This window comes from Mucilaginibacter sp. (assembly GCF_039925265.1).
Taxonomy (GTDB): Bacteria; Bacteroidota; Bacteroidia; order Sphingobacteriales; family Sphingobacteriaceae; genus Mucilaginibacter.
The window spans coordinates 1-57,671 of record NZ_JBDSZG010000057.1; the positions used below are offsets into that span (position 1 = coordinate 1).

Genomic DNA, 57,671 nt, shown 5'->3' on the forward strand with positions numbered 1-57,671 from the left:
GTATTAATTAGTCAGCCTGACCGATATCTTTTTTAGTGTCTGCCTGTCCGATGTCTTTTTTGGTATCAGCCTGGCCAATGTCTTTTTTAGTAGCTGGTTTGGTGGTAGTGGTATCGCGTTTTACCGGAGTTGTTATAGTGAATGCTGATACTACGCCTGTTGTTAATATTAATGCTGCTGCTACGATTACTTTTTTCATGATCTATTTTTTTGGGGTTGTTATCTGTTTGTGTGTTGATTAATTCGCTTTTGGGTATTGGTATTAATTAGTCAGCCTGGCCGATATCTTTTTTAGTATCTGCCTGTCCGATGTCTTTTTTGGTATCAGCCTGGCCAATGTCTTTTTTAGTAGCAGGTTTGGTAGTAGTGGTATCGCGTTTTACCGGAGTTGCCATAGTAAATGCCGATACGATGCCTGTTGTTAGTATTAATGCTGCTGCTACGATTACTTTTTTCATGATTATATTTTTTAGGGGTTTTGTTATCTGTTTGTGTTATTAATTCTTTGGGGTGTTTTCTGCTTAATCAGCGGTGCCGATATCTTTGATGAACGGCGCTGTATTGTGTTCTACGGTAGTTGTAGCAATTTGAGGGGTCATTTCTTTAGTGCATGATACAATGATGCCTGTTGCTAAAAATAATGCTGCGATAAATATTTTTTTCATGTTTGTGATGGTTTGGTTAATAAATAAATTAATCTGCTGTGCCAATATCCTTGCGTACCCCTACAGATGGTTTCAACATAACATCCATGGCCGTGACAGTACTGCTTTTTATGCACGATGTGATGATTCCGGATAACAGGATAAGCAATGCAAGACAGATCTTTCTCATTTTTATTAATGGTTAAATGGTATTTGAAATTAACTCTGCGGCAATTGTTAATTATTAGCGGGCCTACAGCGTGTTTTTGGCACTTGTAACCAGTGGTTTATAATTTAAATTGGCAGATATAGCAACTTTTTTCTCACAACAATCTTGTAACACTAAGTTTATAACTTATTGTAGTTCAATTAATTAAACAACACAAATATACTTATGTTTTTTAATTTTCAAGAAAGTATTTAAATTTTTTTTATCTCATTTTTTCCTAAATTTAACACATTCATCCATACTTACTATTTATTTTATAACTTTCACCACAATTCAACGTATAGAGCCATAAATGAATAAAATTTATACCCTTGTAACGGTATTGCTTATTAGTTGTTCAGTAAGCGTTAATACCGTACACGCGGCTATTAACGCCCGGGATACTACGGAGGTTATAAAATTAACTAAACAAGCGTTAGACAACCGCTACACCAGCCCCGAGCAAACTATAGAAGTTGCAGGTAAGGCCCTGGCACTTGCCCGGGAGCTAAATTACAACAGGGGCATAGGCGAGGCTTACAGGGTTATGGGTATTGGTAATTATTACCTTAACCAGGCCGGCAAGGCCATTGATAGTTACCTTAAGGCCCTTGATGTTTTCAAAAGCATCAACGACCTGCGCAGCCAGGCCAAGGTACTCAACAACATAGGCAACCTTTACCTGGATAATAATAAAGATAAAGCGCTGGAATACCTCAACTCCGCTTTAAGCATAGCGCAAAACCTAAACGACGAGGATCTAAAGGCCGCGCTTTATATGAACATTGGCAACGTGTACTATCGCAACAAAAGCTATAGCCAGGCGCTTACCTATTATGATAAAAGTAATGTGATGTTCTCTTCCCTTGGCGACTCCATCAACCTGGTGCAGGTGCTGCAAAACAGGGGGGTGATCTATTACAACCTGCATAATTTTGAGATGGCCGAAAAGCTGTTGCTTGCCGCCAACAAAGCCGGTAAAGAACGCGACCTGAACAAGCCCGTGGCCAGTACAAACCTTACACTTGCGGCGCTTTACATAGCGCAGGGCAAGTTTGATAATGCCAGCCGTGTTGTTACCGAAGGGCAGGCCTACGCCAAGGTATTAAAAGACGATAAGCTGACCAACGATTATAATTATATCATTTATCAGCTGGAATCTAAACGGAAGAATTATGAACAGGCGCTGTATTACCTGCAGCTCATCTTCCGCCAGGATAGCCTGATCCACAGTTCTAACGAGTCTACCCAGATAAACATGCTGCAGGAGCAGTATAAACAGGCTGCTACACAGCGCGAGAAAGATGCCATCATCCTACGCCAGCAAAACGACAGGATAAAGTTTTGGGCCGTAACCGTGGTTGCAGGCCTTTTGCTGGTAGTGATAGCGCTGCTGGTGGGGAATGTAAAACGCAAGGCAAAAACCAATGTGCAACTTACCGAACTGAACGGGGAGGTATCCAAACAAAAAGACAACCTCGACCGGGTGAATCACCACCTCGAAGAAATTATTGACGAACGCACCAAAGATCTCCAGATAAAAAACAGAAAACTTTCAGAATACTCTTCCTACCTATCGCACCAGATACGGGGGCCAATAGCTACCCTACGCGGCTTAATGAACCTGGAGAAAGAAGGCTTGGTTGATGAAAAGGAATGCATCAAAATGATGGATAAATGCGTATCAGATATCGATCAGAAGATCATCGAGATGAGCGAAATGCTTAACGATACCGGTAAAACCGTATTTTAAGCTAAGCGGGGAATTAGCTTAAAGCAGGCCATGAACTATGGATCTGCGCCTCTAAAAGGCCCAAATAAACACAGTATCTCGATATCATTTGTAAAATAAGCAGTTGCCTGTGCCTTTGATAACCCTCGGTTTCAAACGCAAGGGTTTGGTTACCGGCTGTTACAAAAAAACTCATTTCGCCTTTACGGGGTTTAAACTTCGAGCGCAGCATGTCAAACGCTTTCACTTTTAGTTTGCTGCGCGAATCGTGGATGGTGCCCGTTTTTAAAGCATCGGTGTTCGCTATAGATATCATGTAGTTAGACATACGCTTTCTTTTGGTTACGCTATGTCTATTACAATTATATGTCCAATTACCTAAGCGAGCGACCGGTTTACATAAGAGTTCCTAAATAAACGCAAAAATTTCACCTCGTTTAAATTCATTAAGTTCTGCTTAATTTATTTAAATAAAGTGAAATTAAAATACTGTCTATAAAAAAGTAACTGTTTTGTTTACCAAACAGTTATGTAAAGGCAAGGGCTTGGTTTTTTACGAAACGTGGTTCTTGCTTAGCAGTTCTTCATAAAGCAAAATTACCTTACGCTGCAGGTTGGTAATTTCGGTTTCTCTATCCAGTAGTTTTTTCTGGATAATGTTAAGGCTTACATCCTGGTTGCTTGGCTCCTCAACATATTCTAACGAAAGCAGGTTTACCACGCTTACTTCAAAAATGTTGGCTATCTGCTCCAGCCTGGATAAATTGATATCGGTAACACCGGTTTCAATTTTTGAAAAGGCAGGGATGGAAATCCCTAAACGGGTTGCAACATCTTCCTGGCTCCAGCTACGTTCGTGGCGTAAAGTGCGGATGTTTTTACCTGCCGATTTGTTTGTCTTCTTCTTTATAGTTTCGCTCATCATGTACATAAAAAATTAATTAAAGGGAAAAGGGTATTAACTACTAACCAAACCCAATGCCATTAATTAAAAAGTGCCCTCAACGCGTGGTGTTAACACAATGTTAAGCATGCATGAAAAAAGTTGTGGAATTACTTCTACAAACTATGGGAAAAAAGGTTACTCTATCCCGTTTATGATACTCAGTTTAGCGAATTTTAGCAACAATTGTTTCTGCCCGATTTCCTTAAAGAAAATTGTTGCTTTAACATCCGGCTTGTTTCCTTCCAGGTTAATTACCTTGCCAAAGCCAAAGCGTTCGTGCTCTACCTGCATCCCCACCTGTAGGTTGGAGGTATCGGATATTTTAAAATCGTTGGATACCACATGCGCCTTGGCCAGTATTGATGTTGTTTTTGCTGGCGGCGGGTTACTTGCCGGCTTCGGTTTATAAGCGTCGGTTTTAGTGTTGGTATCTTTGCGGCTCCAGGCGTTACGCTCATCATCAAAAAACGAGCTTGAGGCCGCCGGTTTCGCCGAGAAATCCAGCTCGAGGTATTTGGCATCAATCTCATCTAAAAAACGACTTGGCTCGCAATTGATGCGTGTGCCGAACTTGAAACGCGAGGTTGCATAGCTGATGTTCAATTTTCGTTCGGCGCGGGTAACCGCCACGTAAAACAGGCGGCGTTCTTCCTCCAGGTCGGCACGCGAGTTGAGCGACATTTGAGAGGGGAATAGGTTTTCCTCTAATCCAACCACAAACACCTGCGGAAACTCCAGCCCTTTGGAGGAGTGGATGGTCATGAGCGATACCGTATCGGCATCTTTGTTTTTATCGTTATCGTCGTTGGTTAAAAGGGCAATGTCTTGCATGAAGATATCGAGGCCTTTTTCTTCAATATCTTCTCTGTCGGAGAATTCTTTGATACCGTTCAATAGCTCCTGGATATTTTCGTACCGATTGACGCCCTCTACCGATTTATCGTTGTACAGGTCTTTTAATAAGCCCGAATGCTGAGCGATATATAGCGCGGCATCATAGGCGCTTTGGCTTTTAGCCAATACCTGAAAACTTTGTATCATAGACGCAAAGTTTTGCAGTGACGGAGAGAGTTTTCCGTCAATATATTTTGAGGGCTGAAGAATTATCTCGAACGGTGTGGTTTGATGCTGATCTGCAGCAACAATTATTTTATCCAGCGTTGTATCGCCAATACCACGTTTTGGGTAATTGATAACACGCTTGAGCGCTTCCTCGTCATTGGGATTAAAGGTGAGGCGGAAGTAGGCGATCAGATCTTTGATCTCTTTACGCTGATAAAAGGATAAGCCCCCGTATATTTTATACGGGATGTTGAGCTTACGCAGCGCTTCCTCCATGGAACGTGATTGCGCGTTGGTACGGTACAGGATGGCGAAATCATGCCATTTCATTCCGTTGGAGCTTCGATCTTGCATAATGGAATCGGCTACCATTTTACCTTCCTCATTATCGCTGAAAGCGCGCATGATTTTGATTTTATCACCCGTCTCTTTCTCCGAGAAAACGTTTTTCTTCAGCTGCTTTTTATTGTTTGAAATTATGCTGTTGGCAACATTTACAATATTTTGTGTAGAGCGGTAGTTTTGCTCCAGCTTAAATATATTCAGGTCCGGGTAATCCTTTTCAAAGTCAAGGATGTTTTGGATATTGGCGCCACGGAATGCATAAATACTTTGCGCGTCATCGCCCACCACGCAAATGTTCTCGTTTACCGCTGCAAGGCGCTTTACAATACTATATTGTGAAACGTTTGTATCCTGGTACTCATCAACCATGATATATTTAAACTTTTGCTGGTATTTATTTCGTGCATCAGCGTGGTCTCTTAATAATTCATTTGTTTTAAAAATCAAATCATCAAAATCCATTGCGCCTGCTCGAAAACAACGATTTACATAGTTTTCATAAATTTTACCGAGTAAAGGTCGGCCGGTACCAATATCATCAGCTTGAATTTGGTCGTTACCTTGATAGGCCTGCCAAGTTACTAAACTGCTTTTTGCAGCCGAAATTCTATTATAAACAATGTTTGCACTATATAATTTATCGTCCAGATTCATTTCCCTTACAATAGCTCTGATTACACTTTTTGTATCATCTGAATCGTAAATCGTGAAATTACTTGGATAGCCGAGTTTGTGCGCTTCAACACGTAAGATTTTAGCAAAAACCGAGTGAAAAGTACCCATCCAGATATTTTTGGCTTCGGGGCCGCAAATATGGTTGATCCGTTCGCGCATTTCGCGGGCGGCCTTGTTGGTAAAGGTAAGTACCAGTATGTTAAACGAATCTACCCCGCTGCGGATGAGGTGGGCAACCCGGTAAGTAATAACGCGTGTTTTGCCCGAGCCTGCGCCGGCGATGATCATCACCGGGCCTTTAATTTGCAGTACGGCGGCCTTTTGTTCGGGGTTAAGCCCAGCTAAATAATCCAAATCCTGTTCCTCTTTTCTTAAAAGGCGAAATTAACTAATTGAGGCGAAAGCTAAAAGGCGAAAGGTTAAAGGTTTTGCACAGTTTTCCATCAAGGGGAGTAAACCAGCAAGGTAGAGATGGCCGCTTCAACCTCCCAACGAGCAGTGGGGCGATGATCGGATTAGTCAAATGGCCACTATACTGAACAGGGGGCACCTACAAAGCCAAAAAGATCTTCTCATTAGTGCCATAAACAGGGTGCTCCTACAGGAGCGTAACAATTTTAGCACTTAGGCTCCAGCGGAGCCACCGGTTTATAGAAAATTAGAGAGTATTATCTGGGCTCCGTAGGCGCCTCCTAAAATTACAATCTCACCTTTATCCCTCCATTTACCACAAAGCCATCCAGCGGGGCGTATATATCCCTAAAAACCGGGTTGGTAACTGTGCCCGTATAAATAGTATCAAATTTGGTTTGCCGGGTATCCGTCAGGTTTTCAAAGTTGATAAAGAGCGAAAACCGTTCCCATATTTTCTCGGCCATCAGCCCGGTGGTCCAGTAACTTTTGCCCGTTTTGCCATCGTTTAGCAATTGCGGACTAAAATAATAAGCCTCCAAACCTATTTTCAATTTTTCGGGAATCTCAAACAGTAAGACGTTATTAAGCCGGTGTTTTGATACCAGCGGATAGGTGCTGATGTTGTTGCCTGTATGCTGCGTAACATGGGCAAAGGTATACCCCATAAATAGCTTAAAATTGTTATAAGTAAGCTTCACGTTGGTTTCGGTTCCCTTGGTGTTGAGGTCGCCGGGGGGCTGCTGGTATCGCAGGTTGCCGTTTGGCAACGCAGTAAGCAGGATGGGATGCTCAACACGTGTATAAAAAAATAACTGGTTGATGCTGAAGCTTACCTGATTATTGAACAAGCCGGTGCGGTAATTAATATCATAGTTGGCACCGTAGGAGCGCTCGGCCCGGGTGTTGGCTACGTCTATCGGCAACACATTGCGAAACTGGATGCGTTCGGCATCTTCGGTAAAAACGTTTGGTGCTTTGTAGCCCAGTCCGCCGCCGAGACGGGTAGAAACCTGCGGACTTATCTTCCACAAACCCGAGATCCTTGGCAGAAAAAAGAAGCCATATTGGTTGTGATGATCGCCCCGTAAACCCGATTCGAGGATGAATTTATCGCTGAGATCCCAGGTATTCTGCACAAAAGCGCCAATGGTTTTGTAGTTGTAACTGCGCAGGGCAAAGTTGCTGGTTTTATCCTCGCTGAAGTTATCGCTGAGGTAATTGATGCCGGCCACCCAGTCGGTTTTGGCGCTTTTATAGGTGTAGTTGGCTTCGCTGTAGGTGGAAAGCTGTACGCCGGCAAAAGTATAATCGGGCAGGTTGATGGTGCGGTTAAAATAGCTGACGCTGTTTTTAAACTGCAGCGTTTCCTTTCCGTTCAGCCGGGTATTCAGGGTTGCCTGGCTGCTGTGGCGGCTTGTTTTATTTTCCTCGAAATACGTATGCTGCGCGTCGCCATTGCCCTCAATGTAGTGCAGGTCGCCGCCTATGCGGTTCTCCATAGTGCTGTTGATGCCGATGTTAAGATCCGTTTTATCATTGAGGTAAAGGAACAATTTGGGGTTAAGGGTAAAGCGGTTGTACTTGGGGATGGCGGTGAGATCGATATCTGCCGGATCGTATGGCGCACCGTGGTTGTAAGCCGCGTAAACGGTAAGCCCTGTTTTTTTGAATTTTTCGGCATAAAACCCGCTTGCATCCAGTCCCCGGGCCGAGGTGCCGTTGAGTAAAAAGCTCAGCTGCCGTTCGTTTGTTGGTGCTTTTGATACCAGGTTAACCAGCCCGGCAATGGCACCGCCGCCGTACAGGGTAGAGGAGGAGCCTTTGATCACCTCCACCTGTTTCAGATCTAACGGGGCAATTTGCAGCAGCCCTAACCCGCCCGAAAAGCCGGAGTAAAGCGGGAAGCCATCGCGGATAATTTGCGTGTATTTGCCGTCGAGCCCCTGGATGCGGATGCTGGCATTACCGCTGGTAGCCGATGTTTGCTGTGTCTGGATGCCGGTACTTTCGGCCAGTATCATACGGATGTCGCCGGGTTTCATATTGCCTTTCTCGTCTATCTCTTCCCCGGCTATCACCTCTAAACGAGTGGGGATATTGGCGATAGTGCGGCTGCTGCGGGTAGCGCCTATCACTACTTCTTCCAGTTCCTCACCGTCGCCTTTACCCTGGGGAGTTAGCGAGATGATCAGCGGCTCTGTTTGTAAAAGCGGGAAATCTAAAGTATCGGTAAACGTTTGATAGCCGATGTAACGGAATACAAAAACCTGCTTCCCGTTCGGGATATTGGGTATCATAATCAGCCCTGATGTATCTGACGCCGCGCCTTTTCCGGCACCTTGCAGCAGGACGGTAGCACCAACCAGCGACTGCCCTGTTTTGGCATCTTTAATAGTAGCTTTAAAGGTATGTTGCGAATAAGCTGTAGCAGTATAAAGCAGTGCTGCGATGAGCACGATGAATTTTTTCATGGAAAATGTTGGTGTTAAATTAATACGATGATAGCCTTTATGGCTTTTTTGCTGTATTAACTTATCTGAGGCGGTTGCCAGATAGAAAGCATCACCGGCTTTAGCGCGGGCTGTTTATACGTGGAATTATGCTCGACGGTAATTTCGGTTGCGGTGCGCCCGACATTTACAACCGGTTTGGCAAGCGTGAAACCGACACAAGTACCGCAGGAAAAGAATGGAGAGCAACCCTGGCAGTCGTTACCGGGTTTTGAGTTTTGGCCCGCTATTTCTTTTTTGCTGATGGATTTTGCAATACAGTCGTCGGCACAGCAGGGCCTTACCGAAAGCAGTAGCACATATACCGAAAAAAGGATGCAAAGAAATTTCACGAGGCAAATATAGCTAATTGGGCAACCTTTTCTTTACCGCCATATAAATTATCCAGCCAAAGGGCAACAGCCAGATAATATCGTTCCACACATTTACCCAAAAAAAGGCGGGCGAAAGCTTGCCCAGCACAATGTAATAAACCGACCCGATAGGCCCCAGCAGTTTGCCTATCCAGCCTACCAATATCAGCGGCCAGTAGGCCACCGGATCGCGCGACGCGAAGTAATAGGCAATACCATAAACGCCAACCAGCATACCCACGCAACGTAGAATAATAAGCAGGAAATCGGTAGGCGGGTTGCCGAATAGCAATATTTGCGGGTACGCCGAGATCACCAATCCCCAAAAGATATTGTAGATGGCGGCCAGCAGCATAATCAGCCGGGCGTATTTGAGTTTGGTGAGGTTGGGCATGTGGATAACAAAATAATTAAATAGGAGGTTGCAAGTAACCCAATTATAGCTTCTTGCTTTTTTATGATTTCTTTAATGTATTAGTACCAACTTAAGGGAATTGCTATCATTGATATGATTAGTAATGATATGGGAATTATTGGAATTTGAAACAATAAAAAAAGACCCACCCCAAACGCAATACCAATTAGCCAGCTAAATATTTTATTCATTTCGCCTATCTGTGACGTTCCATAGTAGTTGGGTCAAATACCGTAATATGTTCGTTCCATAGGCAAGGGAAAGAGTTTGTCAAAATTGATTTTTCTATTAAAATTTATGTCTGCACTCTTTTTTAATAGAATAATTTTAAAAGGCGATTGATTTGTTATTAACCTGGTTGACTGGTGTAGACCTCTATCTGGGCCAAATTCATAGACAATTTGTTGAAAATAAACACGGTTTCGTAACTTATATTGCACTTCTATGCGATGTAAACCTTGGCTTCTGTCAAACGTTAAATTGTGGTCATAGTATCCGCCGTATGCAACAACTCGGGTACTACCATCTACTGTTGTATCTCCCTGAGTAGCATTCAAAAAGCATCTGGCATCTATCTTGACTCCTCCCGTTCTTAATTCATTTTTGCAATTCATTAATTCATCGTAATTAACTTTTATTAGAGAAGTCATAAAAACGGGTTCGCGAAAAGGATTGACAACTTGCCAAGCGTAATGATTATAGCCTATTGTGGTTAAGTAAAGAAAAGCATATCTTTTTTCGTCAGATAATTGATTTTTCACTTCGTCTGAAGATTTTTTAATATTTCGGACAAAATCATTTCCCGCATTTTTTAACTTGTCGGCGAGATCCTCGGTACGTCTATCCAATTGATCTCTTAGCTGGTCTGTTTTTAAAGTAAGTTCTTTATTCTTAGTTTCTAAACTATCTTGAATCCCTTTAAAGTTTTTTTGCAACTGCAACGAATCTTTCCGTGATTGCCTTTCAGCTTTTGCCAGTTTACCATTGTCTTGGTTTTTAGAATAAAAAGACCAACAAGTAGAGATTAATAAAAAAATTATCAATAGCCAGTTAAGCCAGCTTTCTGAAAATTTTGCTTTAATTTTATTTTGATATATGGCCGCCAAGCCCACACAAAAAGCACCAATTATCGGCAAATAATCACTCATGCTCTAAAGTTAGAAAATTCAATAGAACTTTATATTGTTAAAATTTACCACATACATATATAAAGTGCATTATTCAAATAGTAAATATTGCCGACCTCTATTGATTTGCATATTCTTGAGACAATTCCCCACCCAGCCTATTATCTTTGCACAAACATCTGCCACCTCATATGAATCGCCTCGCCAATTCCACCTCCCCGTATTTATTACAACACGCCAATAACCCCGTTAACTGGTACCCCTGGGGAGCGGAAGCATTACAGAAAGCCAAAGAGGAGAATAAACTGATCCTCGTTAGCATCGGTTACTCGGCGTGTCATTGGTGCCATGTGATGGAGCACGAAAGCTTTGAGGACGAGGCCGTGGCGGCCGTGATGAATGAGTATTTTGTGTGCATTAAGGTAGATAGGGAGGAACGCCCGGATGTTGACCAGATTTACATGAGCGCCGTGCAACTGATGAGCGGCAGGGGAGGCTGGCCGCTCAACTGCATCTGCCTGCCCGACCAAAGGCCCATTTACGGCGGCACCTACTTCCGCAAGAACGACTGGACGAGCCTGCTATTTAACCTCGCTGATTTTTACAAAACCAAGCCCGAAGAAGCCGAAGATTACGCCGTGCGCTTAACCGATGGTATTAAACAATACGAATCCGTAGCCTTTGTACAGGAGCAGCCCGAATACAGCAAGGCTGATTTTGAGCCGATCCTGAAAACCTGGAAACGCTATTTTGATGAGGAGGAAGGCGGCTTAGGCGGGGCACCCAAATTCCCGATGCCCAATAACTGGCTGTTTTTGATCCGCTATGCCCATTTAATGCAGGATGAAAATGTGGCCGAACTGGCCAAACTAACCTTAAACAAAATGGCCTTCGGTGGCATATACGACCATATTGGCGGAGGCTTTGCTCGCTACGCGGTGGATGGTGTGTGGCATGTGCCGCACTTCGAAAAAATGCTGTACGATAATGGCCAGCTGCTCAGCCTGTACGCTGAGGCCCATACCTGGCACCCGGATCCATTGTATAAAACCATCGCTGATGAAATTATCAGCTTTGTAAAGCGCGAACTTACCTCGCCCGAGTTTGGTTTTTATTCGGCACTGGATGCCGATAGCGAAGGCAAAGAGGGCAAGTTCTATATATTTACCAAAGCCGAAATTGAGGAGATGCTGGGCGATGAGGCGGACCTGTTTTGCATTTACTACCACGTTACCGATGCCGGTAACTGGGAAGAGGAACATTCCAACGTTTTCTTCCGCAGAGAAGGCGATGCGGAAATGGCCGCGATACTGGGTTTGCAGGTAGATGATATGCTGAGTCGCATCAACGCCTCGCGCAAAAGGGTTTTTGAAGCAAGGAGCAAACGTATCCGCCCGGGGCTGGATAACAAAATATTAGCCTCCTGGAACGGCCTGATGCTGAAAGGGCTTTGCGAAGCTTACCGCGCTTTTGATGAACCCGCCTATTTGGAATTGGCTTTGAAGAATGCCAATTTTCTGACCAATAAGATGCTCTCCGGCGATAAACTGCTGCGGGTATTTAAAGAACCGGTACTATTGCCCAATGGCGACCATGAACCGATAGCTACCTTTTTGGACGATTACGCCAACATTACAGATGCACTGATAGCCCTATACGAGGTGACCTTCGATGAGCACTGGCTCATTACTGCCAAAGGTATTGCCGATTACGCCATCCTGCATTATTACGATAAACACCTCGGCATGTTTTATTACACCGCGGATGACGATCAGCACCTCATCGCCCGTAAATCGGAAATTATGGATGGGGTAATACCCGCCTCAAACTCGGTAATGGCGCGTAACCTTAAAAAGCTGGGGCTGTTTTTCGATCAGGAGGACTACCACGAGATCTCGGCGCAAATGCTGCGCAACATTGTGCCGCATTTGGCCAAATACAGTACCGCCTACGGTAACTGGACCGCTCTCTTGCTGGATGAGATCTTTGGCACCTACGAAGTTGCCATCACCGGCGATAATTATGGAAGCCTGCGTAAAGAATTGGAACAAAACTACATCCCCAATAAAATAATATTGGGCGGTAAAAAAGGAACATTACCTTTGCTGACGGATAAGTTTGAAAGCAATACCCGCATCTACATCTGTAAGGATAAAACCTGCAGCCTGCCGGTGGATAATACGGCGGATGCGGTAAAACAAATAAATAACTGATTCCTTTATTAAGAGAAAGTTTAAAGTGGAAAGTAAAAAGTTTAAAGTCGAAGGTAAAATAAGAAGCTTTTAGCTTTCAACCTTAAACTTTATACTTTCAACTTAAGAATCGTTAACGAATAATCATCATAATGAAAATTGAACCACAACACGTAGTATCATTAACATACGATTTGTATGTTAAACAAGAAGATGGCAGCGAAGGGCTGGCAGAAAGCGCTACACAAGAGCAGCCATTAACTTTTTTGTTTGGCGCTGGCCAGATGATCCCAAAATTTGAAGAGAACTTAAGCACCTTATCAACCGGTGATACTTATGATTTCCGTATCGTGGCAGCAGAAGGCTACGGCGAATTTGACGAAGAAGCAGTAGCTAATTTGCCAAAAGAAATGTTCCAGGGTGCCGATGTGCCGCAAATTGGGGAAGTATTGCCTTTGCAGGATAATAACGGCAACCGTTTCCAGGGCCAGGTAGTATCGGTTACCGAAGATTCGGTAATTGTAGATCTCAACCACCCTATGGCCGGCCAGGAACTGCACTTTAAAGGTGAGATATTAAACGTTCGCCCTGCAACGCCCGAAGAGCTTTCTCACGGCCATGCACACGGCCCGGATGGCCATCACGCCCATTAACAAAGTTTAAAGTAAAAAGTTCAAAATCGAAAGTTTGAACCCGACAGTTTGAAAGTATAGTTCAGGCGCGCAGCATTTTGTTGCGCGCTTTTTTATTTCGCTAAAAAATCGAGGTTGCCATATTCGGTAATGCGGGCGCGGATGATGATGCGGCAGGCTACGGGCTCGCCGTTTTTGGTGGCGGGTTTGAAAATTTTATCATCTTCGTTGGGCAGGTTGAGGCTCATCTTTATGGTCCTGTCGTAATTATAGCCTGTAATATGCACCCAATAGTAGGCAAGCCTGCCCAGCGGACTTATCAGCAATTCTACCTGCGCTATGTACTTGTTGCGGTCTATATCCCATATATCCTTTGGTAACTTAAAAAGCTGCACATAGGGCAAGTAGCCAAAATACCTGCCGCCAATTTTGACAGGCTTGTTTACTACATCGGCAGAGTCTATTTCAATATCTGCGAAATAACGAAGGTTTGATACCTCGGTCTCCGGTGCTTCAAAGCCTAATTTGCCGTTGCTGTAATCGTAAGTTTCCATCAGCTTTCCTTTGGGGTCGAAAAAGCGCCATGTTCCAACTCTTTTGTCATTATCGTACATGCCCGTAGCCACCGGGATATTTTCCTGGTAAACGGCCTGGTACAAGCCCTGTTTAATATTTTTATTAACTTTTAAAACGTTGTACACCTCCGTTACCGAATCGGTAAGGCGGTTTGTTTTTTTGGAAGTTTCCTGTGCTGTGGCTGTATTGACGGCCAGCACACAAGCAAGTAGTATGATATAGTTTTTTAGCCTCATTGTAGTACTGTTAATAAAAATCGAGGTGCCCGTTTTCGGTTATATACGCGCGGATAATGATGCGGCAGGCTACTGGCTCGCCGTTTAGCGTTGCGGGCGTAAATACCCTGTCTTCCTCGTCGGGCAGATTAGTATTCATCTTTATTACGTTATCCTGTGCGCCGTTATTAATGTGTACCTTATAATCTGCCAGTCGCCCTCCCGGGCTAATTAATAGTTCCACGGTGGTTTTAACTTCGTTCAATTCCACTTCGGGGTGCCCTTGGTAGGCTTCGGGCAGGTTAAAAAGCCGCAGGTAGTTTAAATAGCCAAAATAGCGGCCGCCTGTTTTAATGGGTTTGGTAACCTTATCGCCCGGGCGAAGTTCCCTGTCGAGCAGGTAGCGCAGGTTGGATGTGGTATCTTCGGGCGCCTCGAAACTGGCAAGGCGGGTGCTGTAATCGTATGTTTGCATCAGTTTGCCTGTTGGGTCGTAAAAACGCCAGATACCTGCCTTTTTATCGTTCTCGTACATGCCGGTTGCTATCGGCTGGAAATGTTGAAACAGTGCCTGGTACAGCCCGTGTTTAACATATTTATTAGTCGTCAAAACGTGGTATACTTCACTTACCGAATCTGTAAGCCGGTTTGTTTTCTCGCGGAGGGGTTGCGCATGGCAAACCTGCAAGATCGCTAAAAAGGCAATAATCGCGATGCTCTTTTTTAGCAAAGTTGCTGCCTTATTCATAATAATATTCTTCCGCATAGGTGAATTTTACTGGTTCAGGTTAGCGTTGTTATTGATACCGGATACCCGGGTTTATCTTTTGTAATTCGGCCACAAACGCGGCTTTATCCTCCGGCGAAATGATCACCGAATCGAACTTATTATAAAATATTTCTATCCTGTCGGTAGATAGGGCAGGGGCGCTTAACACGGTCCGCGTGTTTTCTATCCTAATGATACTGCTAATGGCCAACTTAGTGTTAAAGAACATGCCGCATTTTACCCTCAAAGTGCTCTCAGCACTGATAGCATAATACGTATTAAAGAACACCGGAAAAAACATGGCCGACATCACCGCCAGCACCAACACAGCGCCAATATACATCCCACCGGCAATGTAGCCAGCCTCAACAATAGCCAAAATTATCAGGGGGATATAAATAACAAATCCTCTCTTCGACGGGAATTTTTGCTCATGGTTTAACATGGGCTAAAAATAGTAAAAAAACATATGTCGATTGTTGTTCGTGACAGAAGTCGTACGCAAGAGCGATGATGAATGAGCATCAGTATCCAGGAACGGCAGGTACATTTGCAGGCACCTACGGAGCCAGCCCATTGTTGTTTTGTGCTATAAACTGGATGCTCCTGACGGAGCGTTCTATAGATGCTGCGTAATTCGGCACCGACGGAACAAGCCTTTTTTGAACTGGCTATAAACAGTATGCTTCTAACGAAGCGTTCATAAATGCTACCTAATTCGGCTCCAGCGGAGCCCCCTGTTTATAGAAAAAAATCCGAGAGTTTTTGGCTCCGTAGGTGCCTCCTTAGCAAATTGTTTAATCCGGCCTGCCGCCGCCACCGCCGCCGCCTTCACCACTGGCCCGCCTGCCACCACCACCGCCCTGGCGGTTACGCCCGGCGCTTCCAGCAAACTTTTGCAGGCGCAAGGCAAACGTCAGCATAAAATAACGGCCCAAACGGTTGGTGCGGGTGTCTATGATCTGGTTGCCGCTTACGCTGCGGGTTACGCCGGTGTTTTGGTTAAACAGGTCATAGGCCTGGAAACGCAGCGCGCCGATATTGCCCTTTAAAAACTGGTATTCTACATAAGTGCTCAGGAGGGTAGGGTTGGCCTTAACGGTGCTGCTAAAGCCTTTGTTAAGGGTTTGGGTGAGGTTGTAACCCAGTATCCAGTTCTTAAAAAAGTAGTTGCGGCCGTCCAGTCCCAGCGTCCAGGTTTTGGCATCGGTGCTGATGAATGATGGCAGGCTGTAATTGGTGGTATTGATACTGTAATTACCGCTTACTTCAGTATCCATCAGGCTGTCTATATCTATGCGGATTCGGGCGCCCTGGTTAAATACCCAGTTTTTGCCAATGTTGCGCTCGTCATTAAGATAGCTGATATTGTTGTTGAAGTTGGCGCCTCCGTTTAGCGTAACGGTAAACTTACGGTTGGCAAAGGGTTTGGAATAAGCATAGTTACCGCTGGCCGAGTAAAAGCCATCTGTATTTATATAACGGGTTTCCTGCACGGTGTTATTGCGCGTTGTGCTGGTGGTAGTTGTTGTTACTGTGATTGGTTTGCTGTTGGTCACAATTTTATCCTGCGTAGAATTGAACGACAGGTTGGTGAACAGCGAATTACCGCTGGTGATATCAAACTGATTGTACCGCAGGCTGATGTTGTTGCTGAACTCGGGCTTCAGATCGGGGTTACCATAGATGCGGTTTTGCGGGTTGCTAAAATCGGGCTGTAACTGCAACTGTGTAAAGCTTGGCTGATTGTTGCTGCCCGTGTAGTTGATGGCCAGCGAATGGTTGCGTTTAAAATTGTAGATAAACCTTGCCGTTGGAATATAATTAAAGGTATGCGTAGTGGTGCTGAAATTATGCGATTCGCCGTTAAGGGAGGCCGGTTGTACCGCAAGCCCAACGGTGTAGTTATACTTTGTTTTTACGCCGCGCAGGTTCAGCCCGAAACGGTTGGTGATGAACTGATAGTTATATAAGGTGCTGAGCGAGTCTACATAGGTTTGTGCCAGTGTGGTCGGGTCTATATTATAATTAAGGCGGTTGTTATCGGTATTGCTGTAGTTGTGGTTGTAGTTGGCCTCCAAAAAATTGCCTTTGCCCAATGGCTCGGTGTAGGATAGAGCGATGTTGTAGCGATTTGAGCTATTGTTGGTGTTGATCTGCTGGAACAGCGGTGTAGTTACACCCGCCTGTTCTGTGATATATTGGTCATTAAGGTCCTGCGTATTCTTGCTGTAATTAAGGCTGGTATTGATGCTGAAGTTACGACCCTTTTTGGCAAACTTATGGTTATACAGTACACTAATGCCCCCGCTGGGTGCAGTAGAATTGGTTAAAGCGAGTTCGTTGCCGGTAACAGTGGTATCGTTACGGGTATTACTGAAAGCATCTGTACTGTTATTGTTCGATGAATTGTAGCTGAAGCTGGGGTTTATCTTCAGGTAGTTCAGCGTATCTATCCGGTATTCAATATTAAAATCGAACCGGTGGTTTATATTATGTGTTTTGTCGTTGCTGTTGTCGTTGCTTAATATAGCGCCCGACTGAAACTGACTCTGCGTTTGCGATGTGGTACTGCTCAGCTTGTCCCGATTGGCAAAACTGTAGCTACCGTAGGCACTTATTTTCTTGCCCCATTCGTTGCGGTAGTTAAAACCAAGCGAACGGTTGGTGGTGATACCGTTGGCCGTGCTAACGCCGCCGCCTGCTGCTACACCGCCTCCTCCGCTCCGGCCGGCACGGCCACCGCCGCCACCGCCTGCACCCAGGTTGAACGAGTTGGTGTTGGTATTATTTAGGGTGCCGATAAGCGCCAGTTGCTCATCCTCTTTAAAGGCATTGGCAGAGAACCGCGCCAGGTACCGGCCATCGTTACCGGCCCCTACGGTGCCTTGCCCAAATTTGCCCACGCGTTTGCCCTTTTGTATGGTGATGTTCAGGATCTTCTCCGGGTCGCCGGTTTTGATGCCGGTGAGGTTGGCCTGGTCGCCATAATCGTCAATAATTTGGATGTTCTCTACAATATCGGCAGGCAGGTTTTGGGTAGCGGTTTGCACATCGCCGCTAAAGTAGTTTTTGCCGTTTACGCGCACTTTAGTTATCTGCTTGCCCTGCGCAGTAACGTTACCATCCTTATCTACGGATACACCAGGGAGTTTTTTGATCACCTCATCTACCGTGGAGCCCGCCCGAACGGGATAAGCTGCGGCCTTATATTCTACGGTATCTTCTTTAATAACAATGGGGACTATAGCGGCTGTAATAGTCACCTGGCCCAATGCATTGGTTTGTACGGTAAGCTTAATAGGATCTAACCGGATAGCGGTTTTGCCATCGTCCATCATGTACTTGCGGCTAATGGGCTGGTAGCCTAAGCCGGTGATGGTAATTTTAAAATTCTTAGAAAACACCGCCCCGAAACTGAACGCGCCTTTGGCATCGCTGGCTACCAGCATACTGTCTTTATCCGAGGTTAACTTCACCGTCATCCCCGGTACCACGCCAAGGCTGTCTGTTAAAGTACCACTAACCGCGCGTGGCGGCTGCTGGGCAAAAGCTTTTGTGAAAAGCATAAAGGTGATGAGTAACAAAGGGGCGAATTTTCTCATAGCAGTGGGATAACTGCGCTAATGACGGTTAAAGTATCGAGAAGTTTAATTGTAATGCCAATGTCATACAAATGTTGCAATAGGGCAGCGATTTAATTATAAATTTAATTATTTCTTAATTTTTTTAACGGTTTATGAAACGTAATCCAAAACTTTTACGTATCTTTAGTCGTCCCCATGTTATATTTATAAACTAATTGATAAACTAACCTCCCGATCCTAATGGCATTCATCCATAATGTATTAGAACAACCTTCCTACGGCTGGAAGGACGAAAATGGCAACCTTTCTAAACCTACCCAGGGCCAAATACTAAGAGAATTTTTTTCGAGGCTTAACATCTTCAAAACCAAAAAGAACTGGCTTTCTTTCATGAGCTGGATGATGGTATTAACACTATCAGTATTCCTGATGTTGTTCATCTTTAAATACTTTTCTATCAAAGGCCTAATTATAGCCTTCCTATACAGCATGGTTGTAATGGGTACCCATGGCACCATTTGGTACCATAGGTATTGCACCCACGGCGCATATAAGTTCAAAAATAACTTTTGGCGCTTCTTTACCCAAAACCTTACCCTTAAAATTATTCCGGAAGAGATCTACGCGATATCGCACCACGTGCACCACGCTTTATCTGATCAGCCCGGCGATCCATATAACGCGCAGGGTGGTTTCCTTTACTGTTTTTTGGCCGATGCAAACCATCAGCCTATCAACCGTAACATGAACGAGAAAGAATACCAGCGCTGTGTTACTTTAATGAAACATACAGGCGTATCGGTAAACACCTACGCGCAGTACCAAAAATGGGGTTCGGTTGCCAATCCTTTTCACGCGGTTGTAGGCGTTATTGCCAACTGGGCGTTTTGGTTCACCATATTTTATTTAATAGGTGGTGTAGCTTTAGGCTGTGCTATCTTTGGTGCCGCAGGCTTTTGGGCTGTTGGCGTACGTACCTTTAACTACGAAGGCCACGGCAAAGGCGAAGACAAACGCCGCGACGGGGTAGACCATAACCGTAAGGATATGTCGGTTAACCAGCTTTGGCCGGGCTTTGTTGCCGGCGAATGGCATAATAACCACCATCTTTTCCCAAAGAGCGCACGCTCTGGCTTTAAGCCGCACCAGGTTGATACCGCGTTCTATTACATCAAATTCATGAGCATGATAGGAGCGGTAAGCCAATATAAAGATTCTAAAGCGCAATTCATCAAGGAATATATAACACCTTTTGTAAAAGTGAAGACCGAACCTGTTTATTGCCCGAAAACCGGCAAACAGATATTAGTTACAGATTAGTATCGATAATAGAGTAATACGAAATATAAGGAGCGCGAAAACGCTCCTTTTTTGTTTACCAAAATTATCGCCGCTAATTAAAACGATTAATTAACTTGGCATACCAATTAACCAATAACTCCGATGCGCCGTAGAGCAATCTTCCCGCTTACCTTTGCATTAATCTTATTTTTAGCTATTAGTTCCTACGCGCAGGTAAAGCCACTGGGCATTTTTGATGGGCAATCTGAAGTTGGCCCCGTAAAGCTAAAGGGCGGTGTAAACTACAACGCCAAAGCAAAACAGTATAGTAAGCGGTTCGGGTGCCGATGTGTTTTTTACTACGGATGAACTGCATTTGTATAGAAGAAGGTTAAGGGCAATTTCACGCTCAGGGCAAACGGCGCGTTCATCGGCAGTGATACACATATGTATGGCAAGTTTGGGTTGATGGCACGTAAAAGCCTTGATGGTAATTCGGCGCAGGTGAACATTGTTATGCATGGCAATAAACTCACATCATTGCAGTGGCGAAAGATGGCCGCCGATTCTACCTACGAGCAGCGTACTGATGTATTGACCGCCGATGTATTGGTACTGCAGCGCAAAGGCAAAACCTACACCATGCGCGTATCGCATAAAGGCCAGCCCTTTGGCCCCGCAAAAAAGATAGACCTTGACCTGGGCGATGAGGTATACCTCGGCCTGTTCGTCTGCTCGCATGTGCCCGATAAAATAAAGAAGGTTGCCTTTACAAAGGTGAAGCTCACTTATCAGAAAACATATAAGTAAGCTACCCAATATACTCATATAACAAAACATGGTACTATTTTACCGTGTAACATAAAAAGTACACAGAGAGGCCTTTAAAGGCCTCTTTTTTATTTAAACGCCGTTTTTAACCGAGGATTTTTACAAATGAATATATACCTTAGTAAACCAATTATAGTTAACCCTTTATTCTGATGTACAAGAAACTAACGCGTTTTTTTACCATAGTGCTGGCAGCTGTGCTCTTTGCCGGTAATGGTTACTCACAAACACAATCCATAGGCATTTTTGATGGGCACAGCGATGTCGGCCCGGTTAAAAATAAGGGCAACGTTAAATACAATGCCAAAAATCATCAATACCTCGTTAGCGGCTCGGGTACCAATATCTGGGCCAATACCGATGAGTTCCAATTTGTGTGGAAGCAGCTAAAAGGCGATTTCACCATCCGCACTAACGCGGCTTTTATTGGCAAGGGCACCGAGCTGCACCGCAAGTTTGGCTTGATGGTGCGCAAATCATTAGATGGTAATAGCCCCCATATAAACGCGGTGGTCCATGGCGACGGGCTTACTTCGCTCCAATACCGCAAAACAACCGGCGCGGTTACCGAAGAACAAAAATCAGAACAAACCTTTGCGGATGTAATTCAACTGGAGCGCAGGGGCAATACTTTTATCATGTCGGTAGCGCATAAAGGCGGTGCTTTTGGCCCCAAAGAAAAGATAGACCTTAAACTGGGAGACGAAGTGTACGTAGGGATCTTTGTTTGTTCGCACAATGCAGATGTGGTGGAGAAAGCGGTTTTTAGCAAGGTTAAAATCACAGCGGGCAAACCCGGCAAGTAGCAGATAGGTGTTACATTTAACCAATCATAATATTATTTTAACAACGTAACATAAAAAGTACACACAGGGGCGCTAAAACGCCCTTTTTTTGTTTAAAAGCAATTTTTTAGATGGATTTTTTACAAATGAATATATAACTTAGTAAACCCAATTATTGCTAACCTAAAATTTAATGTCGAAAAAATTAACCTGTTATTCAGCAGCTGCGTTTCTTGCCATGCTGTTTTGTTGCGCCACTTATGCACAATCTCCATCTTTAGGGATCTTCGACGGGCACACCGACATCGGTGTGATCAAGCATAAAGGCACTGTTGCCTACGATGTAAAAACCCAGCAGTACGAAGTCACCGGCTCTGGTGCCGATATGTGGTACGATCATGATGAGTTTCACTTTGTGTGGAAGAAAGTAAAAGGTGATTTTATCCTGCGCACCAACGGTGCTTTCCTGGCCGGCGATGAGCCTAACCGTAAATTTGGTTTGATGGTTCGCAAGAATCTCGAGACAAATTCGGCACAGGTAAACGTAATGGTACATGGCATGGGCGTTACGTCTATGCAGTACCGCAAAGTAACCGGCGGCCAAACTGCAGAGGACAGAACAGCCGTTATCTCTGCGGATGTAGTACAACTCGAAAGAAAAGGCAGTACCTATTATATGTCGGTAGCAAAAAAGGGTGATGTATTTGCCCCCGAGCAAAAAGTTGATCTTGATCTTGGCGATGAGGTGTATGTAGGTGTTTACGCCTGCGCGCACAATGCCGATAAGGTTGAAAAAGTATTATACAGCAACGTCCGCATTATCACCCCGGCACCTGCGGATCTTGTTCCCTATAAAAAATACCTCGGCAGCGCCATCGAACTGCTGGATATGAACACGCAGAACAGCCGTGTAGTTTACCAGTCGCCAAAATCGTTACAGGCACCGAACTGGATGAACGACGGCAAATCCTTAATATATAACAGCGATGGTACACTCTATAAATTCAATTTGGCGACAAGTACGCCGGTTGCCCTAAATACCAACCCTGCCAAAAACAACAATAACGATCACGTCATATCTTTCGATGGTAAAATGCTTACCATCAGCAGTGGCGATGGCGGCCCGTCTATCGGTTATACCGTACCTATTGGTGGCGGCACGGCCAAAGCGGTGACCACAAAAGGCGTTGGCGCAAGCTATATGCACGGCTGGTCGCCCGATGGTAAATTCCTGGTGTTTTGCGGTGAGCGTAAAGGAGAGTACGATGTGTACCGCATCCCATCAAATGGCGGCCCCGAAGAAAGGCTTACTGATACCAAAGGTTTGGATGATGGCCCCGAGTACACACCCGATGGCAAATACATCTACTTTAATTCTGTACGCACCGGTTTAATGCAGGTTTGGCGGATGGATGCCGATGGTACCAACCAAACGCAGATTACCAATGATGATTATAACAACTGGTTTCCGCATATCTCGCCCGACGGCAAGTGGATAGTTTATATCACCTTCCTGAAAAGCGAAGTTGCCCCGGGCGACCATCCTTTTTACAAACACGTTTACATCCGTGTAATGCCGGCTGCCGGTGGCCCATCAAAAGTGGTAGCCTATTTATATGGCGGGCAGGGTACTATCAATACACCATCATGGTCGCCGGATAGTAAACACATCGCCTTTGTAAGCAATTCAGACCTGTTATTTCCTGTGTTCCCAATAGCAAAAAACTAAATCTCAAAATATTATGAATTCATCCCGCAGAAGTTTCTTGAAAAACAGCGCCATGGCAGTAACCGCCGCCGCTTTACTGCCCGATAGCGTTTTCGCTGCGGGTAAAATCCAGCGTGTTGGCTTGCAGCTATACTCGGTACGCGACCTGATGCGCACCGACCCTGCCGGTACCCTGAAAAAACTGGCCGATATGGGTTACGTGCAGGTAGAGCACGCCAGCTACACAAACCGCAAATTTTACGGCTGGACCGCTAAGGAATTTAAAAAAATATTGGACGACCTGAGCCTGGTTATGCCGAGCGGACACACCGTGATGACCACCCAACACTGGGATGCCGCCAAAAACGATTTTACCGATGCCTGGAAATGGACAGTGGAAGATGCAGCCTATATGGGCCAAAAGTATGTGATAAGCCCATGGATGGATACCGCGGTGCGTACCGATAAAAGCGCCCTCGACCGCACCATGGAGCAGTTTAACAAAAGCGGCGAACTGTGCAAAAAATCGGGGATGAAATTTGGTTACCACAACCACGATTTTGAATTTACCACCATGGTGGGCGATATGCGCCTGTTCGATTATATTATGCAGCATACCGATCAGTCTTTAGTGGCCCAGCAACTTGATATTGGCAATATGTATGGCCGCGAGAACGACGCTATCTCTATCATCAAAAAATACCCGGGCCGTTTCGAATCGATGCACGTAAAGGATGAGATAAAAAGCGCCGAGCACCCTAACGAAGGCACCGGCTACGAGAGTTGCGTACTTGGGCTGGGCGTATTGCCCGTAAAAGATGTGCTGAAAGCAGCAAAAAAAATTGGTGGCACCACACATCTCATCATCGAACAGGAGTCGTACCAAGGCATGGATCCTATCGACTCTGTAAAAATTGATTTACAAACCATGAAAAAATGGGGTTATTAACGCTTTAAAGCATACCTTTCAGCTTCATTTACCAATAACGGGATATTGTTTGAGCACAATATCCCGTTATGTATGCATAAACTAAATCATTCAGAACTTTGAACTATCAAATGAACAGGCGGATAGCGATCCGCAACATGGCTTTGATCCTGGGCAGCGCGGCAGTTTTGCCCTCCTGCCTTCATGATAATAAAGGTAAACCCGTTATAGCGCTAAAGCACCTTAAGCTTGATGCCGAACAGGAAAACCTGGTAAATAACCTTACCGAGACCATCCTCCCCAACACCAATACCCCCGGCGCCAAAGACCTTGGCATAAACCTCTTCGTTTTTAAAATGATAGACGACTGTTTCGATCAAAAAGGACAGGACGAGTTTATTGCCGGTTTAAAAGAGTTTGGCGATGCCGTTGATAAAAAGTACGGCAAATCTTTCAACGAAATTACCGCAGCAGAGCGCACCGCTTTTGCCAACGATATAGAAAAACAAAGTAAGGACCCTAACAATAAGGATAAGGACGCGAAAGCGAACGGTTTTTATTGGACGGTAAAGGGCCAAACGGTATTTGGATACACCACCTCCAAATATTTTATGACCGAACAAATAGTTTATGAATTGGTACCGGGCAGGTATAACGCCATGTTCCCGGTAAAAAAGAAAGCGGCAGTATAACATGGCTAATTTTAATATAGATAGTAAAAGCGAGCGCACGTTTGATGCCATTGTAATAGGCTCGGGCATGAGCGGCGGATGGGCGGCCAAAGAACTGGGCGATAAAGGCCTTAAAACTTTGGTACTGGAGCGCGGCCGCGATGCAAAGCATAATAAGGATTACCCCACTACCAATATGTACCCATGGGAGTTTGCGCACCACGGCCAGGTAACTGCCGAAATTCGCGAAGCAAACCCTATTGTGAACCGCTGCTATGCTTTTGGCGAGGATGCCATGCACTTTTTTGTGAAAGACAAGGAGCACCCTTACGTACAGGAAAAACCGTTCGACTGGATCCGCGGATACCAGGTGGGCGGTAAATCACTGCTTTGGGCGAGGCAAACCCAGCGCTGGAGCGATTTTGACTTTGACGGCCCGGCACGCGATGGTTTCGCAGTGGATTGGCCTATCCGTTATAAAGATATTGCGCCATGGTACAGCCATGTAGAAAAATTCGCGGGTATCTCCGGTAATCGCGATGGCATTGCTGAGTTACCCGATGGTGAATTTTTACCCGCTTTCCCGTTGAACGCGGTGGAGCAGCGTTTCAGCAAACACGTAAAACAACATTACCAAAACAGACATGTGATCAGTGCGCGTTGCGCCCACTTATCAAAACCCAACCAGATCCATTTCGACCAGGGGAGGGCGCAATGCCAAAAACGCACCCTTTGCCAGCGTGGCTGCCCGTTCGGCGGCTACTTCAGCGCCAACTCGTCTACTATTCCATGGGCATTAAAATCGGGGCACGTAACCTTACGTCCGTTTTCGGTAGTAGAATCCATTATGTATGACGAAAAGCTGGGGAAAGCAATCGGTGTGCGCGTTATCGATACAAATACCAAAGAAGCCATAGAATATTATGCCGATGTGATCTTTTTAAACGCGGCAGCATTAAATAGTAACCTGGTGTTGCTAAATTCCACATCGAGCCGTTTTCCTAATGGTTTGGGTAACGATAGCGGTACATTGGGTAAATACGTGGCCTTCCATAATTATTCGGCACATATTAATGCCGATTGGGATGGCGATAAAGAATGGACAACCGATGGCCGTAACCCTGCAGGGGGCGGTTACATTCCGCGTTTCCGTAATGTGTATAAGCAAGAAACTGACTTTTTACGTGGCTACGCGGCAGGCTTTAGCGCCTACCGCTACCGCGAAACCAGCAGCGACGGTGTTGGCGAGGACCTGAAAAAGAATTTAGTGAACGATAACCTCAGCGGCTGGAAAGTTGGCTCGCACATGATGGGCGAAACCATCCCGAAGGAAAGCAATTATGTAGCGCTGGATAAAAGCCAGAAAGACCAGTGGGGCATCCCATTGTTAAAAATCGCTGTGGAGTATGACGACAATGATGCCAAAATGAAGAAGGACTACGTGGAGCAGATGACAGAGATGTTCACCTCTGCGGGTTTCACCAATATTAAGGCATCAACAGATAACCGGGCACCGGGCCTGGATATCCACGAAATGGGCGGCGTGCGCATGGGTGTCGATCCAAAAACATCGATGCTTGATAAATGGCACCGCCTGCACGCCTGCCAAAATGTATACGTAACCGATGGCGCCAGCATGACCTCAACCTCATGCCAAAACCCATCGTTAACCTACATGGCCTTCGCCGCACGCGCGGTAGACCATTGGGTTAGCCCCCCAACCCCCTAAAGGGGGAGCAGAATTTTGTTCAAATGGGGCTGCGGGATAAACAAGCTTTTCAAAAGCTCCCCCTTCAGGGGGTTGGGGGGCAATGTGTATAAAAAACACAATGAAAAAATATTTGAAAAATAATTATTATGCCTACATTAGGCGAGGTAACCAATACTAAACAAATTTATTTAACGCAGTAATATTATGTCTACAAACACTTATGACGCTATAGTCATTGGTTCAGGGATATCTGGCGGCTGGGCTGCAAAAGAACTGAGCGAGAAGGGGTTAAAAACCATTATGTTGGAGCGCGGTAGAAATATCGAGCACATTAAGGATTACGTGAACGCGAATAAAGGCCCCTGGGAGTTTGAACACCGTGGCGGCCGTACCCAAAAAATGATAGAGGATTACCCGGTTTTAAAGCGGGATTACCCTTTGAACGAAACAAATTTGGATTATTGGGTTGACGAAAAAGAAAGCCCTTACACCGAAATTAAACGTTTCGACTGGTTCCGTGGGTATCACGTAGGTGGCCGCTCGCTGATGTGGGGCCGTCAATCGTACCGCTGGCACGAAACAGATTTTGAAGCAAATGCTAAAGATGGCGTAGGTGTAGACTGGCCTATCCGGTATAAAGATTTAGAAAAATGGTACAGCTATGCAGAGAAATTTGCAGGTATATCAGGTAACCGCGATGGCGTACCAATCCTTCCGGATGGCGATTTTATGCCGCCGATGGATATGAACGTTGTTGAAAAAGATGTTCAGAAACGTTTTAAAGATTTCTATAAAGATTCGCGCCACTTTGTAATTGGCCGTACAGCCAATATCACTGTTCCGCATAACAACCGTACTAACTGCCAGTACCGCAATAAATGCTGGTTAGGCTGTCCGTTCGGCGCATACTTCAGCACACAGTCGGCCACGTTGCCGGCAGCTATGGCAACCGGTAACTTAACCGTTCGCCCATGGTCTATAGTAACCCGCATCCTTTATGATAAGGATACCAAAAAGGCAAAAGGGGTGGAGATCATCGATGCCGAAACCAACAAAACTTACGAGTACTACGCAAAAATTGTATTTGTTAATGCATCGGCACTAAACAGCGCCTGGGTGTTAATGAACTCTGCAACCGATGTGTGGGAAGGCGGCTTAGGCAGCAGCAGCGGCGAGCTTGGCCACAACGTAATGGATCACCACTTAGGTGTTGGTGCCGGCGGTAGGATAGAAGGCTTTGACGATAAATACTACTTCGGCCGCAGAGCAAATGGTATTTACATACCACGTTACCGTAACTTAAATGGCGAAAAACGCGATTACATTCGTGGTTTTGGTTACCAGGGTAGCGGTAGCCGCAGCAACTGGAGCCGCGATATTGCCGAAATGAGCATTGGTGCCGGCTTTAAAGACGCGCTGTCTGAACCGGGTTCATGGGGCTTTGGTATGGGCGGTTTCGGCGAAACTTTGCCATACCACGACAATAAGATCACGCTTGATAAAACCAAGAAAGATAAATGGGGCCTGCCTATCTTAGCATTCGACGTTGAGGTGAAAGAGAACGAGAAGAAGATGCGTGTAGATATGATGAACGATGCGGTAGAAATGCTGACCAACGCGGGCGTAAAAGATGTTAAAGGTTACACAACCGATGGCGTACTTGGCCGTGGTATCCACGAGATGGGCACCGCACGTATGGGCCGCGATCCAAAAACATCGGTACTGAACGAGTGGAACCAGGTTTGGGATGCCAAGAACGTATTTGTTACGGATGGTGCAGCCATGGCTTCGTCTGCTTGCCAAAATCCGTCGCTTACCTATATGGCGCTTACTGCACGTGCAGCAAACTATGCGGTAGATCAATTGAAAAAAGGTACTCTCTAAACCATAAAAAAGCTATCAAAAATGACTGAGAAGAAAGAAGAAACCCCCGCTGCCGGAGCATCCAGGCGGGATTTTATCAAGAATACTTCCCTGGCGGCAGCCGGTTTTATGATCGTACCGCGTTTTGTTTTGGGCGGTAAAGGCTACACGGCACCAAGCGATATGCTGAATGTTGCAGGTGTAGGTGCCGGTGGCAAAGGCGAAAGCGATATTGCCAACTTCGCCAAAAGCGGTAAGGCTAACATAGCGTACTTGTGCGATGTGGACGACCGTCGCGCGGCAAATTCTGTAAAGAAGTTCCCGAAAGCTAAATATTATAAAGACTGGCGCGAAATGCTGGACAAAGAAGCAAAAAATATCGATGCGGTATCTGTTTCCACGCCAGATCATAATCATGCCATTGTAGCCCTTGGTGCCATGCAATTGGGTAAACACGTTTACGTGCAAAAGCCCTTGACCCATGATATTTGGGAAGCACGCGAGCTTACCGCTGCTGCAAAAAAATACAAGGTAGTTACACAAATGGGTAACCAGGGTGCATCAAACGATGGTACCCGCCAGCTGACCGAATGGTATAACGCGGGCCTTATAGGCGATGTACATACTGTTTACGCCTGGACAAACCGCCCGGTATGGCCCCAAGGCATCCAATGGCCAACCACAAAATCTGAAGTGCCTAAAGAGTTGGACTGGAACCTGTGGTTAGGTACAGCGCCTTACAAAGAATATGTAGATAAACTGGTGCCATTTAACTGGCGCGGATGGTGGGACTACGGTACCGGCGCCCTCGGCGACATGGGCTGCCACCTGGTAGAAGCGCCTTTCCGTGTGCTTGGTTTAGAGTACGTAAAAGATGTACAGGCCAGCGTAGGTACTGTTTATGTGGATGAGTTTAAACGCGGTCGTTTCCCTGAGAGCTGCCCGCCATCGAGCCACATCACGTTAACTTTCCCTAAAACGAAGAAAACCAAAGGTGATGTAACCCTACACTGGATGGACGGCGGGATCCAACCCGAACGCCCGAAAGAACTCGGCCCGGATGAAAAATTCGGCGACGACGGCAACGGTACATTATTCATCGGAACAAAAGGTAAAATGATAGCCAGCACTTACAGCTCTAACCCGCTGTTGCTGCCAACATCGCGCACCAAAGATGTTAACGTAAAACAAACTTACGCCCGTGTGGAAGGCCAGGCAGAAGGTCACTACAAACAATGGGTAGAAGCTTGTTTGGCAGGTTATGGTAAAATGGAAGTAAGTTCTCCGTTTGAAACCGCCGGCCCGCTTACCGAAGCACTGCTGATGGCAAACCTTGCTGTTCGCGGACATGATATCCAGGTAAAAGGTCGCCCGGAAAGCACCAAGTTAATTTGGGATAACGAGGCCATGAAGGTGACCAATTTTGATGAAGTTAACCAGTTTGTAAAACGTGAATATCGTAAAGGCTGGTAATCAGCAACACTAATTCAATAATCATTAATTCAAAATATTAAACACAATGAACAGAAGAGACGCATTAGGCCGGGTGGGGTTGATCCTTGGGGGAACCATCATCGGCGCTGAGTTCTTTATGTCGGGCTGTAAATCCGGGAGCACTGTAAACACAGCGGACCTGGCTAAACCCGAAACTACCGCCTTTTTAGATGAGGTGGGCGAAACCATTTTGCCGGAAACCAGCACCCCGGGTGCTAAAGCCGCAAAAGTAGGTGCCTTTATGGCGGTGATGGTAAGAGATTGCTACACCGAGGCCGATCAAAAGGTGTTTCAGGAAGGTATAGGCAAACTGGACGAGGCAAGCAGCAAAAAATTCAGCAAGAAATTTATGGAGGCAACTGCTGCCCAGCGTACCGAGCTTTTAACCGAGCTTGATAAAGAAGCTAAAGATTACGCAACACAGCGTGGTAAGGATAGTGATGCCGAAAAAGCAAAACTTAAGGAGGATCCAAAATACACGGTGAAGGATTTCCCTAACCACTATTTCACCATGATGAAACAATTAACCCTGCTGGGTTACTTCACATCAGAAGTAGGTGCAACCAAAGCATTACGTTATTTACCGGTACCCGGCAAATACGATGGCAATTACCCTTACAAAAAAGGGGATCGCGCTTGGGCACTTTCATAGGAAGCAAATTATGCAGGCCCCGTTTTACCTGAATCTTTGCAATCGATTGGGGAATAAAATAAGTTGCCCTGTTATAGCGGCTATTTAAGAGCTAATGCTTTTGTTTTCAATCTAAATTTAATACTTTTAAGCCCACTCCTGCAACTGCAGCGGGTGGGCTTAAATTGCTTATCTATAACACTACATATGAGTAAAAGAAAATTGCGCATGGGCATGATCGGCGGCGGTAAGGATGCCTTTATAGGCGCTATACACCGCATTGCCGCCAATATGGATGGCCAGATAGAACTGGTTTGTGGCGCACTTAGCGTTAACCCCGAAATTGCACAGGAAAGCGGCCGGATCCTTTTCCTGGATGAAGACCGTATCTACAACAATTTCGATGAGTTGTTTAAAGCAGAATCACAAATGCCTGCTGATAAACGCATGGATTTTGTAACCATTGTTACCCCAAACTTTGCCCACTTTGCACCTGCAATGGCGGCTTTGGAGAACGGTTTTAACGTGGTAGTAGAAAAACCGGTTACCTTCACACTGGAAGAAGCCCAAAAGCTGAAAGCTAAGGTAGAAGAAACAGGCTTGATGCTGTTGCTTACCCACACCTACGCGGGTTATCCAATGGTAAAAGAAGCAAGAGAGATAGTAAAAGCAGGTTCGCTTGGTAAAGTGCGCAAAATATATGTGGAGTACATACAAGGCTGGCTTAGCCGCTTATCAGAGCGCGAGGGCAATGCACAAGCATCGTGGCGTACCGATCCATCAAAATCGGGTAAAAGCGGTTGCATGGGCGATATCGGTACACACGCCGCGCACCTCGCCGAATACATCTCCGGCAAAAAGATCACCCAGTTAAATGCTTCCCTCAATATTGTGGTAGATGGCCGTATGCTGGATGATGACGGTGCTGTATTATTAAGATTTGAGGACAACGTTACCGGCACTTTAACCGCCTCGCAAATTGCAGCAGGCGAAGAGAACGCCCTTAAAATACGCGTTTACTGCGAAAACGGCGGCCTGGAATGGCAGCAGCAGGAACCCAATACCCTTATTGTAAAATGGAGCGACAAACCGGCGCAGATCTTACGCGCGGGCAGCGGCTACACCGATAGGTTATCGAGCTACGCTACGCACAACTGCCGCACACCGGGAGGCCACCCTGAGGGTTACCTGGAAGCATTCGGCAACTTATACCGTAACTTCGCTTTAGCACTTAGCGCTAAAATAGAAGGCGTAGAGCCTAAAGCCGAGTGGCTGGATTTCCCGGGCATCGAAGACGGGATTCGTGGAATGGCATTTATTAATAACGTGGTTGCATCAAACAACAGCGACCAAAAATGGACTGATTACGTTATCTAACAAAACACATGAACACTATAAAAGGGCCGGCAATATTTTTAGCGCAGTTTATAGGCAACGAAGCGCCGTTTAACGATCTAAGCTCCATCTGTAAATGGGCGGCGGGTTTGGGTTACAAAGGCGTACAATTACCAACAAACGACGCGCGTTTTATCGACCTGCAAAAAGCAGCCGAAAGTAAAACTTATGCCGACGAAATAAAAGGCATTGTAAACGCTGCCGGTTTAGAAATTACCGAATTATCTACCCACTTACAGGGTCAGCTGGTTGCTGTAAACCCGGCTTACGATTCATTATTCGACGCTTTTGCGCCGGATGCCGTGAAGAACAACCCCGGCGAAAGGCAGAAATGGGCGGTGCAGCAGTTAAAATATGCTGCCAAAGCATCGCAAAACCTGGGCCTTAACGCGCACGTTACCTTTAGCGGCGCGCTCATATGGCAAACCGTATACCCCTGGCCGCAACGCCCCGCAGGGCTGGTAAACACTGCCTTTACCGAACTTGCCAAACGCTGGGAACCTATCCTGAATGTGTTTGACGAGAACGGCATCGACCTCTGCTACGAAGTACACCCGGGTGAGGACCTGCACGATGGCATCACCTACGAGATGTTTTTGGAGAAAGTGAACAACCACAAACGTGCCTGTTTACTTTACGATCCATCACACTTTGTACTGCAATGCCTGGATTACCTGGAGTACATTGATATTTACCACGAGCGCATAAAAATGTTCCACGTAAAGGATGCCGAGTTTAACCCTACCGGGAGGCAGGGTGTTTACGGTGGCTACCAGGACTGGATCAACCGCGCGGGCCGTTTCCGCTCACTGGGCGACGGGCAGGTAGACTTTAAAGCGATATTCAGCAAATTAACCCAATACGATTATAAAGGCTGGGCGGTATTAGAATGGGAATGTGCATTAAAACACCCGGAAGACGGCGCGAGAGAAGGCGCACAGTTCATCAAGGATCACATCATCCGTGTTACCGACCGTACTTTTGACGATTTCGCCGCATCAGGCTCCGATGAAGCTTTTAACCGCAAGCTTATCGGCCTTAGCTAATAGAGAAGAATTTTAACAACCAAACCATAAAAACCTAATTATAAAATGGCCACTACTACTATTAACCGTACGCAACTCTTCAGGGCAAGCTGCCTTGCTTTGTTGGTAACCTCATTATCTTTCGGTATCCGCGCGGGTATCTTAAACAAGCTTGGGGTAGATTTTAACCTTGATAAAGCACAACTGGGCACTATCACCGCGACAGCATTTTGGGGTTTCCCATTAGCCGTGGTAATAGGCGGGGTTATAGTAGATATCATTGGCATGAAAAGGCTGCTGGTGATGGCATTTTTATTTCACGTGGCAGGTATCCTCTTAACCATATTTGCAACCGGGTTTTGGAGTTTGTTTATGTCTACCCTGCTTATCGGCTTAGCCAACGGTACTGTAGAAGCAGCTTGTAACCCATTGGTAACTTCGCTGTATACCGAAGAGAAAACAACAAAGCTGAGTCATTTTCACCTATGGTTTCCGGGCGGTATCGTTATTGGTACGCTCATTGTAATGTTGTTAACCAAACTTAATCTAAGCTGGCAGATCCAGGTTGCCACTATGCTTATCCCAACTGCTATTTACGGCTTCCTGTTCTCTAAATTAGATTTCCCGGTAACCGAACGCGTTGCATCTGGTGTAAGCACAGGTAGCATGTACAAAGCAGTGCTTAGTCCGTTGTTCATTTTCATGTTTATCTGTATGCTGGGCACCGGTATCACCGAGTTGTTTACCGGCCAGTGGATAGATGTATTGCTGAAGAACGTAAGCGATAACGCGTTGCTGTTGTTAACCTTAGAGACCGGTATCATGGTAGTTGGCCGGGCGTTTGCCAAGCCAATATTAAAACTGGTAGAACCACAGGTAGTGTTGCTGATATCAACCATATTAGCAGCTGCCGGCATTTATATGCTCAGCACTTTTACAGGCAATTCTATATTCTTTGCAGCTATCGTATTCGGTATGGGCGTTTGCTTCTTCTGGCCAATGATGCTGGGCTTTGTAAATACCAACATCCCAAAATCGGGCGCATTAGGCTTAAACCTGATGGGTGGCGCGGGTATGTTCGCGGTGTCTATCTACACCATGTTCATGGGCTCGTACTATGATCAAATTGTTAAAGAAGCTAATGGCGATAATACCCTGGCAGGCGTAAAGGTTTTACAGGCAACATTGGTTATCCCAATTGCACTAATAGTAGCATTTGCAGGCCTTGTATTTTATATGCGCGGCCGCAAGAAAACGGTACTGGCATCAGAGGTTGCAGTTTAAATAAATTATTTATTATAAGTTAAAAAGCTGTATTTTTCGGCATTCAAAAAACACTAATATAACACCCCATGAAAAAAGTATTTATCGTTTTAGGCATCAGTTTAGTAATAGCAGCGTGTGGCGGCCCAAAACCAGGTGAATCTGAAGGTGGCGACACAACCGCTACAGCAGCAGCAAACCAAACAGCCGTAGCCGCCCAGCCAAATGTAGACACTTCAGCAACTAAAACAGGCACCGAGCCTGCAGCAACAGCAGCGGCCCCGGGCAACGGCGCTACCCTTATAGCCGGCAGCGATTGTACCACCTGCCATAAAGAGCATCAGAAAATTGTAGGCCCTGCGTTTGCAGACATCGCCAAAAAATACACACCTGCTGATGAAGAAAAATTAGCTAAAAAAGTAATAGCAGGTGGCAGCGGTAACTGGGGCGATATTGCCATGAGCCCGCATCCGGCAATATCTTTGGCGGATGCTAAGGAAATGGTGAAGTACATTTTATCTGTAAAATAAGCTTTAACCGGCCCGAAGTACTAATTAGTAAAACACATAACTATGACCGTAACTACACGCGTTAAGTTATCTGCCATGATGTTCCTCCAGTTTTTTATCTGGGGCGCATGGTTTGTAACAATGGGAACGTACCTGGGTAAAACTTTGGGCGCGAGCGGAACAGAAAACGCGACTGCTTATTCGAGCCAATCGTGGGGTGCCATTATAGCACCATTTATCATCGGCTTAATTGCCGATCGTTATTTTTCCGCTCAAAAAGTGTTGGGTGTTTTGCACCTAACCGGTGCAGCGCTTTTGTATTACATTACTACCATTCCAAACTTTAACGCGTTTTTGCCGGTTATTTTTGCCTACATGATCGTTTACATGCCAACCCTGGCGCTGGTAAACTCGGTATCGTTTAAGCAGATGACCAACCCGAGCAAGGAGTTTCCGCCTATCCGGGTGTTAGGAACATTAGGTTGGATTATTGCCGGTACCGTTATAGGCTGGCTGGGCTGGGAAGCAAATAACACACTGGTTTTAACCTTCAAAATGGCGGCTGTAGCATCCTTAATATTAGGTTTGCTAAGTTTCTCTCTGCCTTCAACGCCTCCTGCTAAAAAAGGACAGAAATCGAGCATGAGCGATATCCTTGGCCTTGATGCTATCGGGCTGTTGAAAAATTCCTCTTACCTGGTATTTTTTCTTGCCTCTATAGCTATTTGCGTGCCGCTTGCGTTTTATTACAACTTTACCAACCCCTTCCTTAACGAAATGGGGATGAAGAAAGCCGCGTTCATTCAATCGTTTGGCCAATGGTCGGAACTTGCATTTATGGCTTTGATGCCGCTGTTTTTTGTACGGCTGGGCGTTAAAAAGATGCTTGCGATAGGGATGCTGGCCTGGGTATTACGTTACGTGTTTTTCGCCTACGGCGATGTGGGCAGTAACTATTGGATGCTCATTACAGGTATTGTTTTACATGGCGTTTGCTACGATTTCTTCTTCGTAACCGGGCAGATCTATACTGATAACCTGGCCGGCGAGAAGTTTAAAAGCGCCGCGCAGGGCTTTATAACGCTTGCTACTTATGGTGTGGGGATGCTTATTGGCTCGTACATATCGGGCCCGATAGTTGATAAATGGCAAACATCCCCAACAACCCATAACTGGACAACCATCTGGCTGATCCCGGGCGGCATAGCTGCGGCAGTGTTGCTGGTGTTCCTCCTCTTTTTTAAAGATAAGAACCAAATCCAAACCAAACCTTCATTAGAAATTGACGGCGAGCCGGAAGGCCGCTTAGAAGTATAACTATGGCAACAAACCAAAACAGAAGAACGGCCATCAAAGGCCTTATAGCCGGTAGCGCCGCAATTGGTGCATCGGGCATGTTATCATCTTTTAAAGCCGCCGAAAACGAGCCTATGGACGATAAATTAAAAGGAAACATTAACCACGCGGTGTGCCAGTGGTGCTACAGCGATATCAGCGTAGAGGACCTTTGCAAAGCTGCAAAGGAAATTGGCATAAAAGGTATCGACCTGGTTGGTCCCAAAGATTGGCCTACGCTAAAAAAGTACGGGCTGTTTAGCAGTATGTGCAACGGTGCCGAAATAGGCCTTAACGATGGCTTTGGCGATACGCAATTCCACGCCGAGCTGCAGAAACGCTATGCCGAGATGATCCCGAAGGTAGCCGAAGCCGGTTACAAAAACCTTATTTGCTTTAGCGGCAGCCGCCGTGGTAAAACCGACGAGGCCGGCTGGACCAATTGCGTGGAGGGCCTTAAACCCCTGTTGCCGATTGCCGAAAAGCACGGTGTAATATTGGTGATGGAATTGCTGAATAGCAAAATAGACCATAAAGATTACCAGTGCGATAGGGTAGAGTGGGGTGCTGAGCTTTGCAAAAGGCTGGGCAGCGAAAACTTTAAACTGCTGTTTGATATTTACCACATGCAAATTGATGAGGGCGATGTTATCCGTAATATCCGCGCTTACCACCAGTATATTACCCACTACCACACAGGTGGTGTACCGGGCCGTAACGAGATAGACGATACGCAGGAGCTTTACTACCCCGCCATTATGAAGGCGATATTAGAAACCGGCCACAAAGGTTTTGTGGCGCAGGAATTTATACCGAAACAAAAAGACAAACTGGCCTCGCTTAAGAAGGCCGTACACATCTGCGACGTTTAAACCATCAGCGGTTTACAGCGTCATAGTTTGAATTATAAACAACATACATGACAACCAGGAGAAACTTTTTAGTACAGGCGGGCTTAGTTTCCGCAGCAGCTATGCTGGCACCTACTTTATTATCGGCAAAAGGCAAACCGGGCGTTGGGCTGCAGTTATACAGCCTGCGCGATCAGCTGCCTAAAGATGTAAAAGGCGTAATTGCCAATATCGCCAAAGCAGGATACTCGGAAGTAGAAACTTTCGGCTACTCTAAGCAAGGCGGTTTTTGGGGTTTAAGCGCCAAAGAATTTAGCGCTTTGCTAAAAGCAAACGGCCTCACCACCCCAAGCGGGCACTACGGTTTGGATGAGTACTTTGGCAGCGGTAAAATGGATCAGCTGAACAGCTACATTGATGCTGCGCTGATAACCGGCCAAACCTATATCATTATCCCGGGCATTAACCACGAGTTTATTAAAACAGCTGCCGATTTTAAAGCAGTTGCCGAAAAGATGAACAAGATTGCCGAGATCCTGAAACCAAAAGGTTTGAAACTGGGCTACCATAACCACAATTTTGAGTGGAAAGAAACCGAAGGCACTACGTTTTACGATACCATCCTGAACGAAACCGACCCCAAATTGGTGAACATGGAGATGGACCTGTACTGGGTGGTTCGCGCGGGTTACAACCCTTTGGATATTTTCAAGAAACATCCGGGCCGTTTCACCTTCGTGCACATCAAGGATATGGATAAAACCAACCATGAGCTGAACACCGAAATTGGTAACGGTACTATCGACTTTAAAACCATCCTTGGGCAGGCTAAAAAGGCTGGCATCAAACATTTTATTGTGGAGCAGGAAAACTTTACCAATATCGACCCTTACCAAAGCATTGCGCAAAGCAGCAAATACATCAAAGGCCTGCTCGCTGTTTAGTACTGCATCGAACCAATAATTCATCAAATATGAAACACCAACTAATATTCACCGCGCTGCTTTCTGTCAGCTTTTTGGCAGCCAACGCGCAGCAGGGTGCAAAACCGGAGGATACCGAAAAATGGGAGCCCGTACCAAAGGTGGTAGTCGCGGGTAAAACCACCAGCGATGCGCCATCAGACGCTATTGTTTTGTTCGACGGTAAGAACCTGGACGAATGGGTAGACGTTGCCAGCGGCGCTGCCGCCAAGTGGGACGTGAAGGACGATGTCCTGACCGTGAACAAAGCCACAGGTAACATCCAAACCAAAAAATCATTCGGCAGCTACCAGTTACACATCGAGTGGAAGGTGCCTGCAAACATCAGCGGCACCGGCCAGGCACGCGGCAACAGCGGCGTTTTCTTAGCTTCAATAGGTAAAGGCGACCTGGGTTACGAACTGCAGGTTTTAGATTCCTACAACAACAAAACCTACGTGAACGGTATGGCCGGCAGTATTTACAAGCAGTTCATCCCGCTTGCAAACCCAACCAAGGCCCCCGGCGTATGGAACGTTTACGATGTTATCTGGACCGCCCCAACCTTCGACGGCGACAAAGTAAAAACCCCTGCCCGTGTTACCGTTTTATTTAACGGCGTACTGGTAGAGAACAACATCGAACTGCTTGGCCCAACCCAATACATTGGCGCACCGGGCTACCGTGCTGCTCATGGTCCGGCGCCAATAAAGCTGCAGGCCCACGGTGACAAAAGCGAACCACTTAGTTTCCGCAACATTTGGGTAAGAGAGCTGTAAAGCTTCCCAACCCACACAAAATACAAAGCCGGCCACGAAAGTAGCCGGCTTTTTTTATGGGGTATTATTTAAAAATCCCCTCCCCGGAGGGGGCGCACTGGATACGCGTAAAGGCAGGGGTGAGTTAGCCGTTATGCAATGACCACAACGACTTAAAACTGCTTTTTCCACGGGGCGCGAGGGTTAACATACCTTAACACAATTTCGAAATTAATTTTTTAAATATTTGATAATCAATATATTAAAAAATAACAGGGTTAACATATTTTCCACCATAATAGCGCCACCATAAATGCCAAATATTTTATTAGCAAACCATGAATGCCATTTAATAAACATGGTTTTCTCATGGGCTGTTACGCCTTGTTACGGCGCGCTGGCCAGGCGCGCAAAGGCAGGGTTGGGTTAGCGGCAACGCGATAACGCAGTTAAAGTTCCCCTCCTCGGTGGGGCGGGCGGGCAAGAGCGCGAAGGCGGAGTGGGTTAGCCACCATGCTATAACCACCCTTGTCATGCTCGAGCGCAGCGAAGCATCTAATCGCCACCATGCTATAACCATCATGTCATGCTTGAGCGCAGCGAAGCATCTAATCGCCGCCATGCAATAACCGCTTTGTCATGCTCGAGCGCAGCGAAGCATCTAATCGCCACCATGCTATAACCATCATGTCATGCTTGAGCGCAGCGAAGCATCTAATCGCCACCATGCTATAACCACCATGCGGTAACCTATTGTCATAGTGAGCCTGTCGAACCACTCACCACCTACCCAATCAACCACTCACCAATTAGGGGCGTTGCCTGCGGCCCGGGCTTTGCAGGGCTGCGCTGCGCTCCGGCCCGATGGGCTAAACCCTTCCAATCCCTAACGCAGGACTGCCATTGTTACATATTAAATCAATAAATATAGAGTGGCATACTATTGGCTATAACTAATTGACAAGCAATTATTTCCTAACCATAACCTATAACCGCCAAATGAGATTATCGAAAGCAAGAGTACAAAACTACAGAAGTATAAAAGATACAGGCGAGTTTACGCTTGAAAATCTCAAAACAATTTTAGTTGGGCCAAATGAAGCGGGTAAAACGGTTGTTTTAAAAGCATTGCAACAACTTCACAAACCAGATGGCGTAGATGGATTTGATGAAATAAGGGATTATCCGCGTTCATTGTATAATGACATAACGACAGGTAAAGTAAAAGCTGCAAGCGTTGAGGTTGTCCGTGGGTGGTTTTCACTTGACGATGAAGACAAAAAGCTTGTGCCAGCGGAATTTCATAATTGTCAATATGTTTTATATAGACATATTGATAACACGGGCGTCCATTCTCTTTCAGGTGCGCCAAAGCAAAACTGTTTGAAAGATTTAAAGAATGATCTTTTAAGAATGGCGGCTCATTTAGACAAGCAATTGACCCCAGCGGCTTTATTAACTACGACCATTAAACCCTCAGAAAAACTAAATAAATTATTTGAGGGGTTAAGTGACTACAAAATAATAACTAAGAAAGACACCCCTGAACTTGTAAAGTGGTTTGATGGTATGTTTACTGAAATAAATGAAGATGATTCTAAAGAAGCGGAGCGTTACGAAAAATTAAGTGGTTTAATCAAGGCTAATGATAAACATAGTGAGGTCTTAACTATTCTATCGGGGAGAACTCCTGTTTTTGTTTTATTCAACAATTATTTTAAAGTTAAACCATTGATTCATTTGGAGCATTTGGCCGACCGAATTGATAGTAATTTGATGGATGACGATAAATATTATGACTATGGTAATCTCTGCTTGCTTAAAATGTTAGGCTTTTCACCACGGGAACTGTCAGATATTGGCAAAACTGCCAGCCCAAATAAAAACGATGCTGACGCTTTAAAAAAATATCGTGACACGCTCGATAAAAGGTCTTACCAACTTGACGCGGCGAGTATTCGACTAACGAAAGAAATTAAAAATATATGGAATCCGAATCCTAACCGCCCAGAGGCGGAAAAGTTAAATATCGCCGCTGATGGTCAATACTTGAAAGTTGTTGTTGAGGATGAATTAGGCGTGAAAATCGAATTGGATCAACGGTCTGAAGGTTTTCAATGGCTTGTGTCTTTTTATGTAGTATTTTTTGCCGAAGCAATGGACAAACATAAAAATGCCATTTTATTACTGGACGAACCGGGTATGAGTTTGCACGGCCTGAAGCAGCGGGAATTTAGAATGACTTTAACAAGGCTTGCGGAACAAAATCAAACTATTTATTCTACACATTCGCCATTTTTAGTTGGACCAGATGAATTGGATTTGGTTAGAGTTATTGAACTCAAATCTCGCGAAGAAGGTACTAAAGTGCACACAACTATTTCATCGAGCGATCCTGCGGGACTACTTCCACTACAGGAAGCCTTAGGATACGACCTTGCACAAAGTTTATTCTCTCAGCAAAAAAATCTCGTTTTGGAAGGGCTAACTGATTATTGGTATCTTGACGCAACAGCAAATTTGTTCCGTGAAGGAGGCTTGGAGAAGTTAGACGATAAAATTGCGTTAGTTTTTGCAAACTCGGCCGGCAAAGTCGTCTACTATGCTACCATTCTTCATGCTCACAACTTAAAAATAGCGGCTTTGTTAGATTCTGATAATGCTGGTGACCAAGCCGCGCAGCAAGAACATTTGGTTCACTCGTTGGGGAATAAAAACATATTGCGTACCAAAGATTTTTGCACTGGGATCACCAAGCCGGAAATCGAAGATTTATTGAGGGAAACGCTTATAAAAATTGCTTTTGCCGAGTTTAGTAGAGATGTTTCGGAAATAGCCGCTGCAAATCCTACTCGTCCAATCATCGATATTTTTGCTAAAGAGATTACTGGGTTCTCAAAATATAAACTTGCAAAAGGTTTTGTCAACTGGACAAGGACTAATAATGCTTCTGCGCTAACTGATACTGAAAAACAACAATGGCAAAAACTTTTTCAGACCATTAACAAGGCGCTGAAATAATGACAAAAGATATTCTAAGTCCCGCCTTGATAGCTGCAATTACTTCCTTATTGATTTCTCTTACTACTCTTTACCAGTTTTTTAAAAACAAGCGTTTTCAGGAAGACCAATTTAATAAGGCAAACAATCGTACTTTTACCTCAAAACTATATGATTTGCGCCTGATTCATTATCCGAAAGCTTTTGAAATAATGGATGATGTTTACAAAGAAAAAGGTGGTTATATTTCTTCAATTGTGGCAAAAATAGCTTCTGAAAGTCTAATCGAGTGGAAAAAAGGAGTTATTAATTTAATTATTTCTAATGAGGCACATACAAGTTTTTACACACTTCGGGATGCTTTGATGAAGAATCCTGCACATCAAAATCATTATACTCCCGAGCAAATCGATAAAATTGTCCTGGCAGTGAAAGATTTTCGCAAACAACTGCGCCGCGATCTCGGCTTTATGTTTCGCGAGGAAAAAGAAAGGCGTAATTCTTTAAGATCTACCCCACCTCATAATAACTAATCCCAGTTCCACCATAATTCCGGAGCACATTTACTGCTTCCTGGGCCAGGCGGGAGGTTTGGGTTTTAATGTTCACGATCACCTGCGGGCCGTTAGCGGCGGGGAGCAGTTCAATATCTTCTTCCAAAAATTCGTTTCCAGGCAGGTATTCGTGGGCATCTTGGCGTGGCTGGCATCATCAAAGGTGGCGGTGGCTGTGTGTGGTGTGATGGGGGTATATCAGTGTAAAGGTTTAAAAGCGATTTCCCTGTTATCGCTGCATATATAATGCAATTGTTGTTTAAATGCCTATATTTCCATTTTACTTGATGGACAAAAGAACTAACACCTTATATTTAATTAGATTTTTAGCGGCGCTGGTTATTATCATTTATCATTATACGCCTGCACCTTTAAAACCTTCGTTAGATCCAATCATAAAAAACGGAAACGAAGCCGTTAATCTCTTCTTTTTTATTTCGGGTTTTGTATTAATTATCTCTAACGCCTCTTATTTGGGCTCTGCCGAAAGCAGGTTCCCTGTCCGTTTTTTTTATGTTAAGCGTGTGGCGCGGATTTATCCGCTATACATACTGGCTATACTGGTTTTGGCAGCTTTTCATTATTGGATAAAGAGCATAGATACCTCAACAGTAAAATACCGTTTGCCGTTCGAATTGCCGGGTATTCAGCGCTGGTTATATGCGGGGTCATTTAATTATCCCGGGTGGTCAATATCCTGTGAGTTTTTTTTCTACCTGCTCTTTCCATTCATTATCCAAGGGTTAAAACGTAATGCCCGGGTATTCACCATGTTTGTTTTAACTTATTGGTTAATAGCAATGTGGGCAACGTATAGCCTATCTGCGGTTGGTAAGGGAAGTTTGCCCTTGCTACACCCAAGATTAGTTTCCACGCTTTTTATGCACCCGGTTTTACTAATTAGCATTTTTATGTGTGGTATGTTAACCGGAAAATGGTATACCGAAAACAAATTTGCCTTTATAAAAAAAACGCCTTTAAATATTGTTTTGTTAATTGTTACCTGCGCACTAATTGTAGCATTGAAAAACTATTTGCCTACAGGTTCTGGTTTGCTCAAAGGGGGCTTGTTTGCACCCTTATACTTCATGCTTATCTACGCGATAATTAATTTGAGCGGGCGGTGGGCTTTATTACTAAGCAACCCACTATTTATTTTTTTAGGCGAAATAAGTTACGCCATGTATATATTCCAATACCCCATATATGTTTTTTACACGCACTTCCTCCAAGAAGTAACCGGCTACTTAAGCCTGCTTTCTTTCACAGCCACAGTTATAATCACGGCGGGTGTTTTACACCTTTTAATTGAAAAGCCGTTCAGAAAAGCAATTATTTCTTACTATGCAGCTAAAACGAACCAAACTTAGCAGTTAGGATAAAGCTAAGTAGCCTATGCAGAGCCTAACTACCCCAGCTCATAATAACTAATCCCCGTCCCGCCATAATTTCGTAGCACATCTACTGCTTCCTGGGCCAGGCGGGAGGTTTGGGTTTTAATGTTCATGATTACCTGCGGGCCGTTAGCGGCGGGGATCAGTTCAATATCTTCTTCCAAAAATTCGTTTCCAAGCAGGTATTCGTGGGCGTCTTCGGCGTGGCTGGCATCATCAAAGGTGGCGGTGGCTATGTGTGGCGTCATGCTGGTATAACACCTTTTTTGTTCATTTGTTCGTGTTGGTTCATTAGTACATTTGTTCAATAGTTCATTGGTGCAGGGGTGGCAATAATGTGGTATGAGCTACTTATAACTCATAACTCACCACCCACACACTCCCATTCACCACTCACCATTTACTACTCACCACTCCCCATCATTGTTCTCTTAAGAAAAAGTATTAAGTATTGATTTCTTTTTTGTAAATTTTGAACTTATTTGCACGCCGCCCGTATAAGTGCAAATAAGTAAACCAAATAAACTTACTACTTGCTAATCCCCTAATAAATTAATGTTTAAGTATTCTTTACTTGTCCTTTTCGTGCTTTTTGCCCTGGATGGTTTCGGCCAAAACCAAAGCATGAAATTTGAGCATTTGGGCAAACGCGAAGGTCTGTCGCAAATAAACGTGGAGTGCATTATACAGGATAGCCGCGGTTTTATTTGGGTAGGTACCCGGGACGGCCTCAGTAAGTACGATGGCTACGGTTTTAGCTACTATAAGCACGATCCGCAGGACTCCGCCTCCATGAGCAGCAGCATGGTATCTGATATCCTCGAAGATAAAGAGGGGAACATTTGGGTAGCAACCATTATAGGCCTCAACAAGCTCGACCGCCGCACCGGTCGTTTCACAAAATTTCTGCATAACGATAAAGACCCCAATTCACTTGCGGATAACATCCTGAAGAAACTGGCACTGGATGAGCATGGCAATATTTGGGTGGGCAGCCAGGGCGGGCTGGATTACCTGGATGCCAAAAAAAATAAGTTCACCAAGCATTTCAAACACGATCCTCAAAATAGCCGCAGCCTGAGCGACAGCAAGGTAACCAGCCTTTTCGTTGGGGCCGACAAACGCCTTTGGGTAGGTACCGTAGAAGGCGGCCTGGATCTGTTCGACGCTAAAACGCAAACTTTCGTCCATCAAAAGTTCAGCGCTTCAAACGCCAATTCTTTATCGAGCAACAGCGTTAGATGTATTTTTGAGGATAAGAAGCGCCGCTTATGGGTAGGTACCTTAGATAACGCGCTGAATAAACTCGATCTGAATACCGGCGTTTTTACCCGCTATCCTTATAACGAGAAGCAAAAGAATTCCATATCGGGCAATACCATTTACAGCCTTGGGATGGATGAGAACAACAACCTGTGGATAGGCAGCGAGAACGGCGGGCTTTGCGTCCTTAACCCCGAAACCGGCAAATTCTACACCTATAAGCACGATGATATTGACAAGAACAGCATCACCGGCAACACGCTTTACAGTATTTTAAAAGATAACCATGGCAATATGTGGCTGGGCGCTTTTAGCGGTGGTATTAACGTATTTAAACGCAGTACAGAGAGCTTTACCCACTACAGGCACAGTTCATCTCCCAATAGCCTCTCCAACGATTTTGTGCTTGCCGTTTATGAGGACCAGGATAAAAACGTATGGGCCGGTACCGACGGTGGCGGATTGAATAAGTTTGATTATAAAAACGGCAACGTTGTACATTACATGCAGCAGCCGGGTAAAAACAGCATCACGGGTAATTTTGTGCTCACCGTTAACCAGGACCAGGAGGGCGATTTCTGGTTGGGCACCTGGGCCGACGGTGTTAGCATTTTTAACCCTAAAACCAATGTGTTTACCAATATTAAAAACCAGCCCGGTAACCCAAACAGTTTGCCAGGCAACAACATCTACGCCCTAACGCATGCTAAAGATAAAACTACCTGGATAGGCACCTATAACGACGGGCTGAGTCACTACGATAAAAAAACCAAGCGGTTTGAAAACTATAAGTATAACGCTGCCGACCCAACCAGCATCAGCAGCGATAGGGTATACTCGTTACTGGAGGATAGCCACGGTAATTTATGGGTGGGTACATTTGATGGCGGACTGAACCTGTTCAATAAAAAAACAAACTCGTTCACCCGGTTTAAGCACCGGGCAGGCACAAACAGCATCAGCGACGATAACGTGCCCGATATTTACGAAGGGCATAATGGCAGTATCTGGATAAGCACCTTCACCGGGCTCAACCTTTTCGATCCGGTTACCAGGCGGTTTACCGTTTTTACTAAGAAAGACGGGTTGCCAAGCGATATTATTTACGCTGCCCGCGAAGATGATGATGGCAAATTATGGGTGAGCACCAATGACGGCCTTTCGGAATTTGACCCGGTAAAACATACGTTTAAGAATTATTCGGTAGAGGACGGCCTGCAGGAAGACGAATTTAAATCGCATTCGGCGTATAAGGGCGCTTCGGGTAAGCTTTACTTTGGCGGCGTGAACGGCTTTAACGCGTTTTCGCCGGGGCAGATCTTAAAACCTGCGGGGTTTTCGCCGCTGGTGATCACTTCATTCCAGATTTTCAATAAAAAAGTAGCCCCTGCAAAAAACAGCAGCGATCTGTCTCCGCTTAAGGAAGATATCTCTGATGCCAAAAGCATCACGCTTAACTATAAGCAATCGGTTATTTCGCTGGAATTTGCCGCGCTCGATTTTACCTCGGCCGATAAAAAGCAATACGCCTATATACTGGAAGGTTTTGATAAGGAATGGAATTTTGTAGGCCCAAGGCATAGTGCTACCTATACCAACTTACCGGCCGCCACTTACACATTCAAGGTGAAGTATCAAAATATGGCTGGGGTATGGTCGCCGGTTACACCCGGGCTTAAGATCATTACCGAGCCGCCTCTTTGGCTTACCTGGTGGTTTAAAACCATGGTGGTGTTTTTGGTAGTGGCGATAGTACTTGGCGTATTCAGGCTCCGCATCCGGGCTATAAACGCCCAGAAAGTTATTTTAGAGAAACAGGTGGCCGACCGTACCGAACGCCTTGCTGAGATGAGTAAAGATGAGCGGGTGCTTCGCGAGGAGGCCGAAAAGGCGCGCGAAGATGCCGAAAAAGCCAACCGTGCCAAGAGTATATTCCTCGCTACCATGAGCCATGAGATCCGCACGCCTATGAACGGGGTAATGGGTATGGCCACTTTGCTGGCAAATACTCCCTTAAACTCCGAGCAGCAGGAGTACACCGAAACCATTAAAACCTGCGGCGATTCGCTGCTGAATGTAATTAACGATATCCTCGATTTCTCCAAAATAGAATCGGGCAACATGGAGCTGGACGAACACGACTTCGACCTGCGCGATTGTATAGAGGCGGTGTTGGATGTTTTTGCCGAAAAAGCCGCCCGTATCAATCTCGATCTGGTTTACCAGGTGGATCATAATGTGCCATCGCAGATCATTGCCGATTCGTTACGGTTGCGGCAGATCCTGATCAACCTGGTTGGTAACGCGGTGAAATTTACCGCTAAAGGCGAAATATTTATCTGCGTAAAACTAAAGAACACAACAGACAACGGATTTGAACTATTGTTCGAGATTCGCGATACGGGTATAGGCATCCCGCCTAATAAACTGAACAAGCTGTTTAAGGCTTTTTCGCAGGTAGACTCGAGTACCACACGCAAGTATGGCGGCACAGGGCTTGGGCTGGCTATAAGCGAAAAACTGGTTGCCCTGATGGGCGGCGAGATTGATGTGCAAAGCGAAGTGGGTAAAGGCACTACCTTCTCGTTCAATATGCACGCCAAGCCGGGCGTAAAATCGCAGCGGAATTATGTGCACCTGAACGTGGCAGAGATCCAAAACAAGCGTATCCTGGTGGTGGATGATAATCCAACCAACCGCGATATACTGGAAGAACAGCTTAAGCAATGGCACCTTATCCCGGTAATGGCTGATTCAGGCGCGGCAACCATAAAGATCCTTACCGAGGAGGAGCCCGTTGACCTAATAATATCAGATATGAATATGCCCGAGATGGACGGCATTACGCTCGCCCGCAAGATCCGTGAGATAGATCCGGCCTTACCTATCATCCTGCTTACCTCTATGGGGAACGAGCAAAGTAAAAAAAATAAGAATCTGTTTAACGCGTCATTAACCAAGCCAACCAAACACCAGGTGCTATACAAGCACATTATTGAGCAATTAAAACTGAACATTGAGATAAAGAGTGAGGTGCAGCCGGTAAAAACACCATTCTCCGAGGAATTTGCTAAACTTCACCCTATCAATATACTGATAGCCGAGGATAACGCCATTAACCAAAAGCTGGCTAAATACATCCTCAACAAAATGGGATACAAGCCGGATATTGTGGAGAACGGACACGAATGCCTCAACGCCCTCATCAGTAAAAAGTACGATATGATATTGATGGATGTGCAGATGCCGGAAATGGATGGACTGGAAGCCACACGCTTTATCCGCCAGAACATGGAGCACCAGCCCGTTATTGTAGCGATGACAGCCAATGCCATGACCGAAGACCGCGACGAGTGCCTGCAGGCCGGTATGGACGATTACCTGAGCAAACCCTTGAAGCTGCAGGAGATTATGAACGTATTGGAAAAGTGGGAACCTAATAAAGCTGCAATTTAAGATAGCGGATGTAGCTTTATTTAGATAACTTTACCCGTACTAATTATTCTCATCATGTTATTCCAAACCAAATTATTGCGCCGCCTGGGTGTGGCCACGTTGTTTATTGCCTTAGGCTTATTTGCCAAACCAGCCTCGGCAGCAGGCGGGTATTACTACCAGATAAAAATTTACCATTTTAAGGATAAGGTGCAGGAACAAACGGTAGATACCTACCTGAAAGATTATTACCTACCCACACTGCACAAGATGGGTTTCAAAAATATCGGCGTGTTTAAAACGCAGGAAAGCGATACCGCAAGGCGTACTTATGTATTTGTTCCTTTTAAATCGTGGAAGGCATTAGAAGGCTTCGGGAAGAAGATAGCGGAGGCAGGGGATGAGGCAACAACGGGTAAAGATTACATCAACGCCGATTCTAAAACGCCGCCTTACACACGCACCGAAACCATTGTGCTTTCGGCATTCTCTACCCGGCTGGAGCCAAAGGCACCTACCCTAACCGGCGACCGGGCGGCCCGCGTTTACGAACTGCGCAGCTACGAAAGCCCTACCGAAAAGTACCACTACAACAAAGTTAAGATGTTTGATAGCGGCGAAACCGATCTGTTCGACAGGATAAACTCCAACGCCGTATTTTATGGCAGCGTAGTTGCCGGCAGCCACATGCCCAACCTGATGTACATGACCTGTTACGCCGATATGAAGGACCGCGACAAGCATTGGGAAGCCTTTGGTGCAGCCCCCGAGTGGAAAGCGCTGATAGCACAGGATCAATACAAAAACAACGTATCTAAAAACGAGATCGTGTTTTTACACCCTACCGAATACTCCGACTTTTAAACCTACCGGATGAAGCTGGAGAAGCGGGATTACGATGCGGTAGTGGTAGGCTCTGGCCCTAACGGGCTGGCGGCAGCTATTTTAATGCAGCAAAAAGGGCTGCAGGTATTATTGCTCGAAGCCAAAGATGAAATAGGGGGAGGGCTTCGCTCTGCGGAACTAACACTGCCCGGCTTTAAGCACGACATCTGTTCGGCTATCCATCCATTGGCCGCTGCTTCACCATTTTTTAAGAACTTACCATTGGCTCAATTTGGGCTGAATTATATTTACCCGGATGTAGATGCCGCGCATCCGCTGGATAATGGAACCGCCGCCGTTTTAAAAGGCAGCGTTGCCGATACCGCCCAATTACTGGGCGCTGATGAACGCCGTTATTACAAACTCATGTCATCGGTTACGGAAGCCTGGCCGCAGATAGATAGCGACGTATTAGGTCCTTTGCATTTTCCCAAGCATCCTTTTACCATGGCAGGCTTCGGGCTGAAGGCGTTACCGCCGGCAATATTTTTAACCCAACCATTTTTAACCACCGAAGCCCGGGCATTGATCGCAGGCATGGCGGCACATTCCATGCAGCCGCTTACCCATACCGCTACCTCGGCAATAGCCCTGGTATTGATGGCTGCCGGGCATTTAAAGGGCTGGCCCATCCCGAAGGGTGGCTCGCATAGTATAGCTAACGCGTTGGCGGCCTATTTTACTTCCATAGGAGGCAAGATAGAAACCGATGTATATGTGAGGTCGTTAGAGCAACTGCCATCGGCACACGCGGTGCTGTTTGATATTTCGCCAAAGCAACTATTGCAGATAGCCGGGCATAAGCTCTCCTCCATTTACAAATGGCAGTTGGAACGCTACCGCTACGGCATGGGCGTTTATAAAATAGACTGGGCGCTGGATGATGCGATTCCATTTATGGCCGGGGAATGCAGGCGAGCCGGTACTGTACACATTGGCAATACCTTTGAAGAGATCAGGGTGGCTGAACAGCAAACCTGGGACGGCATTCACCCCGAAAAACCATTTCTGCTTTTGGCGCAGCAAAGCCTTTATGACGATAGCCGCGCACCTGCCGACAAGCATACCGCATGGGCCTACTGCCATGTGCCCAACGGCTCCACCAAAAACATGACGGACGCTATAGAAAACCAGATAGAGCGTTTCGCGCCAGGCTTTAAGGAGCGCATACTGGCCAAACATACCATGGATACCGCGCAGATGGAAGAATACAACCCCAATTACATCGGTGGGGATATTAATGGTGGGGTGATCGATATCCGCCAGCTGTTTACGAGGCCCGCCCTGCGGTACTCGCCTTATAAAACATCTGCCGATGGGATCTACCTGTGTTCGGCGTCCACGCCGCCGGGCGGCGGGGTGCATGGCATGTGCGGGTACTGGTCGGCAAAAAAGGCGCTGAAAGATGTTTTTAATATTTCTGTTGATAGTTTATAGGTTTACCGTTTATGAAAATTACCAAGATCTTCCCCGTTGTTTTGTCGCTGTTGCTGGTTAGCCCGGCATTCGCGCAGCAAAAAAATACTTTTAAACCGCAGAAGGCGGTACTGAATACCATTAACACCAATTTGGCGGATGCAGATGCACAGTATAAATACCTGGCAAAGCAGATTAAGCCGGAAGAGTTCCCAAAAACTTTTCATCCGGAAACCGGCAAAATGGAAAACAGCAACTCGGGTTGGTGGTGCAGCGGTTTTTACCCCGGTACGTTGCTGGAACTGTACGGGCAGAAGCACGACGAAGCTTTAAAAACTGAGGCTGACCGCATCATGGGCGTTTTGGCTAAAGAGCAATTCAACACCCACACACACGATCTTGGTTTTATGATGTATTGCAGCTTTGGTACTGCCAACAAGCTGCAACCCAAACCAGAGTATAAACAGATTCTGCTCAATAGCGCCAAATCGCTTTCTACCCGCTTTAACCCAACGGTGGGCTGCATCAAATCGTGGGATTCTAAAAAGTCGGATTTTTTGGTGATCATCGATAATATGATGAACCTCGAACTGCTATTCTGGGCCACCCGCGAAACCGGCGATTCCAGCTTTTATAAAATAGCCGTTACGCATGCCAATACCACCATCAAAAACCATTACAGGCCCGATTTTAGTTCGTACCACGTTATCAATTACAATGCTGAAACGGGTGCCGTGCAGGAGAAGAAAACCGCGCAGGGCTTTGCCAACGAATCGGCATGGGCAAGGGGGCAGGCCTGGGGTTTATATGGTTTCACGGTAATGTATCGCGAAACAAAAGACAAGAAGTACCTGGATCAGGCTAACAGCATTGCTAAATTCCTGCTGAATAATCCTAATCTCCCTGCAGATAAAATACCATATTGGGACTTTAACGCCACAAACATTCCAAATGCCCTGCGCGATGCTTCCGCGGCGGCAATTATGGCCTCGGCGCTGCTGGAACTTTGCCGTTATACCGATAAGGCGGATGCCCAAACCTATTTTAAAACGGCTGAGACCATTATCAAAACGCTCTCATCACCTACCTACAAAGCTAAACCAGAAACCAATGGCGGTTTTCTATTGCAGCATAGCGTGGGCCATTTCCCGGCCGGTACAGAAATAGACGTTCCCCTAACATATGCCGACTACTATTTTGTGGAGGCAATGGAAAGGTACAAAGGGTTTGCGGGTAAATAAATAATACGGGATGCTGAATACAAGGAAATCACTTTAAAAATTTCAGGATAGGTAATTTGGGGCTGAAGCCAATTCCTTTGGTTCAACTTAACCGTTGGCTGAAGCCTAACGGCAATGGATGGGAAGAAAGTACTAATCAGGAGAAAAGCTCTTATGTCCCGCTGGGGACTACCCGTTTGTAGCCAGTAAATAAACCATTTAATTGCCCCGTTAGGGGTTACCCAAACCCAATTTGGGTGGCTAACCTGCAAATTTGGGGTAGCACCTAAGGCGCACGATCTATTTTTTCATCAAAGTTCTGCAAAAAGGATGGGGCAAAGAAAAGATGTAAGTACAAGGTAGCTCTTTAGGGGACGGATAGCATAATAAATGTAGATGGCTTTAGCCAAAATCAGTGTGAAAGTTTAAAAGCGATCTCCCTGATGTTGAATATCTGATAACGAGGTGTTTTACTTCATTATTCGACGTTCAGCATTCGGTGTCCGATATTTTAATACCTTATTTGACCGCTCTTATTTTGATCACCAGCTTTTTCACCGGTGTTGAACCGCCCGATTTAATGCCCGGCTCATGCAGTTCTCCGGGGAAGAAAAGGAAAAAATATTTAGGTGTAGCGGTGTACGCTGTACCTTTTACGGCATAGTTTTCTACATCCTTGGTTTCATCGTAAGGCTTGCTCACTATTACAGAATCCTTTTTGTCCTGCGTGTATATTTTCTCTTCGCCTTTTATCACATAGTGCAGGTCGATGAAGTTCCTGTGGCTTTCAAAGCCGGCGCTGTCGAGTTGTTTTGGGGCGGGTTCGGTAACAATAGCGAATACGTCTTCACCACTGATCGGGTATTTGCCCGGTGCCATCAGCTCCAGGTTACGGTCGCGTAAAAAAGCGATCACCTTATCCCAGTTAGCTTTGTTGGCTTCGTATTGTTTGGCAAATTCTACCACATTCAGCGGCTCGTGCGTGTTTAGTTTTAAACCGTTTGCCCAAACTTTTTCTTTAAGCCATGCTTTCGCGGTCTTTTCTGTCCATGCGGTGCGCATACCCTGTGCAGCGCAAACGTTAGCGTAGATTATAAACGCGATTAGTATATACAGGCTTTTGTATGCTGATAAATGTTTCATAGTTTAGTTTTATAATTCAGGTCAATAATTCAGTCCACCGCTAATAACGGTGTTTTTAATGGCTTATTCTAAAGCATAAATATAAAAAATAATCTGCCTTGAGAGTTTTACACAGCGTACATCCCGAAGATTTTAAAAGTTACCAAACCCAACAGATACGCGATCGTTTTTTATTGGATAACATAGCGCAGCCGGGCACCATCAACTGCACCTACACCCATTACGACAGGATGATAGTAGGCGTAGCCAACCCGGTTAATGAAGCGCTGGAACTGGAAAATTACCCAAACTTGCGCGCCGATTATTTTTTAGAGCGCCGCGAAATAGGCATCATCAACGTAGCCGGCGATGGCGAAGTTGTTGCCGATGGCCAAACCTACCCGCTAAAAAAACTCGATTGCCTTTACATTGGTAAAGGGGTAAAATCGGTTACGTTCTCCAGTAACGATGCGGCGTCTCCGGCGGTTTTCTATTTACTATCGGCACCGGCCCATGCGGGTTACCCAACCACCTTGGTTACTAACGAAGAGGTGGTTAAGGTAAATGCCGGCGCTACTGCCATGGCTAATGTGCGCGTCATCAATAAATACATCCACGCCGAAGGCATAAAAAGTTGCCAGCTGGTAATGGGTTTAACCACACTAAGCAATGGCAACGTTTGGAACACCATGCCTGCGCATGTGCATGACAGGCGCATGGAAGCCTATTTTTATTTCGACGTACCCGAGGAACAGCGGGTATTTCATTACATGGGCGAGGGGCACGAAACCCGCCACATCCTGCTGGGAAATTACGATGCGGTGGTTTCGCCGCCATGGAGCATTCATTCGGGCAGCGGTACATCCAGCTATAGTTTTATATGGGGTATGGCAGGAGAGAACCTCGACTACACCGATATGGACGCGCTCGCCATAACAGACATCAGATAATCATTAAACCTTTATAAAATTGGAAAATCAGTATTCATTAGCCGGAAAAGTAATTGTTGTAACCGGCGGCACAGGTATTTTAGGTAACTCGTTTGTAAACGGCATTGTAGCGGCAGGCGGAACGGTAGGCATATTGGGGCGCAATGAGCAGGTAGCCGAGGAACGTGCCGAGGCCATTAACAAAAACGGTGGCCAGGCCATAGCCTTAATTGCCGATGCGATGGACGAGGCGGCCCTTATAGCTGCTAAAGATAAATTATTGGCCAAATTTGGCCGGGTAGACGGTTTGGTGAACGGCGCCGGAGGCAATATGCCTGATGGCGTACTACAGCCTGATGAGGACCTTTTTTCCATGAAAATGGATGGCATGAAAAAAGTTGCCGACCTTAACCTTTGGGGCACGCTGATCCCGACACAGGTTTTTGGGCGTGAAATTGCTAAAACAGGCAGGGGAAGTATTGTTAACATCTCGTCCATGAACTCAAAAAGCGCGGTTACCAAGGTATTGGGCTATAATATGGGTAAGGCCGCGGTAGATTGCTACACGCAATGGTTCGCGGTAGAGCTGGCTAACCGTTATGGCGATGCTATCCGCATGAACGCGCTTGCACCGGGCTTTTTCCTGACCGAGCAAAACCGTAATTTACTCACCACCCCCGATGGCGGTTACACCACAAGGGGCGAATCGGTGATCCGTAAAACACCCTTCAAACGTTTTGGCCATCCCGATGAATTGATAGGCGCGCTGGTTTGGCTGCTGAGCGATGCATCGGCGTTTGTAACTGGTTCCATGATATGTGTTGACGGTGGTTTTTCTATCTTTAGCGGCGTATAATGATGAAGAAACGGGCCAGCCTCATCGTTTTAACAGTTTTGTTTGGTTGCCTGGCAGCCCAGGCACAGATTGTAGTTACGCTCGATCATTATTTTAACCACGAAACCCATAAGAATGCCTCCGGCCAGCCGGAGCGCTTTCATTATTTATGGGAGGAAAAGGCGCAAACAGGCTTCTCTATTTTTGGTGAAGCTTTTACAAAACAGGGCGCGGTACTAAACTCGCTGGAGGTTGCACCGACGGTTAGTAAATTAGCGGGCAGCAAGATCTATATTATTGTAGACCCGGATAGCCGGAAGGAAAATCCACAGCCAAATTATATTAGCGCGGCGCATATTGATGACATAGCCAAATGGGTAAAAGCAGGCGGCGTATTGCTGCTAATGGCTAATGATAGCGCCAATGTGGAGCTGCCTCATTTTAACGAACTGGCCGCACGTTTTGGAATGCATTTTAATAACGATATTGCAAACCATGTGATAGATGATAAGCATTTTGAGGATGGCGCCATCTATACGGAGGGCAACGCTATTTTCGCTACCGCGAAAAAGATCTTTATGAAGGATGCCTGTTCCATCAGCCTCAGTAGGAAGGCAAAAGCCGCGCTAAAGAATAGTGCAGGCGCGGTAATCATCGCCAAAGCCAAATACGGCAAAGGTTTTGTACTGGCCGTTGGCGACCCATGGTTGTATAACGAATATGTAAATGGCAGGTTACCTGCCGGTTTTGAGAACGATAAAGCAGCAGAGGATATAGCCTCTTACCTGCTGAAAAAAGCAAAAAAGTAAATGGGCAAAGGGCGCTTAGAAGCATTTAGTGACGGTGTTATCGCAATTATTATCACCATAATGGTGCTGGAATTGAAGGTGCCGCACCATGCCGATATTGAAGGCTTAAAACCGCTGATACCTGTGTTTGTAAGTTATGCGCTCAGCTTTATTTACGTGGGCATCTACTGGAACAATCACCACCATATGCTGCACGCTACAAAGTCAATCAACGGGGCCATTATGTGGGCCAACCTGCATTTGCTTTTCTGGCTATCTCTGATCCCCTTTGTTACAGGCTGGATGGGCGAGAACCATTTTGCCAAATGGCCGGTGATCTGCTACGGAATTGTGCTTATTATGAATTCCATCGCCTACGCCATCCTGGTTAAACTGCTGATACGCCATCACGGCGAACACTCACTATTGGGTACAGCCTTTGGCGCCGATACCAAGGGGAGGATCTCCCTGGCTATCTACGCGATAGCTATTGTAGTTTCCTTCATCCAATCCTGGCTTGGCTTTGCGCTTTATATTGTGGTGGCTTGCATCTGGTTTATCCCCGACAGGCGCATCGAAAACAAAATGGGTAAAGAGGAGGAACTGCATCATGGCTAAATTTTTTGAAGAGATCAATAACCAGCATCGGGAGTTTATAGAAGCACAAAAGATCTTCTTCACCGCGTCGGCACCGCTTGATGCAGAAGGGCATGTAAACCTGTCGCCCAAGGGGATGGACAGTTTCCGGGTGTTATCGCCTACCAGCGTGGCCTATATGGATATCAACGGCAGCGGGAATGAAACCTCGGCTCATATATTGGAGAATGGGCGTATCACCATCATGTTCTGCGCCTTCGACGGGCCGCCAAATATATTGCGTTTGTATGGAAAGGGCCAAACCGTTTTACCCGGCTCTGTTAAATGGGACGAGCTATCACCTTTGTTTCACCTGCCTCTTTCCTCCCGGCAAATAATTATTGCCGAAGTAGAAAAAGTGCAAACCTCCTGTGGTTTCGGCGTACCCTACTATGAATACACCGGCGAACGCGACCAGGCTATTAAATGGGCCGACAATAAAGGCGAAGAAGGTTTGGAAAAATACCAGGCAGAAAAGAACCTCCGCAGCATGGATGGCTTGCCAACCGCCATGTTCGGAAAGCTTTAATTACGTTAACTCTTTCATCAACTTATCAAAAGCTTCTTTCAATTCCGCCAGTTCTGTTTCAACTTTGCTGAGGCGGGCCTCCAGGTCGGATGAAGAGCGGCGAACGGGCTCGTCGGGTGCATCGTCTTCGGGAATGGTACCGCCTAACAGGTGGCGGTAGCGTACTTCTTTCTGGCCCGGGCGTTTTGGCAATTGCAATACGTAAGGCATATCACCATCGGCAAGTTTCTCTAATATCGTTTGCACCTCGTCCAGGTCGTCGAACTCATACATCCGGCCCGAGTTGGAGTTGATCTCGCCCGGTGTAAGCGGCCCGCGTAATATCAGCAGGCAAATAACCGTAACCTCCGATGGAACCACCGGGAATACAATACCAAAGTTGTGCTTATACTTAATGGCACGGCTGCCGCCGCCGGTAGCGGTAGAGATGAGTCCTTTCCGTTTTAAGGTATCCAAAGCAATTGTTACCTCGTTATCGCTGTAATCAACCACCGGCTTGCGCGATGATTTTTGGTTACAGGCGACGGTGAGGCCGTTCAGTGTCATGGGGTAATAATCGGGCGTGGTTTTGCTTTTTTCCATCAGCGAACCCAGCACGCGCAGTTCGGTATCGTTTAAAACAGGTAAAGATTGCGGAGTATCCATACAGCGAAGATAGTTAACAGTTTGCAGTTTGTAGTGGGTGGTTGGGCAATTATAACGGCTCATGGGATAATGGCGCCGCCTTCGCTAACGTGGCATTGGCGGCCTAAAGGCTCCGGTGAGGACACCGGAGTGGGGGGAGGGTGAGGAAACCGGAGCGGGGGGACGGTGATTTTTCATTCCCCGTGGCGGTGTCCCCACCGCCACCAAGCGACGTACACTGTGCCATCTCTCTATAGCAATAATGGAGAGATTTGTCAACTTTTAAAAAGTTGACAAATCTGAACGGTGGCCTCATTATCTTCGTCAACAATGATAATTAGTATTTTAGGTTGCGGATGGTACGGGCTGGCGCTGGCAAAGGCGCTGGTGGCCGATGGGATAACCGTAAAAGGTTCCACCACTTCGCCTGATAAACTAACCTTGCTGGAAGATGCGGGCATCGTTACTTTTATTATCGATCTATCTGCCGAGACGCCACCGACGCACGCTTTTTTCGACTGCGATATACTGGTGATCGCCATTCCCCCAAAAGCCCGTTCGGGGGCAGGGGTGGAGTATGTGCCAAAGTTACAGCGGGTGATAGACGCAATTCAACTTTCAATGGTAAAGAAAGTTAT

Annotated in this window: 54 protein-coding genes (1 of these 54 running past the window's edge); 35 read left to right on the forward strand and 19 right to left on the reverse strand. The window is 45.8% G+C overall.

Translation table 11 applies throughout. The features are described from left to right. Positions 1-7: 7 nt before the first annotated feature. The 4 genes from ABIX36_RS24430 to ABIX36_RS24445 all read right to left on the reverse strand — a co-directional run bounded on the left by ABIX36_RS24430 (position 8) and on the right by ABIX36_RS24445 (position 834). Complete coding sequence (locus ABIX36_RS24430; protein ID WP_348084787.1) at positions 8-199, reverse strand: hypothetical protein; 192 nt, start codon at positions 197-199, stop codon at positions 8-10. A gap of 67 nt (positions 200-266) precedes the next feature. After that, positions 267-458 carry a hypothetical protein gene (locus tag ABIX36_RS24435; protein WP_348084788.1) on the reverse strand — a complete coding sequence of 64 codons (192 nt, stop codon included), beginning with the start codon at positions 456-458 and terminating at the stop codon, positions 267-269. Positions 459-521: 63 nt separating this feature from the next. Then, positions 522-665, reverse strand: coding sequence for a hypothetical protein (locus ABIX36_RS24440; RefSeq protein ID WP_348084789.1), 144 nt, complete (start codon positions 663-665; stop codon positions 522-524). A gap of 28 nt (positions 666-693) precedes the next feature. Continuing rightward, positions 694-834 carry a hypothetical protein gene (locus ABIX36_RS24445; RefSeq protein ID WP_348084790.1) on the reverse strand — a complete coding sequence of 47 codons (141 nt, stop codon included), beginning with the start codon at positions 832-834 and terminating at the stop codon, positions 694-696. 331 nt (positions 835-1,165) lie between these two features. Between ABIX36_RS24445 and ABIX36_RS24450 the strand changes: the two genes are divergently transcribed. Further along, positions 1,166-2,605, forward strand: a complete 1,440-nt coding sequence (locus ABIX36_RS24450) for a tetratricopeptide repeat protein (RefSeq protein ID WP_348084791.1) — start codon at positions 1,166-1,168, stop codon at positions 2,603-2,605. 13 nt (positions 2,606-2,618) lie between these two features. Here the strand turns inward: ABIX36_RS24450 and ABIX36_RS24455 are convergent, their stop codons facing one another. From ABIX36_RS24455 to ABIX36_RS24485, 7 genes are all read right to left on the reverse strand, one after another. Next, positions 2,619-2,912, reverse strand: coding sequence for a hypothetical protein (locus ABIX36_RS24455; protein ID WP_348084792.1), 294 nt, complete (start codon positions 2,910-2,912; stop codon positions 2,619-2,621). Between the two features lie 225 nt (positions 2,913-3,137). Continuing rightward, entirely contained in the window at positions 3,138-3,509 is a 372-nt protein-coding gene (locus ABIX36_RS24460; RefSeq protein WP_348084793.1) for a helix-turn-helix transcriptional regulator, read from the reverse strand. Between the two features lie 156 nt (positions 3,510-3,665). Continuing rightward, positions 3,666-5,966, reverse strand: a complete 2,301-nt coding sequence (locus ABIX36_RS24465; RefSeq protein ID WP_348084794.1) for a UvrD-helicase domain-containing protein — start codon at positions 5,964-5,966, stop codon at positions 3,666-3,668. Positions 5,967-6,310: 344 nt separating this feature from the next. Next, the gene (locus ABIX36_RS24470; protein ID WP_348084795.1) at positions 6,311-8,497 is read right to left on the reverse strand and encodes a TonB-dependent receptor; all 2,187 of its coding nucleotides are present in this window, start codon (positions 8,495-8,497) and stop codon (positions 6,311-6,313) included. Between the two features lie 56 nt (positions 8,498-8,553). Further along, the gene (locus ABIX36_RS24475; RefSeq protein ID WP_348084796.1) at positions 8,554-8,868 is read right to left on the reverse strand and encodes a DUF6660 family protein; all 315 of its coding nucleotides are present in this window, start codon (positions 8,866-8,868) and stop codon (positions 8,554-8,556) included. A gap of 13 nt (positions 8,869-8,881) precedes the next feature. After that, positions 8,882-9,283 carry a hypothetical protein gene (locus ABIX36_RS24480; protein ID WP_348084797.1) on the reverse strand — a complete coding sequence of 134 codons (402 nt, stop codon included), beginning with the start codon at positions 9,281-9,283 and terminating at the stop codon, positions 8,882-8,884. Between the two features lie 245 nt (positions 9,284-9,528). Continuing rightward, on the reverse strand, positions 9,529-10,452 hold the full coding sequence (locus tag ABIX36_RS24485) for a hypothetical protein (RefSeq protein WP_348084798.1): 924 nt from the start codon (positions 10,450-10,452) through the stop codon (positions 9,529-9,531). A gap of 170 nt (positions 10,453-10,622) precedes the next feature. Here ABIX36_RS24485 and ABIX36_RS24490 point away from each other — a divergent pair, with 170 nt between their 5' ends. Both ABIX36_RS24490 and ABIX36_RS24495 read left to right on the forward strand, forming a co-directional pair. Next, the gene (locus ABIX36_RS24490; RefSeq protein ID WP_348084799.1) at positions 10,623-12,644 is read left to right on the forward strand and encodes a thioredoxin domain-containing protein; all 2,022 of its coding nucleotides are present in this window, start codon (positions 10,623-10,625) and stop codon (positions 12,642-12,644) included. A gap of 131 nt (positions 12,645-12,775) precedes the next feature. After that, a complete protein-coding gene (locus ABIX36_RS24495; protein ID WP_348084800.1) occupies positions 12,776-13,276 on the forward strand; it encodes a peptidylprolyl isomerase in 501 nt (166 codons plus the stop codon). Between the two features lie 92 nt (positions 13,277-13,368). Here the strand turns inward: ABIX36_RS24495 and ABIX36_RS24500 are convergent, their stop codons facing one another. From ABIX36_RS24500 to ABIX36_RS24515, 4 genes are all read right to left on the reverse strand, one after another. Continuing rightward, positions 13,369-14,067 (reverse strand): hypothetical protein, encoded by a 699-nt coding sequence (locus ABIX36_RS24500; RefSeq protein ID WP_348084801.1) that lies wholly within the window; start codon positions 14,065-14,067, stop codon positions 13,369-13,371. Between the two features lie 10 nt (positions 14,068-14,077). Beyond that, positions 14,078-14,812, reverse strand: coding sequence for a hypothetical protein (locus tag ABIX36_RS24505; protein WP_348084802.1), 735 nt, complete (start codon positions 14,810-14,812; stop codon positions 14,078-14,080). A gap of 31 nt (positions 14,813-14,843) precedes the next feature. Further along, positions 14,844-15,260, reverse strand: coding sequence for a PH domain-containing protein (locus ABIX36_RS24510; RefSeq protein ID WP_348084803.1), 417 nt, complete (start codon positions 15,258-15,260; stop codon positions 14,844-14,846). Between the two features lie 352 nt (positions 15,261-15,612). Then, positions 15,613-18,420 (reverse strand): TonB-dependent receptor, encoded by a 2,808-nt coding sequence (locus tag ABIX36_RS24515; RefSeq protein WP_348084804.1) that lies wholly within the window; start codon positions 18,418-18,420, stop codon positions 15,613-15,615. 222 nt (positions 18,421-18,642) lie between these two features. Here ABIX36_RS24515 and ABIX36_RS24520 point away from each other — a divergent pair, with 222 nt between their 5' ends. The 19 genes from ABIX36_RS24520 to ABIX36_RS24610 all read left to right on the forward strand — a co-directional run bounded on the left by ABIX36_RS24520 (position 18,643) and on the right by ABIX36_RS24610 (position 38,424). Continuing rightward, positions 18,643-19,722 (forward strand): fatty acid desaturase, encoded by a 1,080-nt coding sequence (locus ABIX36_RS24520; protein WP_348084805.1) that lies wholly within the window; start codon positions 18,643-18,645, stop codon positions 19,720-19,722. Positions 19,723-19,845: 123 nt separating this feature from the next. Continuing rightward, a complete protein-coding gene (locus ABIX36_RS24525; protein WP_348084806.1) occupies positions 19,846-20,052 on the forward strand; it encodes a hypothetical protein in 207 nt (68 codons plus the stop codon). 99 nt (positions 20,053-20,151) lie between these two features. After that, positions 20,152-20,493 carry a hypothetical protein gene (locus ABIX36_RS24530; protein ID WP_348084807.1) on the forward strand — a complete coding sequence of 114 codons (342 nt, stop codon included), beginning with the start codon at positions 20,152-20,154 and terminating at the stop codon, positions 20,491-20,493. 173 nt (positions 20,494-20,666) lie between these two features. After that, complete coding sequence (locus ABIX36_RS24535) at positions 20,667-21,320, forward strand: hypothetical protein (protein WP_348084808.1); 654 nt, start codon at positions 20,667-20,669, stop codon at positions 21,318-21,320. A gap of 172 nt (positions 21,321-21,492) precedes the next feature. Then, positions 21,493-23,028 (forward strand): hypothetical protein, encoded by a 1,536-nt coding sequence (locus ABIX36_RS24540; RefSeq protein WP_348084809.1) that lies wholly within the window; start codon positions 21,493-21,495, stop codon positions 23,026-23,028. A 13-nt stretch (positions 23,029-23,041) separates the two neighbouring features. Further along, entirely contained in the window at positions 23,042-23,956 is a 915-nt protein-coding gene (locus tag ABIX36_RS24545) for a TIM barrel protein (protein ID WP_348084810.1), read from the forward strand. Between the two features lie 110 nt (positions 23,957-24,066). Next, on the forward strand, positions 24,067-24,627 hold the full coding sequence (locus ABIX36_RS24550; protein WP_348084811.1) for a gluconate 2-dehydrogenase subunit 3 family protein: 561 nt from the start codon (positions 24,067-24,069) through the stop codon (positions 24,625-24,627). 1 nt (position 24,628) lies between these two features. Then, entirely contained in the window at positions 24,629-26,335 is a 1,707-nt protein-coding gene (locus ABIX36_RS24555; RefSeq protein WP_348084812.1) for a GMC family oxidoreductase, read from the forward strand. 186 nt (positions 26,336-26,521) lie between these two features. Beyond that, positions 26,522-28,201: a GMC family oxidoreductase gene (locus tag ABIX36_RS24560; protein ID WP_348084813.1), complete on the forward strand. Its 1,680-nt coding sequence runs from the start codon at positions 26,522-26,524 to the stop codon at positions 28,199-28,201. A 21-nt stretch (positions 28,202-28,222) separates the two neighbouring features. Continuing rightward, positions 28,223-29,653: a Gfo/Idh/MocA family oxidoreductase gene (locus ABIX36_RS24565; RefSeq protein ID WP_348084814.1), complete on the forward strand. Its 1,431-nt coding sequence runs from the start codon at positions 28,223-28,225 to the stop codon at positions 29,651-29,653. Between the two features lie 46 nt (positions 29,654-29,699). Further along, entirely contained in the window at positions 29,700-30,326 is a 627-nt protein-coding gene (locus ABIX36_RS24570; protein ID WP_348084815.1) for a gluconate 2-dehydrogenase subunit 3 family protein, read from the forward strand. Positions 30,327-30,512: 186 nt separating this feature from the next. After that, complete coding sequence (locus ABIX36_RS24575; RefSeq protein WP_348084816.1) at positions 30,513-31,682, forward strand: Gfo/Idh/MocA family oxidoreductase; 1,170 nt, start codon at positions 30,513-30,515, stop codon at positions 31,680-31,682. Positions 31,683-31,690: 8 nt separating this feature from the next. Next, the gene (locus ABIX36_RS24580; RefSeq protein ID WP_348084817.1) at positions 31,691-32,746 is read left to right on the forward strand and encodes a sugar phosphate isomerase/epimerase; all 1,056 of its coding nucleotides are present in this window, start codon (positions 31,691-31,693) and stop codon (positions 32,744-32,746) included. 45 nt (positions 32,747-32,791) lie between these two features. After that, positions 32,792-34,009 carry an MFS transporter gene (locus ABIX36_RS24585; RefSeq protein ID WP_348084818.1) on the forward strand — a complete coding sequence of 406 codons (1,218 nt, stop codon included), beginning with the start codon at positions 32,792-32,794 and terminating at the stop codon, positions 34,007-34,009. 68 nt (positions 34,010-34,077) lie between these two features. Beyond that, positions 34,078-34,518, forward strand: coding sequence for a c-type cytochrome (locus ABIX36_RS24590; RefSeq protein WP_348084819.1), 441 nt, complete (start codon positions 34,078-34,080; stop codon positions 34,516-34,518). A 42-nt stretch (positions 34,519-34,560) separates the two neighbouring features. Beyond that, the gene (locus ABIX36_RS24595) at positions 34,561-35,814 is read left to right on the forward strand and encodes a nucleoside permease (protein WP_348084820.1); all 1,254 of its coding nucleotides are present in this window, start codon (positions 34,561-34,563) and stop codon (positions 35,812-35,814) included. Between the two features lie 2 nt (positions 35,815-35,816). Continuing rightward, positions 35,817-36,704, forward strand: coding sequence for a TIM barrel protein (locus ABIX36_RS24600; protein ID WP_348084821.1), 888 nt, complete (start codon positions 35,817-35,819; stop codon positions 36,702-36,704). Between the two features lie 47 nt (positions 36,705-36,751). Beyond that, a complete protein-coding gene (locus ABIX36_RS24605; protein WP_348084822.1) occupies positions 36,752-37,627 on the forward strand; it encodes a sugar phosphate isomerase/epimerase in 876 nt (291 codons plus the stop codon). Positions 37,628-37,656: 29 nt separating this feature from the next. Then, the gene (locus ABIX36_RS24610; protein WP_348084823.1) at positions 37,657-38,424 is read left to right on the forward strand and encodes a DUF1080 domain-containing protein; all 768 of its coding nucleotides are present in this window, start codon (positions 37,657-37,659) and stop codon (positions 38,422-38,424) included. Between the two features lie 346 nt (positions 38,425-38,770). Here the strand turns inward: ABIX36_RS24610 and ABIX36_RS24615 are convergent, their stop codons facing one another. Continuing rightward, positions 38,771-39,025, reverse strand: coding sequence for a hypothetical protein (locus ABIX36_RS24615; RefSeq protein WP_348084824.1), 255 nt, complete (start codon positions 39,023-39,025; stop codon positions 38,771-38,773). Positions 39,026-39,402: 377 nt separating this feature from the next. Here ABIX36_RS24615 and ABIX36_RS24620 point away from each other — a divergent pair, with 377 nt between their 5' ends. The 3 genes from ABIX36_RS24620 to ABIX36_RS24630 all read left to right on the forward strand — a co-directional run bounded on the left by ABIX36_RS24620 (position 39,403) and on the right by ABIX36_RS24630 (position 43,327). After that, on the forward strand, positions 39,403-41,424 hold the full coding sequence (locus tag ABIX36_RS24620; protein WP_348084825.1) for an AAA family ATPase: 2,022 nt from the start codon (positions 39,403-39,405) through the stop codon (positions 41,422-41,424). Continuing rightward, positions 41,424-41,936, forward strand: coding sequence for a hypothetical protein (locus tag ABIX36_RS24625; protein WP_348084826.1), 513 nt, complete (start codon positions 41,424-41,426; stop codon positions 41,934-41,936). The genes ABIX36_RS24620 and ABIX36_RS24625 overlap by 1 nt, the downstream gene beginning before the upstream one ends. A 308-nt stretch (positions 41,937-42,244) precedes the next feature. Further along, complete coding sequence (locus tag ABIX36_RS24630) at positions 42,245-43,327, forward strand: acyltransferase (RefSeq protein ID WP_348084827.1); 1,083 nt, start codon at positions 42,245-42,247, stop codon at positions 43,325-43,327. Positions 43,328-43,365: 38 nt separating this feature from the next. Here the strand turns inward: ABIX36_RS24630 and ABIX36_RS24635 are convergent, their stop codons facing one another. Continuing rightward, positions 43,366-43,599 carry a hypothetical protein gene (locus tag ABIX36_RS24635; RefSeq protein WP_348084828.1) on the reverse strand — a complete coding sequence of 78 codons (234 nt, stop codon included), beginning with the start codon at positions 43,597-43,599 and terminating at the stop codon, positions 43,366-43,368. Between the two features lie 307 nt (positions 43,600-43,906). Between ABIX36_RS24635 and ABIX36_RS24640 the strand changes: the two genes are divergently transcribed. Genes ABIX36_RS24640 through ABIX36_RS24655 form a run of 4 tightly spaced genes read left to right on the forward strand, consistent with a single transcriptional unit; the run spans position 43,907 to position 51,591 of the window. Next, the gene (locus tag ABIX36_RS24640) at positions 43,907-48,070 is read left to right on the forward strand and encodes a two-component regulator propeller domain-containing protein (protein WP_348084829.1); all 4,164 of its coding nucleotides are present in this window, start codon (positions 43,907-43,909) and stop codon (positions 48,068-48,070) included. A gap of 54 nt (positions 48,071-48,124) precedes the next feature. Beyond that, positions 48,125-48,913, forward strand: a complete 789-nt coding sequence (locus ABIX36_RS24645) for an NIPSNAP family protein (protein ID WP_348084830.1) — start codon at positions 48,125-48,127, stop codon at positions 48,911-48,913. A gap of 9 nt (positions 48,914-48,922) precedes the next feature. Further along, positions 48,923-50,371 (forward strand): NAD(P)/FAD-dependent oxidoreductase, encoded by a 1,449-nt coding sequence (locus ABIX36_RS24650; protein ID WP_348084831.1) that lies wholly within the window; start codon positions 48,923-48,925, stop codon positions 50,369-50,371. An 11-nt stretch (positions 50,372-50,382) separates the two neighbouring features. Beyond that, a complete protein-coding gene (locus tag ABIX36_RS24655; protein ID WP_348084832.1) occupies positions 50,383-51,591 on the forward strand; it encodes a glycoside hydrolase family 88 protein in 1,209 nt (402 codons plus the stop codon). Between the two features lie 498 nt (positions 51,592-52,089). On the opposite strand, the gene ABIX36_RS24660 is transcribed toward ABIX36_RS24655, so the two are convergent. Beyond that, positions 52,090-52,713 (reverse strand): YhcH/YjgK/YiaL family protein, encoded by a 624-nt coding sequence (locus tag ABIX36_RS24660; protein WP_348084833.1) that lies wholly within the window; start codon positions 52,711-52,713, stop codon positions 52,090-52,092. A 98-nt stretch (positions 52,714-52,811) separates the two neighbouring features. Between ABIX36_RS24660 and kduI the strand changes: the two genes are divergently transcribed. The 5 genes from kduI to ABIX36_RS24685 are packed head-to-tail and all read left to right on the forward strand — an operon-like array spanning position 52,812 to position 56,409. Beyond that, positions 52,812-53,642, forward strand: a complete 831-nt coding sequence (gene kduI, locus ABIX36_RS24665; RefSeq protein WP_348084834.1) for a 5-dehydro-4-deoxy-D-glucuronate isomerase — start codon at positions 52,812-52,814, stop codon at positions 53,640-53,642. Between the two features lie 19 nt (positions 53,643-53,661). Then, the gene (locus ABIX36_RS24670) at positions 53,662-54,477 is read left to right on the forward strand and encodes an SDR family oxidoreductase (protein ID WP_348084835.1); all 816 of its coding nucleotides are present in this window, start codon (positions 53,662-53,664) and stop codon (positions 54,475-54,477) included. Then, positions 54,477-55,265: a hypothetical protein gene (locus ABIX36_RS24675; RefSeq protein ID WP_348084836.1), complete on the forward strand. Its 789-nt coding sequence runs from the start codon at positions 54,477-54,479 to the stop codon at positions 55,263-55,265. Before ABIX36_RS24670 ends, ABIX36_RS24675 begins: the two co-directional genes overlap by 1 nt. Continuing rightward, positions 55,266-55,862: a TMEM175 family protein gene (locus ABIX36_RS24680; RefSeq protein ID WP_348084837.1), complete on the forward strand. Its 597-nt coding sequence runs from the start codon at positions 55,266-55,268 to the stop codon at positions 55,860-55,862. After that, complete coding sequence (locus tag ABIX36_RS24685) at positions 55,855-56,409, forward strand: pyridoxamine 5'-phosphate oxidase family protein (RefSeq protein WP_348084838.1); 555 nt, start codon at positions 55,855-55,857, stop codon at positions 56,407-56,409. The genes ABIX36_RS24680 and ABIX36_RS24685 overlap by 8 nt, the downstream gene beginning before the upstream one ends. On the opposite strand, the gene ABIX36_RS24690 is transcribed toward ABIX36_RS24685, so the two are convergent. After that, the gene (locus ABIX36_RS24690; RefSeq protein WP_348084912.1) at positions 56,410-57,054 is read right to left on the reverse strand and encodes a YceH family protein; all 645 of its coding nucleotides are present in this window, start codon (positions 57,052-57,054) and stop codon (positions 56,410-56,412) included. Between the two features lie 309 nt (positions 57,055-57,363). Between ABIX36_RS24690 and ABIX36_RS24695 the strand changes: the two genes are divergently transcribed. Then, positions 57,364-57,671, forward strand: partial view of an SDR family oxidoreductase gene (locus ABIX36_RS24695; protein ID WP_348084839.1) — the 5' portion only. 487 nt of this gene lie beyond the right edge of the window; only the first 308 of its 795 coding nucleotides appear in the window; it begins with the start codon at positions 57,364-57,366; the stop codon falls past the right edge of the window.

Coding starts and splice junctions, on each gene's coding strand:
- ABIX36_RS24525 (WP_348084806.1), top strand. CDS start 19,846: ATGCGCCGTAGAGCAATCTTCCCGCTTACCTTTGCATTAATCTTATTT.
- ABIX36_RS24570 (WP_348084815.1), top strand. CDS start 29,700: ATGAACAGAAGAGACGCATTAGGCCGGGTGGGGTTGATCCTTGGGGGA.
- ABIX36_RS24605 (WP_348084822.1), top strand. CDS start 36,752: ATGACAACCAGGAGAAACTTTTTAGTACAGGCGGGCTTAGTTTCCGCA.
- ABIX36_RS24535 (WP_348084808.1), top strand. CDS start 20,667: ATGTACAAGAAACTAACGCGTTTTTTTACCATAGTGCTGGCAGCTGTG.
- ABIX36_RS24505 (WP_348084802.1), bottom strand. CDS start 14,812: ATGCGGAAGAATATTATTATGAATAAGGCAGCAACTTTGCTAAAAAAG.
- ABIX36_RS24515 (WP_348084804.1), bottom strand. CDS start 18,420: ATGAGAAAATTCGCCCCTTTGTTACTCATCACCTTTATGCTTTTCACA.
- ABIX36_RS24530 (WP_348084807.1), top strand. CDS start 20,152: ATGGCACGTAAAAGCCTTGATGGTAATTCGGCGCAGGTGAACATTGTT.
- ABIX36_RS24450 (WP_348084791.1), top strand. CDS start 1,166: ATGAATAAAATTTATACCCTTGTAACGGTATTGCTTATTAGTTGTTCA.
- ABIX36_RS24500 (WP_348084801.1), bottom strand. CDS start 14,067: ATGAGGCTAAAAAACTATATCATACTACTTGCTTGTGTGCTGGCCGTC.
- ABIX36_RS24675 (WP_348084836.1), top strand. CDS start 54,477: ATGATGAAGAAACGGGCCAGCCTCATCGTTTTAACAGTTTTGTTTGGT.
- ABIX36_RS24595 (WP_348084820.1), top strand. CDS start 34,561: ATGACCGTAACTACACGCGTTAAGTTATCTGCCATGATGTTCCTCCAG.
- ABIX36_RS24545 (WP_348084810.1), top strand. CDS start 23,042: ATGAATTCATCCCGCAGAAGTTTCTTGAAAAACAGCGCCATGGCAGTA.
- ABIX36_RS24585 (WP_348084818.1), top strand. CDS start 32,792: ATGGCCACTACTACTATTAACCGTACGCAACTCTTCAGGGCAAGCTGC.
- ABIX36_RS24470 (WP_348084795.1), bottom strand. CDS start 8,497: ATGAAAAAATTCATCGTGCTCATCGCAGCACTGCTTTATACTGCTACA.
- ABIX36_RS24575 (WP_348084816.1), top strand. CDS start 30,513: ATGAGTAAAAGAAAATTGCGCATGGGCATGATCGGCGGCGGTAAGGAT.
- ABIX36_RS24630 (WP_348084827.1), top strand. CDS start 42,245: ATGGACAAAAGAACTAACACCTTATATTTAATTAGATTTTTAGCGGCG.
- ABIX36_RS24660 (WP_348084833.1), bottom strand. CDS start 52,713: ATGAAACATTTATCAGCATACAAAAGCCTGTATATACTAATCGCGTTT.
- ABIX36_RS24680 (WP_348084837.1), top strand. CDS start 55,266: ATGGGCAAAGGGCGCTTAGAAGCATTTAGTGACGGTGTTATCGCAATT.
- ABIX36_RS24440 (WP_348084789.1), bottom strand. CDS start 665: ATGAAAAAAATATTTATCGCAGCATTATTTTTAGCAACAGGCATCATT.
- ABIX36_RS24620 (WP_348084825.1), top strand. CDS start 39,403: ATGAGATTATCGAAAGCAAGAGTACAAAACTACAGAAGTATAAAAGAT.
- ABIX36_RS24565 (WP_348084814.1), top strand. CDS start 28,223: ATGACTGAGAAGAAAGAAGAAACCCCCGCTGCCGGAGCATCCAGGCGG.
- ABIX36_RS24650 (WP_348084831.1), top strand. CDS start 48,923: ATGAAGCTGGAGAAGCGGGATTACGATGCGGTAGTGGTAGGCTCTGGC.
- ABIX36_RS24560 (WP_348084813.1), top strand. CDS start 26,522: ATGTCTACAAACACTTATGACGCTATAGTCATTGGTTCAGGGATATCT.
- ABIX36_RS24460 (WP_348084793.1), bottom strand. CDS start 3,509: ATGATGAGCGAAACTATAAAGAAGAAGACAAACAAATCGGCAGGTAAA.
- ABIX36_RS24635 (WP_348084828.1), bottom strand. CDS start 43,599: ATGACGCCACACATAGCCACCGCCACCTTTGATGATGCCAGCCACGCC.
- ABIX36_RS24510 (WP_348084803.1), bottom strand. CDS start 15,260: ATGTTAAACCATGAGCAAAAATTCCCGTCGAAGAGAGGATTTGTTATT.
- ABIX36_RS24455 (WP_348084792.1), bottom strand. CDS start 2,912: ATGTCTAACTACATGATATCTATAGCGAACACCGATGCTTTAAAAACG.
- ABIX36_RS24625 (WP_348084826.1), top strand. CDS start 41,424: ATGACAAAAGATATTCTAAGTCCCGCCTTGATAGCTGCAATTACTTCC.
- ABIX36_RS24685 (WP_348084838.1), top strand. CDS start 55,855: ATGGCTAAATTTTTTGAAGAGATCAATAACCAGCATCGGGAGTTTATA.
- ABIX36_RS24520 (WP_348084805.1), top strand. CDS start 18,643: ATGGCATTCATCCATAATGTATTAGAACAACCTTCCTACGGCTGGAAG.
- ABIX36_RS24435 (WP_348084788.1), bottom strand. CDS start 458: ATGAAAAAAGTAATCGTAGCAGCAGCATTAATACTAACAACAGGCATC.
- ABIX36_RS24445 (WP_348084790.1), bottom strand. CDS start 834: ATGAGAAAGATCTGTCTTGCATTGCTTATCCTGTTATCCGGAATCATC.
- ABIX36_RS24590 (WP_348084819.1), top strand. CDS start 34,078: ATGAAAAAAGTATTTATCGTTTTAGGCATCAGTTTAGTAATAGCAGCG.
- ABIX36_RS24655 (WP_348084832.1), top strand. CDS start 50,383: ATGAAAATTACCAAGATCTTCCCCGTTGTTTTGTCGCTGTTGCTGGTT.
- ABIX36_RS24600 (WP_348084821.1), top strand. CDS start 35,817: ATGGCAACAAACCAAAACAGAAGAACGGCCATCAAAGGCCTTATAGCC.
- ABIX36_RS24495 (WP_348084800.1), top strand. CDS start 12,776: ATGAAAATTGAACCACAACACGTAGTATCATTAACATACGATTTGTAT.
- ABIX36_RS24490 (WP_348084799.1), top strand. CDS start 10,623: ATGAATCGCCTCGCCAATTCCACCTCCCCGTATTTATTACAACACGCC.
- ABIX36_RS24615 (WP_348084824.1), bottom strand. CDS start 39,025: ATGGCGGCGATTAGATGCTTCGCTGCGCTCAAGCATGACATGATGGTT.
- ABIX36_RS24485 (WP_348084798.1), bottom strand. CDS start 10,452: ATGAGTGATTATTTGCCGATAATTGGTGCTTTTTGTGTGGGCTTGGCG.
- ABIX36_RS24610 (WP_348084823.1), top strand. CDS start 37,657: ATGAAACACCAACTAATATTCACCGCGCTGCTTTCTGTCAGCTTTTTG.
- ABIX36_RS24640 (WP_348084829.1), top strand. CDS start 43,907: ATGTTTAAGTATTCTTTACTTGTCCTTTTCGTGCTTTTTGCCCTGGAT.
- ABIX36_RS24540 (WP_348084809.1), top strand. CDS start 21,493: ATGTCGAAAAAATTAACCTGTTATTCAGCAGCTGCGTTTCTTGCCATG.
- ABIX36_RS24555 (WP_348084812.1), top strand. CDS start 24,629: ATGGCTAATTTTAATATAGATAGTAAAAGCGAGCGCACGTTTGATGCC.
- ABIX36_RS24645 (WP_348084830.1), top strand. CDS start 48,125: ATGTTATTCCAAACCAAATTATTGCGCCGCCTGGGTGTGGCCACGTTG.
- ABIX36_RS24550 (WP_348084811.1), top strand. CDS start 24,067: ATGAACAGGCGGATAGCGATCCGCAACATGGCTTTGATCCTGGGCAGC.
- ABIX36_RS24690 (WP_348084912.1), bottom strand. CDS start 57,054: ATGGATACTCCGCAATCTTTACCTGTTTTAAACGATACCGAACTGCGC.
- ABIX36_RS24430 (WP_348084787.1), bottom strand. CDS start 199: ATGAAAAAAGTAATCGTAGCAGCAGCATTAATATTAACAACAGGCGTA.
- ABIX36_RS24480 (WP_348084797.1), bottom strand. CDS start 9,283: ATGCCCAACCTCACCAAACTCAAATACGCCCGGCTGATTATGCTGCTG.
- ABIX36_RS24580 (WP_348084817.1), top strand. CDS start 31,691: ATGAACACTATAAAAGGGCCGGCAATATTTTTAGCGCAGTTTATAGGC.